Origin of the sequence: Isoptericola sp. NPDC019571 (assembly GCF_044389385.1) — a bacterium.
GTDB lineage: Bacteria > Actinomycetota > Actinomycetes > Actinomycetales > Cellulomonadaceae > Isoptericola > Isoptericola nanjingensis.
Map to the genome: position 1 here is coordinate 661,194 of NZ_JBIRXZ010000001.1, position 50,881 is coordinate 712,074.

Below are 50,881 nucleotides of genomic sequence, written 5' to 3' on the forward strand. Positions count from 1 at the left end.
CCGCGTCATCGTGCTCATGGTCCTCACCCCGCCGCCCGGCGGGGAGCAGGGCACGGCACCGGCGGGCGCGGCGTCGCCGGGGACGACGGCGAGCGACCAGCAGGGCGGCGGCACCGCCACCGTGACGGGCGCCGCGACCCGCACGCTCGTCTCGCGGACGGTCGTGACGGTGGTCGGCTCGCGCGGCCCCGCGGCGTTCGCGATCGCGGTGTGCGCGGTGGGCGTGCTGCTCCTCGGCATCCTCCCGGCGGGCGCGCTGGACCTGGTCGGCCAGGCGGCGCAGTTCCGTCCCTGACGGCTCCGGGTCGGCGTCCCGTCCCCGGGCCGGCGCGCCCGTGTGCCGACCCGGGGACGAGCCGCCGGCCCGACGCTCGTGCCGGGGTGTCCGACCTGACGCGGCCGAGCGCTGTCTCGGTGCGGTGTTCGGCGCCCCGGACGGATAGGTTCGGACAGTGACTCGCGCTCCTTCCGCCTCGGCCCCCCGGCCCGGGCCCACGCCGCCCCCGGCGCCGCCGGCGATCCCGCTGTCCGACCCGGCGCTCGCCGACCGGCTCGCCGAGCGCATGACGCGGGTGGACGCGGCGCTCGACGCCGCCGTGGCCTCGGCGGACGCCCTGGCCGACGACGCGTCGCGGCACCTCGTCGCTGCCGGAGGCAAGCGGTTCCGCCCGCTGCTCACGCTGCTCGCGGGCGAGCTGGGCGACGGGTCGCGCACGGAGCTGGTGGACGCGGCCGTCGTCGTGGAGCTCACGCAGGTCGCGTCGCTGTACCACGACGACGTCATGGACTCCGCGCCGCTGCGCCGAGGGGCGCCCGCGGCGCACACGGTGTGGGGCAACTCGGTCGCGATCCTGGTGGGCGACCTCCTCTTCGCCCGGGCGTCCGCGCTCGTCGCGGGCCTCGGCCCGGAGGCGGTGGTGCTGCAGTCGCGCACGTTCGAGCGCATGTGCCTCGGCCAGCTGCACGAGACGATGGGGCCGGGGGCCGACGACGACCCGGTGGAGCACTACCTGCAGGTGCTCAGCGACAAGACGGCGTCGCTGCTCGCGACGTCGGCACGCCTCGGCGCGATGTTCGGCGGCTGCGAGCCCGCCGTCGTCGAGGCCGTGGCGGCGTACGGCGAGAAGGTGGGCGTCGCGTTCCAGCTCGCCGACGACGTGCTCGACATCGCGTCGTCCGGCGACGAGTCCGGCAAGACGCCCGGCACCGACCTGCGCGAGCACGTGCCGACGATGCCGGTGCTGCTGCTGCGCCAGCGGGTCGCGCGGGGCGAGGGCTCCGCGGCGGACGCGGCGCTCGTCGCCCGGCTCGACGGCGACCTCGACGGCGACGACGCGCTCGCCGCCGTCGTCGCGGAGCTGCGGGCGCACGACGTGCTCGCCGAGACCCGCGCGCTCGCCGGCCGGTGGGCGCGCGAGGCCGCCGCGGAGCTGGCGCCGCTGCCCGACGGCCCGGTGAAGGAGGCGCTCGCCGACCTCGCCCAGGCGCTGGCCGACCGGACGGCGTGACCGGGCGGCGTGCCCCGGGTCAGTACGGCGAGGCGGCGGCCAGCCGCGCGAACGTCACCGCGAGCGCCGCGCCGGCGAGCAGGTACGGGCCGAAGGCCAGCGCCGTCCCGCGCGACGCCCGCCGGGTGACCATGAGGACGAGCGCCACGCACCCGCCGAGCAGGATCGGGAGCACCGTCGCGGCGACGAGCGCCGACCAGCCGAACCAGGCGGTGACGAGGCCGAGGAGCACGGCGAGCTTGGCGTCGCCGCGCCCCATCCCCGCGCGGTGGACGAGGTGCAGCAGGAGGTACGCTCCGCCGAGCAGGAGGCCGCCGAGGAGCGCCCGCAGCGCCGCGTCCCACGTCCCGCCGGCGAGCGCCGCGAGGGCGAGCAGAGCGGCGGCGACCGCCGTCGCCGGGTAGGTGAGCGCGTCCGGCAACCGGTGCGTGCGGGCGTCGACCACCCAGAGCGCGGCCCCCGCCACGGCGGCCACGACGAGCGCCGGCGTCGCCCAGCCGGGCCCGCTCGCCCACACCGCCCACGCCGCCCCGAGGGCGGCTCCCCCCGTCACCGCGCGGCGGTGGGGCGCGACCTCGGCACGGGCACGCTGGAGGATCGGGGGCACCTGCGGATGCTATGCGCCGGCGTCGGGGCGCAGGGGCGCCGTCCACAGCCCGTGGGGGCGGGTCAGCCCGGGAGCGCCACGGCGTCGGCCGCGAGGACGAGCTGCGCGACGCACACCACCGCCACGGCCAGGCTCAGCAGGAACGGTGCGCGGCTGTGCGGTCGCACGATCCCCACGGTCCCGGCGAGGGCGGCGAGCAGGACCGCGCCGCCGGCGAGCGTCACCGACGCCGCGGAGGGCGGGCCCGGCGGGCCGAGGAGGATCACCACGCTGCCCGCCGCGAGGACCACGGGCGCCAGCACGCTCGTGCCCCGCCGCCCCAGGCGGTGGGGCAGGCCCCGCACCCCGGTGGCGGCGTCGTCCTCGAGGTCCGGCAGCACGTTGGCGAGGTGGGCGCCGACGCCGAGCAGCGCGGCCGCGCCGACCGTCCAGCCGGCGACGACCCGGCCGTCGCCCGCGGCGGCCACGACGAACGCGGGCAGCAGGCCGAAGCTCACGGCGTAGGGCAGCCACGACAGGGGCGTCGACTTGAGCCGCGCGTTGTACGACCAGGCGCTGCCGACCGCGGCGACGTGCAGCAGCCCCGGCACGAGCCCCGTCGCGAAGGAGAGGACGACGCACCCGGCCAGGGCGGCGAACGCGGCCGTCCGGAGGTCGCGGGGCGCGACGGCGCCCGTCACGGTCGGCTTGTCCGCGCGCCCGACGCGACGGTCGCGCGCGGCGTCGAGCCAGTCGTTGCTCCACCCCACGGACAGCTGGCCGGCGGCCACGGCCGCCGTGACGAGCACGGCGCGGCCCGCGGGGAGGCCGACGCCGACGGCGAACACCAGCGCCAGCCCCGTGACCACCGCCGCGGGCGCCGGGTGCGTGGCGAGCAGGAGGCCGCGCGCCCGCGCCGCGGGCGTGACCCGCGCCGTCCCCGTCGTGTCGCCGCCCACGGGGGCAACCTACGCCGCCGGGCCCGCTCCCGCCGGGATCTTCGCAGGCCCCTTCGCCAGGCCTTCCCCCAGCCCCCTTCGCCGGGCCCCGGCGCGGCGGGAGCGACCGCCCCCGCGCGGGGGAACGGCTGCGGTGCCACGATGCGAAGCATGTCGCGCGTCCTCGCCGTCGCCCCCGTCCTGCCCGGTCCGGCGCACCCTCAGGAACGGATCGCCGAGATGGTCGCCCCGCTGCTGGCAGACGCAGGGCCGCGGCGCGAGCTGGCCCGCCGCCTGCACGCCGCCGCGGGAGTGCGCACCCGGCACCTCGCGCTCCCACTCGCCGACTACGAGCGGCCGTTCGGGTTCGCGGACGCCAACGCCGTGTTCGCCCGCGAGGGGTCGGCGCTGGCCGAGCGGGCGTGCCGGGAGGCGCTCGCGGCCGCGGGCGTCGACCCGGGCGACGTCGACCTGCTCTTCTTCACGTCGGTGACGGGCGTGGGGGCACCGTCGGCCGACGCCGGGCTGGTGGGCCGCCTGGGCCTGCGGGCCGACGTGCGCCGGGTGCCCTCGTTCGGGCTCGGGTGCGCGGGCGGCGCGGCCGGGCTGGCGCACCTGCACGAGTACCTCGCGGGCCACCCGGACCAGGTGGCCCTGCTGGTCTCCGTCGAGCTGTGCTCGCTCACGCTGCAGCGGGACGACGGCTCGACCGCGAACCTGCTCTCGTCCGGCCTCTTCGGGGACGGGGCGAGCGCCGTGGTCGTCGCGGGCGACGACGTCGCGCCGCGCGGCCCGCGCCCCGGGCCGCGGGTCGTGGACGCCCGAGGCCGGCTCTACCCCGGCACCGAGCGGCACCTGGGGTGGGAGGTCCGGGACACCGGGTTCGGCATCGTGCTGTCGGCCGAGCTCCCAGAGCTGCTGCGGGCGCACCTCGCGGGCGACGTCAAGGACCTGCTGGCCGCGCACGGCCTGGAACCGCGCGACGTCGGCACCTGGGTGGTGCACGCGGGCGGCCCGAAGATCGTCGACGCCGTGCGCGACGCCCTCGACCTGCCCGAGGAGGCGGTGGCCCGCACCCGCGCGACCCTGGCGGCCGAGGGCAACCTGTCGTCGTCGTCCGTGCTGCACGTGCTCGCGGCGACCCTCGACGACGGCGCACCGCCGCCGGGCGGGTGGGCGGTGCTCATGGCGTTCGGGCCCGGCGTCGCGGTCGAGCTGGTGCTGCTGCGGGCGCCCGCGGCGGGGACGGCATGAGCGCGGCGCTCTACGCCGCCCTCGTGCTCGCGACCGGCCTGGAGCGGCTGGCCGAGCTCGTGGTCTCGGCGCGCCACGCCCGCTGGTCGTTCGCGCGCGGGGGAGTCGAGTCCGGCCGCGGTCACTTCCCGGCGATGGTCGCGCTGCACACGGGCCTGCTCGTGGCGTGCGTCGTGGAGGTCCTCGTCGCCGACCGGCCCTTCCTGCCGTGGCTGGGGTGGCCCATGCTCGCGCTCGTCCTCGCGAGCCAGGGCCTGCGCTGGTGGTGCATCGCGACGCTGGGGGAGCGGTGGAACACCCGCGTGATCGTGGTGCCCGGGCTGCCGCTGGTGCGCCGCGGCCCCTACCGCTGGCTGGCGCACCCCAACTACGTGGCCGTGGTGGTCGAGGGCGTCGCGCTGCCGCTGGTGCACACGGCGTGGGTGACGGCCCTCGCGTTCACCGTCCTGAACGCCTGGTTGCTGCTCGGGTTCCGCATCCCCGCCGAGGAGCGCGCGCTGCGGGCTGCCGAGGTCGGCTGATGCCCGGCCGCCCGCCCGACCGGGGCGTCGACGTCGAGACGGACGTGCTCGTGGTCGGCGGCGGCCCCGTCGGCCTCGCCGCGGCGATCGAGGCGCGGCGGGCCGGGCTGGGCGTCGTCGTCCTCGAGCCGCGCCCCGCGCCGATCGACAAGGCGTGCGGGGAGGGGCTGATGCCGGGCGCGCTCGCGGCCGTGCGGCGGCTCGGGGTCGACCCGGCGGGGTGGCCCTTGCACGGCATCTCCTACCGGCAGAGCGAGGTGGTCGCCGACCACCGCTTCGCCGGCGGGCCCGGCCGAGGGGTGCGGCGCACGACGCTGCACGCGGGCCTGCACGACGCGGCACAGGAGGCGGGAGCGGTCGTGCTCGCGCGCCGCGTCACGACCGTCGAGCAGGCGCCGGACGGGGTCGTGGCGGGCGGGGTACGGGCACGGTGGCTCCTGGGGTGCGACGGGCTGCACTCGCGGGTGCGGAGGGCGGTGGGGCTCGAGGTGCCCGCCGGGCCCGGTGAGGGGTCTCGGGCACGCCGGCGCCGGTTCGGGCTGCGGCGGCACTACCGCACGGCCCCGTGGACCGACCTCGTCGAGGTCCACTGGGGGCCGCGGGCAGAGGCGTACGTGACGCCGGTCGCGGGCGATCTCGTCGGGGTCGCGCTGCTCGGCCCTCCGGGCGTCGGCGTCGAGGAGGGGCTCGCGTCGCTGCCCGAGCTCGCCGATCGGCTCGCGGGGGCGGCGGCGGACGGCCCGGTGCTCGGCGCCGGCCCGCTGCGGGTGCGTTCCGCCGCGCGGGCGGCCGGTCGCGTCCGGCTGGTCGGGGACGCGTCCGGGTACGTGGACGCCCTCACGGGCGAGGGGCTGCGGGTGGGGTTGGCGCAGGCGCGCGTCGTCGTCGAGCACCTGGAGGACGGCGCGGCCTACGAGCGCGCGTGGGCTCGCGTCACCCGCGACTACCGCGCCCTGACCACGGGCCTGGTGACGGCCGCGAGGTCGCCCCTGCGCCGTGGCGTGGTCCCCGCCGCGGCCCGCCTGCCGCGCCTGTACGGGCAGGTCGTGGAGCGGCTGGCCCGCTGACGCGCGGGCTGCGGGCGCCGCGCGCCTGAGTCCGCGCGCCCGAGCCCGCGCGTCCCGAGGCGTAGGACGCGTCGCCCGACCCTCCCCGGACTCATTGCCCGGGGCGGGTGAAGTCTGGCACTCTGTCGGGCATCCAGACCCCGCCGACCGGTTCCGGTCGTGTGCGCGTGCGCCGTGGGGTCGTCGTCGACCGACGCTCCGGGGGGAGCCGTGGGCGTGTTCGCCCGACTGCGCACCGACCGCCGCACGACCGTCTCCACGGCGGTCGTGCTCTCGCTGACCGCGGGCGTCGCCGTCGCGGCGGTGCTGTACGACGGCGAGGCGACGGCCGACGTGGACCTGGACGACTCGGGCGTGTGGGTGACGAACCAGGCCGCCGGGAAGGTCGGTCGGTTCAACACGGCGGCCCAGGCGCTGGACGGCGTCCTCCTCGCCGGCAGCTCGTCGTTCGACGTGGACCAGCAGGCGGGCCAGGTGCTCGTCGGGGACGACGGCAGCAGCGCGGCGAACGTCGTGGACGTCGCGCGCCTGAAGTTCGGGTCGACGACGCCGCTGCCGGCCGGGTCCGAGGTCTCGATGGGCGGCGGCCGGGTCGCGGTCGTCGACGACGAGTCGGGATCGCTGTGGGTCACGTCGTTGGCCGACCTGCCGTCCCTCGACCCGAAGACGACCGAGCCGACGGCGGAGCTGGACGGGGCCGCGCAGGTCGTGGTGTCGGAGTCGGGCACCGCCTACGCGGTGGTCCCGGGCCGGGACGTGCTGTGGACGGTTGCGCCGGGGGAGGACCCCACCTCGACCGAGCTGGGGATGCTCGAGGACGGCGACGACGTCGTCCTCACCGCGGTGGGCGACGACCCGGTGCTGCTGAACCGCAGCGCGGGCGAGCTGCGGCTGCCCGGCGGGGACGTCGTCGAGGTGCCGGACGCCCAGGAGGCGCGGCTCCAGCTGCCGGGTGCGGCGTCGTCGTCCGTCGCGTACGCGACGCCCTCGGCGCTGGCCCTGCAGCCGCTGGGCGGCGGGGCTCCGACGCAGCGCAAGGCGTCCGGCTCGCCGGCGGCGCCGGCGCAGGTCGGGGGTTGCCTGTACGGCGCCTGGTCGGGCTCGGGGCAGATCGTGCGCGACTGCGAGGGCACGGACCGGGACGTCGACGAGGTGCTCGAGGGCATCGACCGGTCCACGGAGCTGGAGTACCGGGTCAACCGCGGCAACGTCGTCCTCAACGACCTCACGGCCGGCACGCTGTGGATGGCGCTGGACGAGTACGAGAAGGTCGACGACTGGGACATCAAGCTCCCCGAGCAGGCCGAGGGGTCGGACGAGGACGCCGAGGACGCGAAGCCCGAGCTGGTCGACAACACGGTCGTGGACCGCGACAAGCAGGACCCGCCGGAGGCGAAGGACGACGAGTACGGGGCACGGCCCGGCCGTGCGACGGTGCTGGACGTGCTGTCCAACGACCTCGACCCGGACGGCGACGTGATGACCGCCGACCTCGTCGGCGACCAGCCGGACGGCGTGCGCGTCGAGCGGGTGCTGGGCGGCAAGGCGCTGCAGGCGGTGGTCCCCGACGACGCGTCCGGGACGGTGTCGTTCACGTACGAGGCGTCGGACGGGCGGGGCGGCACGGACCAGGCGAAGGTCGACCTGCGGCTGGCGCCCGAGACCGAGAACGTGGCTCCCGTGCAGTCGGGCGACCCGGTGCTGCGGGTCGAGCAGGGCCGGTCGGCGCGGATCAAGGTGCTGCCGTACTTCCGCGACCCGGACGGGGACGACGTGTACCTCGCGTCGGCGGACGTCACCGTCGAGGGCGACGAGGTGCGCGCGTACCCGGACGGCACGGTCGAGTTCCGCGACAACGGCTCGTCGACGGGCCGCAAGAAGGTCACGCTGGTCGTGGGGGACGGCCGCGGCGAGGTCGTCGAGGGCGAGCTGCGGGTGGACGTCCTCGGCGACGGCAACGAGCCGCCGGTCGCGGTCGGCGACCACGTGGTGGCCACGGCGGGGCAGCCGATCACGATCGAGCCCCTCACGAACGACACGGACCCGAACGGCGACGAGCTGCGCCTGTCGAAGGTGAACGACGCGTCGCCGGCGGAGATCACGCGCAACTACGACGCGGGGACGTTCACCTTCCTGGCGCAGGAGCCGAGGTCCTACGACGTGCTCTACCAGGTCAGCGACGGGCCCGGGTCCACCACGGGCGTGGTCCGCGTCGACGTGCAGGACCCGGACGAGGCGACGGGCCCGCCCGTCGTCGTGGCCGACACGGCGATGCTGCCGGCCGGCGGTTCCGCCCTGGTCGACGTGCTGGCCAACGACGCCGACCCGGCGGGCGGCGTCCTCGTGGTGCAGTCCGTGCAGGTGCCGGAGGACTCCGGCGTGAGCGTGGCCGTGCTGTCGCACCAGATGCTGCGGATCACCGAGACCCGCCGGGTGTCGGAGCCGGTGCTGCTGGAGTACACGGTGTCGAACGGCAACGACACCGCGACGGGACAGGTGCGGGTGCTGCCCGTGCCGCCGCCCGACCGGCTGCAGCCGCCCAACGCGGCGCCGGACGAGGTCACGGTGCGCGCCGGCGACTACGTGAACATCGACGTGCTGGACAACGACACCCACCCCGACGGGCTCGAGCTCTCCCTGGACGACGAGCTCGAGCAGGGCGTGGACCCCGAGCGCGGCGAGCTGTTCGTCTCGGAGGACCGGCTGCGCTTCCGCGCCGGCCCGGAGCCGGGCACCGCCTACGCCATCTACACCGTGACGGACCCGAACGGGCAGCAGGACTCCGCCCAGGTGACGATCCACGTCCGCGGCGGCGAGGAGAGCTCCGCCCCGGTGCCGCAGGACGTCGAGGCGCGCGCGCTCGCCGGCGGCACGGTGCGCATCCCGGTGCCGCTGGACGGCATCGACCCGGACGGCGACTCCGTGCAGCTCACCGGCCTGGCGTCCGGGCCCGCGCTCGGTCGCGCGGAGGTCGTCGACGGGTACGTCGACTACGCGGCGGGTGAGGACGCGAACGGCGTGGACTCGTTCCGCTACACGGTGCAGGACGCGCGCGGCGCGGTCGCCACCGGCGTCGTCCGCGTCGGCGTCGCGCAGCCGCCGGCCACCAACCAGCCGCCGGTGGCGGAGGACGACGAGATCACGGTGCGGCCCGACCGCCGCGTGGCGGTGCCGGCGCTGGAGAACGACTCGGACCCGGACGGGGACCAGATCGGCCTGGTCCCGGGGTCGCTCGAGGGCGGGGAGGAGCTGTCGCCGAAGGTCGAGAAGGACCGGCTCGTCGTGCGCACCCCGGGCGACGATGGCACGTCCACGTTCTTCTACGCCATCGAGGACACCTACGCGGCGCGCGGGTCCGCCTCGGTGAGCGTCACGGTGGCGAAGGACGCGCCGCTGCTCCCACCGGTGGCGCGCGACGACGCGGTGCCCGTGGCGGACCTGCTCGGCAAGACGTCGGTGACCGTGCCGGTGCTCGACAACGACGAGGACCGCGACGGGGCGGCCGACGACCTCACCGTCGAGGCCTCGTCCTCCACGGCGGAGGCCACGCCGGACGGCGAGCTCGACGTGACGCTCACCGAGCAGCGCCAGGTCATCACCTACACCGTCACGGACGTCGACGGGCAGAGCGCGAAGGCGTTCGTCGTCGTCCCCGGCCTGACGTCCGTGCAGCCGATCCTCACGCCGGGCCAGGCGCCGCTCGAGGTGATGTCGGGCGAGACGCTCGACGTCGACATCGCCGACCACGTGCTCGTGGTCGAGGGCCGCACCCCGCGCCTGACGACGGCCGACCAGGTCGAGGGCCTGGAGGGGAGCGCCGAGGTCACCGGTGCGACGACGATGACGTTCACGCCGCGCGAGGGGTTCACGGGCCCGGCCGGCGTGACCTTCGAGGTCACCGACGGCACGAGCCCCGACGACCCGGAGGGCCACACGGCCGTGCTGACCCTGCCCGTCACGGTGCTGCCGCCGGACAACCTGCCGCCCGAGCCGGGCTCGCCGTCGGGCGAGGTCGCCGCCGGCGAGGAGAGCGTCGTCGACCTGGGCCGGTTCGCGAAGGACCCGGACGACGACGACCTGCGGTTCGTGCTGGGCGCCCTGCCCGACGGGGTGAGGGCGACGACGTCCGGCTCCCGCGTCACGCTCGAGGCGTCCCCGGACGTGCCGAAGGGCACCGAGCTCACCGTGCCGTACACGGTCACCGACGACGAGCACCCGCCCGTCGACGGCGAGATGCTCGTGACCGTGGTCGCGTCGACGCGACCTCTCGCGCGAGCGGTCGACGACACCGTGGACGACGCCCACCAGGGCGAGGCGGTCTCGGTGCCCGTGCTGTCGAACGACTCGAACCCGTTCGAGGACCGCGGCCCGCTGGAGCTCGTGGGCGACGCCACCGTCGAGACCGGCGTCGCGGACGTGACGAAGGACGGCGACCAGGTGGTCGTCACGCCGGCGGACGACTACGTCGGCACCATGGTGGTGCGCTACACCGTGCAGGACGCCACGAAGGACCCCGACCGCCAGGTCGAGGGGCGCATCACGGTCAACGTGCTCGGCGCCCCCGAGGCGCCGTCGACGCCGCAGGTGGAGGAGGTGCGCTCCGAGACCGTCGTCCTGTCGTGGACGCCGCCGCAGAACAACGGCGCGGAGATCTCCGGGTACACGGTGACGTCGAACCGGGGCGACACGTTCGAGTGCGCGACGACGACGTGCACGCTCGACGAGCTGACGAACGACGTCACCTACACGTTCACGGTGGTGGCGAACAACGCGGTGGGCCCGTCGCAGAAGTCGCCCGCGTCGGCGGAGGCGAGGCCGGACGAGAAGCCGGACCCGCCCGCGGCGCCCCAGCTCGAGTTCGGCGACGGCTCCCTCGTCGTGACCTGGGACAACGCGTCGTACACCGACCGGTCGCAGATCAGCTCCGTCGACCTGGAGATCTCGCCCGCGCCGGCGTCGGGGGAGACCCAGAAGGTGGGCGTCACGGGCGAGAGGATCGTCTGGGAGGGACTGACCAACGGCACGGCGTACAAGGTGCGCGTGCGGGCCGTGAACTCCGCCCCCGACCCGTCGGACTGGGGCGCCTGGTCGACGACCATGGTGCCGGCGGGCCCGCCGGACGCGCCCGCGGCCCCGAGCGCCGCCCGGGTCGACACGCCCCTGGGCGGCCAGGTGCACGTCGCGTGGAAGGCGCCGGCCACCAACGGCGACGCCGTGAAGAAGTACTCCGTGGACGTCGTCGAGGACGGCACGAAGGTGGCCACCGAGACGACGACGGGGACCTCGATCGACCTGGAGGGCCTGGACACCAAGGCGACGTACACGTTCGCCGTGACCGCCGAGAACAAGGCCGGCAAGGGCGGCAAGAGCCCGCGGTCCAACGAGGTCACGCCGTTCGGCCAGCCGGGGAAGCCCGGGAACCCGACGGCGACGCTGGGGTCCGACACGAGCGGTCGCGCCGTCGTCTCGTGGGGCGCGGCCGACGCCAACGGCAACCCCGTCACCTACACGGTGGCGACCGACCAGGGCGGCAGCAAGACGACCACGGGCACCTCGTACACCTACTCCGGGCTGGCGAACGGCACGTCGTACCGGTTCCGCGTCAAGGCGTGCAACGCCGCGGGCTGCTCGGCGTGGACGAGCTACTCGGGCGCCGTGAAGCCGTACACCGTGCCCGGTGCGCCGGGCGTCGTCTGGTCACGGGTCTCCGCCGAGCAGGGCACGTTCAAGGTGACGGCGGGCTCCAACGGCGGCAACGCGATCTCGCGCATCGAGTACTCGTTCACCCAGGGCCAGAGCGGGAGCGGGAGCAGGACGAGCTTCCCGTTCACCGTGACCACGCAGAAGAAGACCGGCACGACCTTCGCCCTGCGGGCGAGGGCGTGCAACGAGGCCGGGTGCGGCTCGTGGGGCAGCGACTCGGGGACGACCCCGACCCCGACGGCGACCGTGAGCCGCGGCGGCTCGAGCGGCGTGCAGTCGGGCTGCCAGTCCGGGAACTGCAACTACTTCAAGGTCACCGTGAAGGACTTCCCCGGCGGCTCGCACCGCGTGGAGTGCTGGTCGGCCAACAACCCGGCCTCGACCGAGTACGGCTGGCACAACATCATCATGGAGGGCAGCAAGGTCTGGACGACGCCGGGCGGCCCGGGCTTCACCAAGAGCTTCTCCGGCAGCCAGTCGTTCGAGCTCGACTGCTACTACGGGTACCCCGGCACGAGCGTCGCCGTGGTGATCGACGGCAAGCGGTACGCCGCCTCCACCTGGTGACCCCTGGCCGCCCCGGACATCTCGGGCATGGGGACCTCTCCCCATGCCCGGAGAGTGGTCGCCCCTGTCGCGAGCGGGAGAAGCCTGGCTATCCTGTGCGGGCGCTGCGTGTGGCCGACGGGGGCCGAAGGCCGGCAGCGCCAACTCATCGGGGGACAACTTGAGCCTGCTCACGCGCCTGCGTGGAGACCGTCGTTCGGGCATCGCGACGACGGTCGTCCTCGCGCTGTCCGCGGGCGTCGTCACCGCGGCCGTCCTGTACGACGGCGAGGCCACGGCCGACGTGGACCTCAACGACTCCGGCGTCTGGGTCACCAACCAGGCGTCCGGTCTCGTGGGCCGCTTCAACACCGACGCCAAGGCGCTCGACGGCACGCTCCTGGCGGGCAGCTCGGCCTTCGACGTCGACCAGCAGGCGGGCGACGTGCTCGTCGCTGACGACGGGTCCTCGAGCGCCAACGTGGTGGATCCCGCGCGGCTCAAGTTCGCGTCCACGACGAAGCTCCCGGCCGGGGCCCGGGTCGCCATGGGCGGCGACCGCGTCGCCGTGGTGGACGACGAGGCGGACGCGCTGTGGGTCACCCGCCTCGACCGGTTCCCCGGGCTGGACACGGAGGAGGACGACCCGACGGCGGAGCTCGACGGCGACGCCGAGGTCGCCGTGTCCGAGTCGGGGACGGCCTTCGTCGTCGTGCCCGCCGAGGACGCCCTCTGGACGGTCGAGCCGGGCGAGGAGCCGCGGTCCGAGAAGCTGGACCTCCTGAGCAAGGACGACGACGTCGTGCTCACGACCGTCGGTGACGACGTCGTGGTGCTGGACCGCACGTCGGGCCGCCTGCGCCTGCCCGGCGGGGACGTCGTCGAGGTGGCCGACGCGCAGGGCGCGCGGCTGCAGCTGCCGGGGATGGGCTCGGAGTCGGTGGCGTACGCGACGTCCGGCGCGCTGGTGCTGCAGCCGCTGGACGGCGGGGCCGCGACGCAGCGCAAGGCGTCCGGCTCGCCCGCCGCCCCGGTGCAGCTGGGCGGCTGCCTGTACGGCGCCTGGTCGGGCACCGGGCAGATCGTGCGCGACTGCGAGGGCACGGACCGCGACGTCGCCGAGGTGCTCGAGGGCATCGACCAGTCCACGGAGCTGGAGTACCGGGTGAACCGGAACGCCGTGGTGCTCAACGACCTCACGGCCGGCACCCTGTGGATGGCGCTGGACGAGTACGAGAAGGTCGACGACTGGGACATCAAGCTGCCGGAGCGGGCCGAGGGCCAGGACGAGGACGCCGAGGACGCGAAGCCCGAGCTGGTCGACAACACGGTCGTGGACCGCGAGAAGCAGGACCCGCCGGAGGCGAACGACGACTCCTTCGGGGTCCGCCCCGGCCGCACCACGGTGCTGGACGTGCTGGCCAACGACCTCGACCCCGACGGCGACGTCATCACGGCGCGCCTCGTGGGCGACCAGCCCGACGGGCTCACCGTGCAGCGGGTGCTGGGCGGCAAGGCGCTGCAGGTCGTGGTGCCGGGCGACGGCTCCGGGTCGGCGTCGTTCACCTACGAGGTCTCCGACGGTCGCGGCGGCACGGACGAGGCGAAGGTCTCCCTGCGGGTGGTCCCGCTCTCCGAGAACGAGAAGCCCGAGCAGTCCGGGGAGCCGGTCCTGCGCGTGCAGCAGGGCGGGACGGCGCAGATCAAGGTGCTCCCGTACTTCCGCGACCCCGACGGGGACGACGTCTACCTGGCCACCGCCGCGCCCACCGTGCAGGGCGACGAGGTGCGCGCGTACCCGGACGGCACGGTCGAGTTCCGGGACGGCGGGTCGGGCACCGGCCGCAAGAAGGTCGCCCTGACCGTGGGTGACGGGCTGGGCGGCGTCGTCGAGGGCACGCTGTGGGTGGAGGTGCTCGCCAGCCAGGAACCCCCCGTCGCGGTCGGGGACCACGTGGTGGTCACGGCGGGTCAGCCCGTCACGATCGAGCCGCTGAGGAACGACTCCGACCCCAACGGCGACGACCTGCGTCTCACGAACGTCAGCGACGCTGCGCCGGCGGAGATCACGCGCAACTACGACGCGGGCACGTTCACGTTCCTCGCGCAGGAGCCGAAGTCCTACGACGTGCTGTACCAGGTGACCGACGGGCCGTCGTCCACCACCGGCGTGGTCCGGGTGGACGTCCAGGACCCGGACGCCGCGGTCGGCGCGCCCGTCGTCGTGGCGGACACCGCGCTGCTGCCCGCGGGCGGCTCGACGCTGGTGGACGTCCTGGCGAACGACACGGACCCCGCGGGCGGCGTGCTCGTGGTGCAGTCGGTGCGCGTGCCCGACGACTCGGGGCTGAGCGTGGCCGTGCTGTCGCACCAGATGCTCCGGATCACCGAGACGCGGCGCCTGGCCGAGGCGGTCGTGCTCGAGTACACGGTGTCGAACGGCACGGAGACGGCCACCGGCGAGGTGCGGGTGCTGCCCGTGCCGCCGCCGGACCGGCTGCAGCCGCCGAACGCCGCCGCCGACGAGGTCACGGTGCGCGTGGGCGACTACGTGAACATCGACGTGCTGGACAACGACACGCACCCCGACGGGCTCGAGCTCACGCTCGACGACGAGCTCGAGCAGACGGTGGACCCGGCGCAGGGCGAGCTGTTCGTCTCCGAGGGCCGCCTGCGGTTCCGCGCCGGGGCCGAGCAGGGCACCGCGTACGCGATCTACAAGGTGCGCGACCCGAACGGCCAGGAGGACTCCGCCCAGGTCACGATCCACATCCGCGGCGGCAAGGAGAACGCCGCCCCGGTGCCGCAGGACGTGGAGGCCCGCGTGCTGTCCGGCGGCACGACGCGGATCCCGGTGCCCCTGGACGGGATCGACCCGGACGGCGACTCCGTGCAGCTCACGGGTCTCGCCACCGGGCCCACGCAGGGCCGGGCCGAGGTGACCGACGGCTACGTCGACTACGAGGCCGGCAAGAACGCCAAGGGCAGCGACTCGTTCCGCTACACCGTCCAGGACGCGCGCGGCGAGGTCGCCACCGGCGTCATCCGCGTCGGCATCGCGCAGCCCCCGGAGACCAACCAGCCGCCGGTCGCCGCGGACGACGAGATCACGGTGCGCCCGGAGCGGCGCGTCGCGGTGCCGGCCCTGGCGAACGACGCGGACCCGGACGGCGACGTCATCGGCCTCGTGCCCGGCGCCGTCGAGGGCGGCGAGGACCTCGATGCCAAGGTGGCGGACGACCGCATCGTCGTGCGCACGCCGGCCGACGAGGGCACCTCGACCTTCTTCTACGCGATCGAGGACACGTACGCCGCGCGGGCCTCGGCGTCCGTGAGCGTCACCGTGGCGAACGACGCGCCGCTGCTGCGGCCGATCGCCCGCGACGACTCCGTGCCCGTGGCGAGCATCCTCGGCAGGTCGACCGTGACGGTGCCGGTGCTCGACAACGACGAGGACCCGGACGGCGCGGCGGACGACCTCGAGGTCGCCGTCGACGCCGACGTGGCGTCGGCCGGGGTGACCGTCACCGCCGACGGCGCGCTCGAGGTCCCGCTGACCCGCAGCCGTCAGGTCATCACCTACACGGTGACGGACGTGGACGGGCTCACCGCCAAGGCGTTCGTCGTCGTGCCGGGCATGGAGTCGACCAAGCCGATCCTCAAGCCGGGCCAGGCCCCGCTCGAGGTCGTCTCGGGCGAGACGCTCGACGTCGACATCGCCGACCACGTGCTCGTGGTCGAGGGCCGCACCCCGCGCCTGACCACGGAGGACCAGGTCACCGCGACGGAGGGCGCCGCCAAGGTGACCGGCGAGACCACCATGACCTTCACCCCGCGCGCGGAGTACGACGGCCCGGCCTCGGTGACGTTCGAGGTCACCGACGGCACGTCCGTCGACGACCCCGAGGGCGCCGTCGCGCTGCTCACGCTGCCGATCACCGTGCTGCCGCCGGAGAACCTGCCGCCGGAGCCGGGCAACCCGTCCGGCGAGGTCGCCGCCGGCGAGGAGAGCGTCGTCGACCTGGGCCGCTTCGCCAAGGACCCGGACGACGACGACCTGCGCTTCCAGCTCGGCGGGCTGCCGCAGGGGCTGAGCGCCACGATGACCGGCTCGCGGGTCACGCTCGAGGCGTCGCCCGAGGTGCCGAAGGGCAACCGGCTCACGGTGCCGTTCACGGTGACGGACGACGAGCACCCGCCGGTCGACGGCACGCTCACGGTCCAGGTGGTGGCGTCGACGCGTCCGCTCGCCCGCGCGATCGACGACGTCGTCGACGACGCGCACCAGGGCGAGGCGGTCTCCGTCCCGGTGCTCGCGAACGACAGCGACCCGTTCGCCCCCGAGGGGCTCGATCTGCTCGGGACGAGCATCGAGACAGGCTCCGGCGACACGGTCGTGGACGGCGACAAGGTCGTGGTGACGCCCTCCGCCGACTTCGTGGGCACGCTCGTGGCCGTCTACCGCGTGCAGGACGCGACGAAGGACCCGGACCGCCAGGTGGAGGGTCGGGTGCGGCTGAACGTGCTCGGCGTGCCCGAGGCGCCGTCGACGCCTCAGGTGGAGGAGGTGCGCTCCGAGACGGTCGTGCTGTCCTGGACGCCGCCGCAGAACAACGGCGCCGAGATCACCGGGTACACGGTGACCTCGAACCAGGGCGACACCTTCGAGTGCACCACGACCACCTGCACCCTCGACGGGCTGACCAACAACGTCACCTACACGTTCACGGTGCAGGCCACCAACGAGGTCGGCGACTCGAAGCCCTCGCCCGCGTCCGCGGAGGCCCGGCCCGACAACAAGCCGGAACCACCGACGGCACCGGTCCTCGAGTTCGGCGACGAGTCCCTCGTCGTCACGTGGGCCAACGCCTCGTACACCGACCGGTCGCCGATCACGTCGGTCAACCTGGAGATCTCGCCTGCGCCGGCGTCGGGCGCCAGCCAGAAGGTCGGCGTCACCGGCGAACGCATCGTCTGGGAGGGCCTGACCAACGGCATGGCGTACAAGGTGCGCGTGCAGGCCGTGAACTCCGCCCCCGACCCGTCGGACTGGGGCGCCTGGTCGACGACGATGATCCCCGCCGGGCCGCCGGACGCGCCGTCGGCGCCGTCCGCGTCGCGCGTCGACACCGCCCTGGGCGGCCAGATCGACGTCTCGTGGAACGCGCCGGCCGACAACGGCGACGCGGTCAAGACGTACTATCTCGACGTCTTCCAGGGCGGCTCCAAGGTGAAGACGGTGTCGGTGACAGGCACGTCCACGACGGTGGGCGAGCTGGACACCAAGTCGAGCTACACGTTCGCCGTGACCGCCGAGAACAAGGCGGGCAAGGGAGAGACCAGCGCGACGTCGAACGCGGTGACGCCGTTCGGCAAGCCTGGCGTGCCCACCGGGGTCAAGGCCGCCGACGACAAGGGCGTGCCCGTCGTCTCCTGGGGCGCCGCTGACCCGAACGGCTCGCCCGTGACCAGCTACACCGTGCGGGCGTCGAACGGCGCCACGGCGACGACCTCCGGCACGAGCTGGCGCTTCACGGGGCTCCCGTCCGGGAACTCGTACACCTTCACGGTGACGGCCCATAACGCCGCCGGGGCGGGCGACACCAGCGCCGCCTCGAACGGGGTCAAGGCCTACGGCGTGCCGTCCGCGCCCAGCGTGACGTGGACCAAGACCTCGGCCACGGACGGGTACTTCACCGTCAGCGGCCCGGGCAGCTGGAACGGCGACACCGGCACCGTCTCCTGGAGCCTGTCCGGCTCCCAGTCCGGGTCCGGCAACGGCACCGGGCGGATCGACGTGGACGGCGGGTACAGCAAGTCCTACTCCGCCTCCGCGAAGGCCTGCAACGCGGCCGGGTGCTCGGGCAACGCCTCCGACAGTGGCAGCACAGACGCGCCCCCTCAGCCGAAGGTCTGGGTGACGGACTCGGGGGTCGTCTACAAGGTCGACGGGTGCGACACCAACAACTGCACCAAGCTGCGGGTCAATGCCAACGCTGACTTCCCCACCGGCACCTACAGCTTCCACTGCTGGCACAACAACGGTGGTGCGCGGGAGTTCTCGACCCAGACCGCTTACCTCCGCGCGGGTGGGTACGCCGACCTGTACTGCGTGGCCGGCATTCTCCACGGAGCTGATGTCTGGGTGACCGTCGACGGCAAGGACTGGACCTTCGAGCGCCGGGCCTGGCCACGATGACCGCGAGGCAGACCACCGACCACCACGACCGACCGAGCACCACGATCTGGAGAACCCACCGATGAGCACCATGACCCCCGAGCAGGCGAGCTGGTTCGCCCAGACGTTCGACCGCATCGTCGGCAACGTGGCGCAGGCGGTGCTCGGCAAGGACGACCAGATCCGGCTGGCGCTGACGTGCATGCTCGCGGAGGGCCACCTGCTGCTGGAGGACGCCCCGGGCACGGGCAAGACGATGATGGCCCGGGCCATGGCGGCGAGCGTCCAGGGCACCAACCAGCGCATCCAGTTCACGCCCGACCTGCTGCCGTCGGACGTCACCGGCGTGACGATCTACGACCAGAAGTCGGGCACGTTCGAGTTCCACGAGGGGCCGATCTTCGCGAACATCGTGCTCGCGGACGAGATCAACCGTGCGTCGCCCAAGACGCAGTCCGCGCTCCTCGAGGTCATGGAGGAGGGCCGGGTCACCGTGGACGGCGTCTCCCACCGGGTGGGCATCCCGTTCATGGTCGTCGCGACGCAGAACCCGATCGAGCAGGCCGGCACCTACCGCCTCCCCGAGGCGCAGCTCGACCGCTTCCTCATGAAGACGTCGATCGGCTACCCCGACCTCGCGTCGACGGTGGAGATCCTCGCCGGGGCGGCGGTGCGCGACCGCAGCGCCGCGCTGCAGCCGGTCATCACCGGGCAGGCCGTCGTGGAGATGTCGTCCCTCGCGGCCGCCACGCACGTCGACCCGGCCGTCCTGGAGTACGTGTCGCGGCTGGCGGAGGAGTCCCGCGCGGCGGCCGACGTCCACGTCGGCGTCTCCGTGCGCGGCGCGCTCGCGCTGGTGCGCTGCATGAAGGTGTGGGCCGCGGCCCACGGTCGCAACTACGTGCTGCCGGACGACGTGAAGGACCTCGTCGTGCCGGTGTGGGCGCACCGCCTCGTCCTGGACGCGGAGGCCGAGTTCGGCGGCGCGACCGCCGAGGGCACGATCTCGCGGCTGCTGAGCGACGTCGCGGCCCCGCAGGAGCGCCGGACCGCCTGACCGCCGGACCGCCTGACCGGGGCCCCGACCACGCGAACCTCACCGGAGAGCTCATGACCACCACCACCGAGCGGGAGACCGAGGCCGCCGCAGCCGCGGACGCCGAGGCGCCTGCCGACCAGCCGACGCCCGCCCCCGCCGTCCGGCCGCACCGCCGTGCCGCGCGGGGCATCGCCGCCGGGGCTCGCGGCCTCGGGGGCGTGCTCGCCCGCTGGGGCGCGGCCGTCGCCGACGCCGGGCGGCGCGCCTGGGCGCGCGCCACGCCCGTGCTGGGCGTGGTGTCGCCCTTCGGGTGGACCGTCCTCGCGCTCACCGCCGCGGCGTGGTGGGCCGGCCTGGCCCTGAGCTGGGAGGAGTGGGCCGTCGTCGCGGTCACCGTCACCGTGGCGCTGCTGGGCGCGGTCGTGTTCGTCCTCGGCCGCCTGCGCTACGACGTGACGCTCGACGTCGCGTCGCGCCGCGTCGTCGTGGGCGACCGCGCCGTCGGCCGCCTGCTGGTGCGCAACGGCTCGTCCCGCTCGATGCTGCCGGCCGTCATGGAGCTCCAGGTCGGGAAGGGGATCGCGTCGTTCCCGGTGCCGCGCCTGCGCCCGGACGCCGAGCACGAGGAGATCTTCGCCGTCCCGACCCACCGGCGGGCGGTGATCCCGCTGGGCCCGGTGCGCTCCGTGCGCGCCGACCCGCTCGGGCTGCTGCGCCGCGAGCTCACGTGGACCGAGCCCGAGGAGCTGTTCGTGCACCCGCGCACGCTGCCACTCTCCGGCTCGTCCACGGGCCTGCTGCACGACCTGGAGGGCCGGGTCACCCCCGACATCTCCGACTCCGACGTGTCGTTCCACGCGCTGCGCGACTACGTGCCCGGCGACGACCGCCGGCACATCCACTGGAAGTCCACGGCCCGCACGGGCCAGCTCATGGTGCGGCAGTTCGAGGAGACCCGCCGGTCCCGCCTCGCGGTCATCCTCTCGACCCGCGAGGAGGACTACGCGGACCCGGAGGAGTTCGAGCTCGCCGTGTCCGTCTGCGGCTCCCTCGGCCTCCAGGCGATCCGGGAGGACGGCGGCCTCGCCGTCCTGGTGCAGCAGGGCCGCGTGCGCGGCGACCACCGCACCCGCCTGCTGGACGACCTGACCCGGCTGGAGCTCGCGCCGGCGCGGACCAGCCTCGCGGAGGTGGCGCGCGTCGCGTCGGCCACGGTCACGGACGCGTCGGTCGTGGCCGTCGTCGTGGGCAGCCGAGTCACGCCCAACGACCTGCGCGCCGCCGCCGTGCGCCTCCCCGTCGACGCACGCCTGGTCGCCATGCAGTGCGTGCCGGGGGCCTCGGTGAGCCGAGGCCGGGTGGCCGACATGCAGCTGCTCACGATCGGCGAGCTGGCGGACCTGCCGAACGCGCTGCGGAGGATGAATGACTGAGAGCAACGGCCCCGCGCCGGACGACCGCACGTCGCACGCCGAGGCGGGCCACACCGGCGGCACGGGGCACACCGGGAGCACCGGCCGCACCGGCGGGACGTCGCGCACCTCGGTGCGCGCCGGGACCACGCGCGCACGGGGTCGCGACGGCGACCGCCCGCGGGCGCTCACCGTCGCCGGCGCCGTCGACGGCGCCGTGCTGCTCGCCCTGCTGGGCGTCGTGGCCGTCGGCTTCGGCCCCGCCTGGGGCACGACCGGGTACCTCGTGCCCGCGCTGGGCGGCGCGGTCGTCGGCCTGCTGGTCGCGTGGCTGGGTGCCTGGCTGCGCTGGTCCGTGCTGCTGACCGCGGCGACCACCGTGCTGGCGTACTTCCTCCTCGGCGGCGCCCTCGCCCTGCCGGCGACGGCGATCGGCGGCGTCGTGCCTTCCCTGGCGACGCTGCAGGAGCTCGCGCTCGGCGCCGTGCACGGGTGGAAGGGCTTCGTCACCACCGTGCCGCCGCTCGCGTCGTTCCCGGAGCTGGCGGTGGTCCCGTACCTGCTGCTGCTCCTCACCGGGGTGCTGGCGGGCACCATCGCGTGGCGCGGACGCCTCGCGGCGTGGGCGCTGCTGCCGGTCGTGGTGGCCCTCGCGGGCGTCGCGCTGCTCGGCACCATCCTGCCCGCGTACCCGCTGGCGCAGGGTCTCGTGGTCGCGGTGGTCGGCCTGCTGTGGGGCTCGTGGCGCGCGGCGGAGAGCCGGATGGGCGCCAACCGCCTGCTGTCCGAGGCGAGCCGGTCCGCGACCCGGCGGCTCCGGGCGCAGCGCCTGCGCGGTGGCGCCGTGCTGCTCGCGATCGGCGGCCTCGCCGCGGTGGTGGCGGCACCGCCGATGGCGCACGGGGAGCGCCTCGCGCTGCGCGAGCTGATCACCCCGCCGCTCGACCTGCACCAGTACACCAGCCCGCTGGTCGGCTTCCGGCACTACACGAAGGACCTCAAGGACGCGGAGCTGTTCACCGTGACCGGCCTGCCGGAGGGCGGCCGCGTGCGCCTCGCGACGCTCGACACGTACGCCGGCACGGTGTACGACGCCTCCAGCGGGGGCGCCACGGGCGTCTTCAACCGCGCGGGCGAGGTCGTCGACACGGTCGCGGCCGGCACCCGGACGCCCGTGCAGGTGTCCGTCACGGGCTACTCCGGCGTGTGGCTGCCCGACGTGGGGGAGCTGGGCGGCATCACGTTCGGGGGGGAGCGCGCCGACGAGCTGGCGTCCACGACCTACTACAACTCGACGTCCGGCACGGCCCTGTCGACCAGCGGCCTGCGGCCCGGCGACTCCTACGAGATCGACGCGATCGTCTCGCCGACGCCCTCCGAGGACGACCTGGCCACCGTGCCGATCCAGGACGTGGACCTCCCGAGGCCGGAGGACGTGGCCGACGAGGTTCCGGGGAAGTCCGCGCAGTTCGCCGCCGACGCCACCGAGCCGTTCGAGAAGTTCGTCAACATCCGCGACACGCTCGTGGCGACCGGCGTCTACTCGAGCGGCCTCGAGAACCAGCCGCCGTCCCGCCCCGGCCACTCCGCGGCGCGCATCGACACGCTGCTGGCGCAGGACGAGATGGTGGGCGACGACGAGCAGTTCGCGGTCGCGCTCGCCCTCATGGCGCAGCAGGCCGGCGTCCCGGCGCGGGTCGTGATGGGCTTCTACCCCGAGAAGGACGCGGTGGAGGCCGGCGAGCCGTACACCGTGACGGGCGGCGACGTGCACGCCTGGGTCGAGGTCCCGTTCGAGGGCTACGGCTGGGTGCCGTTCGACGTCGTCCCCGACGAGGACAACAAGGTGGAGCCCCTGCCGCGCTCCAAGCAGGTGCCGAAGCCGCCGGTCCTCGAGACCCCGGAGTCCCCGGAGGAGCCGCCGCAGGCGGAGGCGGGCGACGTCGAGGAGGAGGACCAGGACGACGACCAGACGGCGATCGACTGGCGCCAGGTCGCGATGATCGCCGTCGCGGTGGCCGTGCCGCTCGCGATCCTGGCCCTGCCGCTGCTGCTGATCCTCGGGTTCAAGCGCCGTCGTCGCGGGAAGCGCCGGTCGGCACCGGTGCTCGCCGACCGGGTGAGCGGCGGCTGGCGCGAGGTCGTCGACGCCGCCACCGACCTCGGCGCGGGCGTGCCCCGTGCCGCGACGCGCCGCGAGGGCGCCCGGATCGTGGCCGACCAGGTCCCGTCGGCGGCGACGAGCACGGTGCAGCTCGCCCACCGGGCGGACGCGACCGTGTTCGGCGCGGGCGCGCCCACCGACGACGACGTGGCGCGGTTCTGGTCCGAGGTGGACGACGTCGTCGGCACGATGCGCGCCGGCCTGCCGTGGCGGCGCCGGCTGGCTGCGCGCCTGTCGTTGCGCTCGGTGCGCGGCGCGGACGCGCCGCCCGTGGGCGAGGTCGTGCGCCGGTGGTTCGCGGCGGTCCCCGCGGCGGCGGGTCGGCTCGGGCGGGCGGCCGTGCGCCCGCTGCATGACAGGATGGCGCGCGCCCGGCGCCGCAATGACGGCACCCGGCGCGGCCGGCGGCAGGAGGATCGATGACGACGACGTGCACCGCGTGCGGCGCGCCCGAGCAGCGCGGTGCGTTCTGCTCCGTGTGCGGCACGCCGACCGTGGCGACGGGCTACCGGACGCCCGGCCCGGCGACCGGCAGCCTGGAGGTGACCACGGAGCCGGAGCTGCGCGAGCGGACCCGTCGCGCCCCCGACGACGTGGCCCGCGCGGCCGCGGCACCGCCCCCCGTGGGCGAGCCGCCGCTGGCCGGCGTCGGCCGCCGGGCGGGTGCGTACGTCCTCGACCTCCTCGCCCTCTCCCTGCTCGTGGGTGCGGCCTCCACGGTCACCGCGCTCGCCGTGCGCCTGCCCGCGCGGGTCGCGGACGCCGTCGCGGCCACCACCCCGATGGGGTCGGAGGCCGCGGCGCGCGACGCCCTCGGCGCGTACGTCGCGGTCTCCCTCGTGGGCGGCGCGGTGAGCCTGCTCGGCTGGTTCGGCCTGGCCCTGTGGGAGGGGCGCACCGGCCGTACGGTCGGGAACTCCGCCCTCGGGATCCGCACGGTCGCGCTCGACGGCGGCGGTCCCGTCGGGGCCGGTCGCGGGGTGTTGCGGTGGCTCGTGCTCGCGGGGTGCGGCGTCCTGCCGCTGGTGGGCACGGTGCTGGTGCTCGTGTCGCCCACGTTCGACTCGTCCGGGCGCCGCCAGGGCTGGCAGGACAAGGCCGCCCGGAGCGTGGTGCGGGACGTGCGCGGTGTGTCGCCGCGCAGCTTCGCGCCTGCTTCGCCGTCGGCTCCCGGGGGCATCGCCCCGGGCACGGCGCAGGGCGCCGCGCAGGGCAGCCCGCCGACCGAGGACCCGTGGGCCTTCCCGGCCGCACAGCGCGCCGCGGGCGGCCTCATCACGGGAGTCCCGGGCACCGCGGCTCCCGCGGGGGAGCCAGAGGCTCCGCAGGCAGCCGGTGTCGACGCGCACACCGTGCACCGCGCCTCCGCGGCGGCACAGGCCGCGGCGCCCGAGCCGGCGCCGACGCAGCAGCAGCGCGCGGTGCCCGCGGCGACCCCCGAGGCCCCGGCCGCTCCGCCGGTCCCCGTCGTGGCGCCGGTACCCGCCCCGGCACCGGCGCCGCAGGACGACCTCGACGACCTCGAGGCCACCCGGTTCAGCGTGTCCTCGCGGCGCAGCGCGGGCGACGGGAGCATGCCGCCGCGGATCGTGGTCGAGGTCGACCCGGAGCGCCGGGTCCACGTCGCGGCGCGGACGCTCGTCGGTCGTCAGCCGCAGCAGGACGGCGGTGCGCCCGCCACCCTGCTGAGCGTCGAGGACCCGACGCGGTCCGTCTCGAAGACGCACCTCGAGCTCGTGCCCACCCAGGACGGCCTGCGGGTCACGGACCTCGGGAGCACCAACGGCAGCGCCGTCATCGCGCCGGGCGGCCAGGTGCAGGAGCTCGTCGCCGGGCGGCCGGTGACGGTCGTCGCCGGGTGGGTCGTGCAGGCCGGTGCGCGTCGCCTCACCGTCGTGGGGCAGGACGCCGGCGCATGACGACACCGGTCAGTCTCGGCCTGCTCTGGGGCGCCGCCACGCACCAGGGCGCGCGCCGCAGGCTCAACGAGGACTCCTTCCTCGCGCGCGGGTCCGTGTTCTTCGTCGCCGACGGGATGGGCGGGCACGAGGCCGGCGAGGTCGCCAGCGCGGCCGCGGTCGAGGCGCTGGCACCGCTCGGACGGTCGGACGTCGTCGGGGTCGACGAGGTCCGGTGCCGCGTGCGCGCCGCCCACGACGCCGTGCGGGCCATCGAGACGGCACCCGGCCGCGGCGCGGGCACGACGCTGTCCGGCGTGGCGCTCACCGACCAGGGCGGCGAGCCCTACTGGCTGGTGGTGAACGTGGGCGACTCCCGGACGTACCGGGTTGCGGACGGTGCGCTGGAGCAGGTGAGCGTGGACCACTCCGAGGTCCAGGAGCTCGTCGACGCCGGGCGGATCACCGCTGAGCAGGCGCTCACGCACCCGCGGCGGCACGTCGTGACGCGTGCGCTGGGGGCACCGGACGACCCGGAGCCCGACTTCTGGTTCCTCCCCGTCCACGCGGGCGACCGGATGCTGGTGTGCTCCGACGGCCTGACGGCCGAGCTGCCCGACCGGCGGGTGGCCGAGCTGCTGATGGTCGAGCCCGACCCGCAGACGGCCGCGGAGCGGCTGGTCGGCGAGGCCCTCGCCGCGGGGGGCCGGGATAACATCACCGTGATCGTGGTGGACGCGACGGGGCTGACGGACGCCCTGGAGCGCACGGCGCCCCGGGACGGGCGGCCCGACCACGACGACGACGAGGACACGGTGCCCCGGCGGTCGCCGTGGAAGGGGGCGCTGACGTGACCGTGCGCTACGTGATCGGTCCGGCCTATGCCGTGGTGCGCGGCGGTGCCGTCGTCGTGCTGCCGGAGAAGGTGACGCCGGAGCTCGTCGACGAGCTGTGGACGACGCTGGGCGAGCGCGCCGGCGTGGTGCCGGTGCTCGAGGTGCTCACCGGGTCCTTCGGGGCGAGCCTGGCCTCCTTGCCGCCGTTCGCGATCGCGGTGGCGGACGGCCGACGGGTGCAGGTCGCGAGCCGCGGTGCGACGTCGGTGACGGTGGCGCGGGTCGACGGTCGTGACCACGTGTCCGGCGAGGGGGTCACCACCTGGGCGGAGCGCACGTTCGACGACGTGGTGGACCTCTCCGTGCAGGTCGGCGTGACCGAGCCGGACGATCTCGTCGACGCGCGCGCCCTGCCGTTGGACGCGGGTGTGGTCCTCGTGCGGTCCGTGGGCCTGCGGCTCACCGAGGACGCGCTCGCGGCGGCTCCCGTCCGCCGCCAGGACCCGGTCCGCGAGCCGTGGGAGGACACGGGGCCGCCGGAGGTGGACGACGTGCCGGCGGCCGCCGCGCCGAGCGCGCCGGCGCCGGTCGTGCCCCGCGCCCCGGTGCCGTCCGTCGACACGGCGTTCGCCTCCGAGGCGACGATCGCCCCGGAGTCGACCGTCGCGCCGGGCCTCGCCGTCACCTCCGACGACGTGCCGCGACCCGTGGCCGACGGCGACCTGGACCAGGTCTCGGGCGCGGACGTGGCCGAGACCCCGGCCGGGCCGGGCGCGCCGGTCGAGGAGACGTCCGGCTACGACCACCTCTGGGGCTCGACGGTGCACCGCGCGGTCGAGGCCGCGGCCGTGCGGCCGCCGAGCGAGGAGGACGACGAGGAGGGGCCCGGGCAGGCGGGCGCCGACCCCGCCGAGCCCGCGCCGGGTACTTCGCACGACGCCGCGGCTGACGCCGCCGAGGGTGCGGACGACGGGCTTCCGGACGGCGCGACCGTGGCCCCGGAGGAGCACGACGACGCGAAGGGACCCGGCACCGCGGCGCCGCACCCGCCGGCCGACGCCGCGCCGCCGGCCCCCGCGCCGGTCGACCTGGTGCCCGCCGGCGCGCCCGTCCAGGACGTCGAGGAGATCGACGGGAGCACGGTGCTCTCGTCGGCCATCGCCGACCTCCGGGCCGCCGCGGGCACGCCGGCCGCCGCCCCGGCGCCGGACCCTGCGGCCGCGCCGCCCGGCCCCTCGTTCGCCCCCGGCCCGCAGCCCGGCCGGCCGATGATCCTGGCGCGCCTGTGCACGGCCGGGCACCCCAACCCGCCCCAGCGGGACGACTGCGCCACCTGCGGGCAGTCGCTCGTGGGGGACGCGCGGCAGGTGCCGCGCCCCGCTCTCGGCGTCATGGGCGTCTCCGGCGGGCCCCGCGTCACGCTGGACCGCCCCGTCGTCGTCGGCCGCCGCCCCCGGTCGCCGCGCGCCACGGGCGACGACCTGCCCCGGCTGGTGACCGTCCCGAGCCCGCAGCAGGACATCTCCCGCTCCCACGTGGAGGTGCGGCTGGAGGGCTGGCACGTGCTCGTCAGCGACATGAGCACGACCAACGGCACCACCCTCCTCCGGTCGGGGCAGCCGCCGCTGCGCCTGCACCCGGGCGAGCCCGTCCTGGTCGTCTCGCGCGACGTCGTCGACCTGGGTGACGGCGTGACGCTGACCTTCGAAGGGATCCTCTGAGTGAGCCGCAAGCGTCCGCCGTCACCGCCGCCGGAGATCGAGGGGTTCGAGTACGTCTCGATCATCGGCTCGGGCGGCTTCTCCGACGTCTTCCTCTACCAGCAGCGCCGGCCACGTCGCCGGGTGGCCGTGAAGGTCCTGCTGCACGAGTGGACGAACGAGGGCCAGCGCGAGGCGTTCGAGGCCGAGGCCGACCTCATGGCCACGCTGTCCACGCACCCGTCCATCGTGACGATGTACGAGGCCGACGTGGCCGCGGACGGGCGCCCGTACCTCGCGATGGAGTTCTGCTCGCGGCCCAACCTGGGTGCCCGGTACCGCAGCGAGCGGCTGAGCGTGCCGGACGTGCTGCGGATCGCCGTCCAGGTCGCGGGCGCGGTCGAGACGTCGCACCGCGCGGGCATCCTGCACCGTGACATCAAGCCCGCCAACATCCTCGTCACCGAGTACGGGCACCCGGCGCTGACGGACTTCGGCATCTCGTCCACGCTGGACGACGCCGGGCTCGCCGAGGGCATGTCGATCCCGTGGTCGCCCCCCGAGTCGTTCGCCGAGCCGCCGCGCACGTCCGTCGCGACCGACGTCTGGGGCCTCGCGGCCACGACGTACTCCCTCCTCGCGTCGCGCACGCCGTTCGAGGTGCCGGGCGGGCCGAACTCCAGCGCCGACCTGGTGGCGCGGATCGAGTCCGCGCCGCTGCAGCCCACGGGCCGCAACGACGTGCCGGCGGCGCTCGAGCGCGTGCTCGGCACGGCGATGGCGAAGAACCCGGAGGCGCGGTACCCGACGGCCCTGGCGTTCGCACGGGCGCTGCAGGCCGTGCAGACGGACCTGTCGTTCGCCGTCACGCCGATCGACCTCCTGGACGACCGCGGCCAGGTGCGCGACGACGACGGCGGCGCACCCGAGCCGGCCGACGAGGACGAGGTGGGCACCCGTCTGCGCGAGGTCGTCTCGGTGGACCCGCGCGGGCCGGCGCAGGCCGCCGGCGGGCTCGCGACGGCGGCCCCGGCCGCGGCCTCCCGCCCGTCGTGGGCCGCCTCGGTCCCGGCGCCGACGACGGGCACGGCGCAGGGCGTGCTGGCCGACGACCTCGGCGACACCGTGCACCGGTCGATGGCCCCTGCCGCGCCGGCGACGTCACCCGCCTCTCCGGTCGCGGCGCCCGCCCCCGGGGAGGCGCCCGAGGCCCCGCGTCGTGGACGGGCCACGACGGGCCTCGTCGTCGGGCTGGTGGCCGTGGTCGCCGCCCTCGTGGTCACGCTCGCCGTGGTGCTCTGGCCCGACGGGGCGCAGGACCCGGGCGACGACCCGACGGCCGTCGCGACGGGGGCGGGCGACGACCCCGCGCCTCCGGCGGACAACCTGGGCGGGCTCGTGCCCGCGGTGACCGAGCTGGAGGGCAAGGTCTCGGGAGGCAAGGTCGTCTTCACGTGGACCAACCCCGACCCGGTCGACGGGGACACGTACGGCTGGCGCGAGCCGAAGGCGCTGGAGGAGGCCCACTACCAGCAGGTGAGGGAGACCACCGTCACGGTCGACAAGGCGGACTCCGGGGAGACCTGCGTCGAGGTCGTCATCGTGCGCCAGGGGGCGTTCTCCATCGAGCCGCAGGGAGTGTGCGTGGGATGAGCGACCTGGCGGTGGAGTTCGCGGGGGAGTGGTTCCGACCCGACCCGGAGGGGGTCTTCGAGATCGGGCGGGAGGGCGACCTCGCCCTCGACGACAACCCTTACCTGCACCGGCGGTTCCTGCAGCTCACGCACGTCTCGGGGCTGTGGTGGCTGGTCAACGCCGGCGCGCGGCTGTCCGCGACCGTGTGCGACGCGGCCGGCGGCGTGCAGTCGTGGCTCTCGCCGGGCACGTCGCTGCCGATCGTCTTCCCGTCGACGTCGATCGTCTTCACCGCGGGCCCGACCACGTACGAGCTGCTCGCCCGCCTCAGCCCGTCGCCGTACGCGGAGATCCACTCCGAGGAGCCCGAGGGCGGGGCCACCACGATCGGGATGATCCCGTTCACGGTGAGCCAGCGACAGCTCGTGGTCGCCCTGTGCGAGCCGATGCTGCGCCGCGACGGCACGGGGCTGTCCGAGATCCCGTCGTCCGCGGAGGCGGCGGCGCGCCTCGGCTGGACGACGACGCGCTTCAACCGCAAGCTCGACAACGTGTGCGAGAAGCTCGACCGGGTGGGCGTGAAGGGGCTGCGCGGCGGCTCCGGCGGGCTCGCCACGAACCGGCGTGCGCGGCTGGTGGAGTACGCCGTCGCGTCGCGGCTCGTCACCGCCGACGACCTGCCGCTGCTCGACCTGACCGACGTCGACGGGAAGGACGGGGAATGAGCCGCCGCAACCGTCCGGAGCTCTGGCAGATGGTCGTCGTGGTCGCCGTCGCCGCCGCGGCGATCGCGTTCGTGATCCTCATGGCCGCCGGCGTGCTCCGTGACGGCGTCGGCACCGGCGACCCCCTCGACTACTGGCGGGCGATCGGCCGCGAGCTCACCGACGCCGCCAACTGGCGCATCATCGGTCTGAGCGCGCTGGCCGGAGCGGCCGTCACCGCCGTCGTGGGCGCGATCTCGCGCTGGCGCCGCCCGTAGCAGACCCCGTGGCGCGGCCCGGCCGGCCGCGCCCACCCGAGACACCGACGGAACGAACCGAGGAGAGCGATGCGCGTCAAGGTGACGCTCCGGCGCCCCGACACCACGCACGACGACGTCGTCATCACCGCGGACGCGGGGGCGACCATCGGCGAGGTGGCGTCCACCCTGGCCCGCGTGGACCCGCGCGGGACGGGCACGGTCGGCGCCGGCCGGCGGACGATCGAGGCCCGGCTGCCCGGCCAGGACAGGCCCACGCGGCTGCCGGCCGACGCCGCGCTCGGCGAGGCGTGGATCGGCTCGGGCGCGGACGTGGCCATCGTCGAGCTCGACCGCCCGGGCTTCGACTACCAGCCCTCCCGGGACGTGCGCGCCACCCTCCGGTTCGCGGACGGCAGCGTGATCGACCTGCCCGAGGGCAGCTGGACGCTCGGGCGTGCGCCGGGCTGCGACGTCGTGCTGAGCGACCCGCTCGTGTCGAAGCAGCACCTGCGCCTCGACGTCTCGGACGTCGTCGACGTCGTCGACCTGGGCTCGGCCAACGGCCTGCTCGTGGACGGCGACCACGTGCAGCGCCTGCGCGTCGAGGGCAGCCAGCGCGTCACCGTCGGCGACACCGTGATGACGATCGAGCGGCGCAAGCCGCAGACCCTGACGGGCGTGGCGCCCAAGGCGGGGCCCGTGCCGTTCACGCGCTCGCCGCGCGTCGAGGCGCGGTACAAGGGCGAGGAGTTCGACGCGCCCGAGGTGCCCGCCGAGACCGAGCCGCAGCCGTTCCCGCTGCTGGCGATGCTGGCCCCGGTGCTCATGGGCGGGTTCATGCTCGCGTTGGGCCGCGGCCTGATGTCGCTCGTGTTCATCGCGCTGTCGCCGATCATGCTGGCGGGCAACTACCTCACCCGGAACAAGCAGACGAAGAAGCGCAAGGAGCGCGACATCGCGCGCTTCGAGGAGCGCCTGGACGCGCTGCGCGACGCCCTCGGGGGCGAGGAGGAGACGGAGCGGTCCGTGCGGCTGCGCGAGGCGCCGGCGACCCCGCACGTCTTCGCGGAGGCGATGCGGCACGGGCCGATGCTCTGGACGCGCCGCCCCGAGCACTGGAGCTTCCTCAACGTCCGGTTCGGGATCGGCACGATGCCGTCGCGCAACACCGTGAAGGACACGGCCAAGGGCGCGATGATCAAGGAGTACCAGGAGCGCCTGGACGCCGTCGTCGACAAGTACTCGACCGTCTCGGGCGTCCCCGTGGTGGAGAACCTGTACGACGCGGGCGCCATCGGCTTCGCCGGGCCGCCCGCCAAGGTGGCGGGCAGCCTCAACGCCACGCTGCTGCAGCTCACCGGCCTGCACTCGCCGTCCGAGCTGGTCGTGACGGGCATGGTGAGCCCGGTGTGGACCAGGTCCCTGCAGTGGCTCACGTGGATCCCGCACACCTCGTCGCCCCAGAGCCCGATCGAGGGCCACCACCTGGCCGACTCGGCGAGCGGCGCCGCTCGGCTCGTGGCCGAGCTCGAGGAGCTCGTCACCACGCGTCTGCGGGCCGCGCGCGGCGGCGCCCAGCGGCGCGGCGCGATCGACGAGGACGACGCCGCCCTGGAGCGGGGCAGCGACGTCGGGGGCAAGAAGGCGGAGGCCGGCACGAAGTCCGCGGTGCCCGCGGTGGTGGTCGTCGTCTCGGACGACATCGACGTGGAGCGGGCCCGCCTGGTGCAGCTCGCCGAACAGGGTCCCGACGCGGGCGTGTACCTGCTGTGGATCTCCGCCGACACCGCGTACCTCCCGGCGGCGTGCCGCACCTTCGTGGACCTCGGCGAGCACGGGCCGCGCGTCGGCATGGTGCGGCTGGGGCGCTGGGTCGACGACGTCGAGCTCGAGGAGATCGACGCGACCGCGGCGCTCGACTACGGGCGGCGGCTCGCCCCCGTCTTCGACGCCGGCGCGATCGTCGCCGACTCGTCCGACCTGCCGCGCTCGGTGACGATGCCGGCGCTGCTCGGGCACGAGCTGTTCGAGGACCCGCGCGCCGTGCTGGAGCGCTGGCGCCAGAACCTGTCGGTCTACGACCGCACGCAGGCGGTGCCTCGCAAGCGCGCCGGGTCCCTGCGGGCCATCGTCGGCTCGGCCGGCCTCGACGCCCAGCACCTCGACCTGCGCAGCCAGGGCCCGCACGCCCTGGTGGGCGGCACCACGGGCGCCGGCAAGTCGGAGTTCCTGCAGGCGTGGGTGCTCGCGATGGCGGCCGAGTACAGCCCGGACCGCGTCACCTTCCTGTTCGTCGACTACAAGGGCGGCTCCGCGTTCGCGGACTGCGTGCAGCTGCCGCACTGCGTGGGCCTGGTCACGGACCTCTCGCAGCACCTGGTGCTGCGCGCGCTCACGTCGCTGCGTGCAGAGCTGCACCACCGTGAGCACCTGTTCAACCGCAAGAAGGCCAAGGACCTGCTGGAGCTGGAGAAGCGCGGGGACCCGGAGACGCCGCCGGCGCTCGTCATCGTCATCGACGAGTTCGCGGCGCTGGTGGGCGACGTGCCCGAGTTCGTCGACGGCGTCGTCGACGTCGCGCAGCGTGGCCGGTCGCTCGGCATCCACCTCATCCTGGCGACGCAGCGCCCGGCGGGCGTCATCAAGGACAACCTGCGCGCCAACACGAACCTGCGTGTCGCGCTGCGCATGGCGGACGAGTCGGACTCCAGCGACGTCGTCGACATCAAGGACGCCGCGCACATCGACCCCGCGATCCCCGGGCGCGGCGTGGTCAAGACGGGCCCGGGCCGGCTGCAGGCCTTCCAGTCCGGGTACGCGGGCGCCTGGAGCACCCGCGCCCCCGAGAACACGGCGATCGAGGTCGCCGGGCTGCACTTCGGCCGTGAGGAGAAGTGGGAGGAGCCGGTCGACCCGTCGGCCTCCGCCGACGAGGACGTGGACCTCGGGCCCAACGACCAGCAGCGGCTCGTGGCCCGGGTCACCGAGGCGTTCCAGGCGGGGCGCCTGCCCACGCCGCGCCGCCCGTGGCTCGACTCCATGGCCGACGCCTACGACCTCACGCGCCTGCACCAGCGCACGGACACCGAGCTCCTGCTCGGCGTCGCCGACATCCCCGAGCAGCAGGCGCAGCGCCCGCTGTACTTCAACCCCGACACCGACGGCCACCTGGGCGTGTACGGCACCGGCGGCGCCGGCAAGAGCACCGCGCTGCGCACGCTCGCCGCGGCCGCCGGCATCACGCCGCGCGGCGGCCCCGTGCACGTGTACGGCCTGGACTTCGCCGCCGGTGCGCTGCGGATGCTCTCGGCGCTGCCGCACGTGGGCACCATCGCGCGCGGAGACGACGTCGAGCGCGTCGTGGCGCTCATGCGGATGCTGCGCGACGAGCTGCTGCGCCGCGGGGAGGCGTTCGCCGCCGTCTCGGCGTCGAGCGTCACCGAGTACCGCCAGATCACCGGTCGCGCCGACGTGCCGCGCATCCTGCTGTTGGTGGACGGGTTCCCCGGCTTCCGCGACGACTTCGAGGTGGGCGCGGGCCGCGCCGAGTGGTTCGACGTCTTCCGCGACATCCTCAACGACGGCCGCGCGCTCGGCATGCACGTCGTCTTCACCGCCGACCGGTCGGGCGCCGTGCCGACGTACGTGCGCTCGATGGTGCAGCGCAACCTTCTGCTGCGGATGACCGACGACGGGTACCTGGCGTTCAACGCGCCCCGCGACATCATCACGGCGGACTCGCCGAACGGACGGGCCATCCTCGACGGCCTCGAGGTGCAGGTCGCCGTCATCGGCGGCACCACCTCCGTGTCGGCGCAGGCCGCCGCGACCGAGAAGCTCGGCCAGTCGATGGTGCAGGCCGGGGTACGCTCGGCGCCGGCGGTGCAGGTGCTGCCCACCGAGTACGGGGCCGGCGAGCTCCCGACGCACGTCGACGGACTGCCCGTGCTCGGCCTGGACGGCATCACCCTGGGCGCGGTGCCCTTCGACCCGACGGGCACGATGGTCGTGGCGGGCCCGCCCGGGTCGGGGCGCAGCAACGCGCTCGTCGCGATCGCCCGGGCGGTGCTGCGCGCCAACCCCGACGCGCGGATGTACCTGTTCGCGCAGGGGCGTTCCGCGATCGCCGACAAGCTGCCCTGGACCGAGGTGGCGACCGGGGTGGAGAAGGTCAAGGCGCTCGCGACGGACCTGCTCGCCGCCGTCCAGGACGAGGACGTGGACCCTGGCATCGTGGTCCTGGTCGAGGGCATCAACGAGTACCTGCAGTCGCCCGCGGACAAGCCGATCCAGGACCTCACGAAGGCGATCCGCAACAGCGACCACCTGCTCGTCGCGGAGGCCGAGACCGCGGGCTGGTCGGCGACCTGGCCGCTGCTCGGCGAGGTGAAGAACGGACGGCGGGGCCTCATCCTGCAGCCCGAGAACCTCGACGGCGACACCATCCTCAAGACGTCGCTGCCCCGCAGCGGCAAAGGGGAGTTCCCCGTCGGTCGCGGCGCATGGATCGCGCGGGGCAAGCAGACGCGGGTGCAGCTGCCGCTGGTGCTGGAGGACTGAGCCGGGCGGTCGGGGTGGACGCCGGTCGATGGGGAGGACTCCCCATCGACCGGCGCCGTCGCCCTCGGCTACGGTGCTGCCCGGCGGCGAGACGACGAGCTGCGTGACGACGAGGGGGAGCTGTGGCCGGGTACGACCTGTCCATCGACATGGAAGAGTTGCGCACTCTTGCCAAGGACCTGAAGACGATCAAGAACGAGTTCGAGGGCGCCGACGACCACGCGGAGGACGCCGCGGCCGCGACCGGCCACGACGACCTGGGCGGCAAGGTCAACGACTTCGCGGACAAGTGGCGCATCAAGCGCGAGGAGATGACCGAGAACGTGGTCAAGCTCCAGGGCATCGTCCAGCAGATCGCCGACACGTTCACCGAGATCGACACCGAGCTCGCCAAGGCGCTCGAAGACGCCGCCGAGAAGGCGAAGTAGGGGGAGACATCGTCATGGGTGACACGCAGTGGCAGAAGCTCGACGGGGACGCCGACCTCGTGCGCAGCAAGGGCAAGCGGTACCAGGACATCGCCGACGCGATCGGGCGCGCCACGGCGACTCTCGACGCCATCGTCGACGACGCGAGCACCACCGCGCAGTCGATGGACGAGACGAAGACCCTGGCGTCCGACGTCAAGGAGGACATCTCCAAGGCGACGGAGCGGTACCGGTTCACCGGGGACGCTCTCGTCGCGTACGCGTCGGCCCTGGACACGGCGATCTCCGAGTCGGAGACCGCGGCGGCCCAGATCGCGTCCCTCGAGGACGACCTCGCCGCCGCGCGCGCGACGGCGAACAACGCGCAGAACGACGTCGACGACCTGCCGAACGACGCGCCCCAGGGCGACGCCGACAGCGCCAACAGCGCCCTGTCGTCGGCCAACTCCCGCGTGACGACCCTCGAGTCGAGCCTGAGCTACTGGCAGGGCCGCTGGAACGACGCGAAGGGCGACAAGGACTCCGCCGCGACCACGGCGAAGAACAAGATCGACGAGGTCGTGACGGGCGACAAGGTCCACGGGCTCGAGGACGGCTTCTGGGACAAGGCCGGCGAGGTCTGGGACAGCATCTACAAGGTCGTCAAGGTCATCTGCGACATCGCGGGGATCCTGGCGATCTTCCTCTCCTGGGTGCCGATCCTGGGCCAGGTCCTCCTGGTGCTCGCGGCGGTCGGCGCGATCCTCGCCGTCGTGGACGCGGTGTTCAAGGCCGCCCGGGGCAAGGGCTCCTGGTGGGGCGTGCTCGGCGCGGCCGGCATGGCGGCGCTCACCCTCTTCGGCGGCAAGGCGATCAGCGTCGTCGCGAAGTACGCCAAGGCGCGCATGGTCGTCCAGACCGCGTCGCGCATGTCGCCGCAGAACGCGAAGAACGTCTTCGGCGCGGCCACCCTCAAGAGCACCCGCAAGATCTTCGCGCAGACCAACGGCCAGCGGGTCACGGAGGTCCTCAAGTCGCCGTTCATCCGGTCGGCGGGCGACAAGCAGATCGCCGGGCTGTTCCGCGGCGGGAACATCGGGACGGGGCTGAAGAAGATGTTCCCGAACCCGTTCACGGGCTCGGGGCTGCGTACGCTCTTCGGCAACGACGACGTGACCGACATGATGGGCGTCATGGGCAGGATCGACAGCCGGCTCCCCGGCAGCATCGGGACCATCCACTTCGACAACGTCAGCTCGGTGACCTCGTCGATCGCCACTATCGGCGGGTACAGCGTGACGGCCTTCAACGGGATCCGGAACGGCGTCGCGTTCGCGGGCGAGATGGGCGTCGGCGACTACGGCCAGGCGGCCTCCCCGGGAGTCAGCCTCGGCACGTCCGGCATGGGCGGCCCCTACGGCAACATCATCGGCGGCGGCCTGAGCCTGGCCGGAGGGTAATCGACGGGTGTGGCCGGCCTCGTGCCGGCCCGCGGGGGCCGCGCCTAGGATGGGCGCGGCCCGCAGCCTCAACCAAGGAGACCGACGACGTGACACGCAGGGTGGCCGGTTACGAGCTGAGCCTGGACGAGGGATGGGTGCTCGTGCCCGACGGGCTCGGCGACGTCGACGCCTGGGCCCGGGAGATCGCGGTCGGGCTCGTGCCGCCGGGCGCGGCGGAGGCCGAGGCCCGGGCCGACGATGCCGTGCCCCACCTCGACGGTGCGGAGACGCCCGTGGTCGATCCTGTCGAGTCCCTCGCGGACCGGATCGCCGACGTGGCACGGTCGGCGTCCGACAGCGGGATCGCGGCGCTCGCGGTGGCCTTCCTGGTCCGCCGGCCGGCGCTCGGCGACGTCGACGCGATGCTGACGGTGGTGGCGCAGGCAGGGCTCTCCGCCGACGCGTTCGCGGCGGACCTCGAACGTCTGGTCGCGGAGTCGGACGATCCGTCGTCCGTGTACGCCCAGGCGATCGACGGGACCGTCCCGGCGGGGGACGTGCGGGGAGTCCACCTCATGGTCGGCCACCTCGACCCCGACCTCGGCGACGGCGTCGCGCACCTGGAGGAGCGCGTCGCGCTGGGTGTGTTCCCGCCCGGCAGCCCGGACATGCTCGAGGTGACGGTGATCGCGAACGGGGTCTCGGTGTTCGACGACATGGCGCAGGAGGTCATCGACCTCCTCGCCGGCCTGACGGTGGAGCTGGAGGCGGCATGACCCGCAACGTGAGGTTCCGCGAGGGGCGGATGCGGATCGTGCTCCCGGGGACGTGGGCCAGCATCCCGCTGGAGGACGAGGAGACCGCCGTCGAGCACGTGCGGCGCCTCGTCCGGCGACAGGTCGGCAAGGCCGACCGGCTCGCACGGGCGCGCCGCGAGGCCACCCAGGAGGTCGTCGGGAACGTCCGCGCGGCGATGGCGGCGGGGGTGCACACGTACCTGATGTCCCTCGAGCTGTTGCCGCGGGTGCCGTTCCCCGCGGTGATCCTGGCCCTCGACGAGGAGTGGCCGGCGGCGTCGGCCGAGGCTCTGGCCGCGGGCGACGTGGCGCAGGCGCTGCGCGACGGGTACCCGACCGGCGAGGTGGAGCCGCAGCGCAACGGGCCGGTGGCCCGCGTGGTGGAGATGACCCAGGGGAAGACCGGCGAGGGCGACACCGTCCTGACGATGCGCCTCGAGTACCACATCCCGTATCCGGACGGTTCGAAGCTCCTGCTCGCGCGCGTCAACGTGCCGGGCATCCCGTCGGCGGAGCCGTTCGCGACGCTCTTCGACGAGATCCTCGACTCGGTGACCTTCATGGACTCGGACCACGACGGTCAGGAGGCGGGGCCGTCGGACGACGCGCGCGACGGCGCGGCCCGTCCCGGACCGTCGGAGCGGGCCGCGAGTTGACCTCCGCCCCCGACGAGGCCGCCACGGCCCCCCGCCCGCCGGGGACGGCGGCGCGCATGCTGCGTCCGCTCGGATATCTCCTCGTCGGCCTCGTGTGGACGGTGCTCGCCCTCGTGATCCTGGGGCTCGGCCCGGGCATCCTCGTCTACGTCGCCGTCGACGGGACGATGGAGGTGGGTGGCATCTGGGCCGGCCTCGTCGAGCAGCCGTCCGAGATGGTGGCCTTCTGCCTGGTCGTCCCGCTGCTGGTGGTGCTCTGGGGGCCGGGAGTGCTGTGGTACCTGCCGTCGGCGAGCTGGCCGCTGGCGGCGCTGTCCTTCGTCTACGTCGGCCGGTCCCTGATGCCGGGGTACGCCGACGAGCGGCTGTCCCGCACCACCCGCGTCGGGCGGGGCAGGACGATCGGGCTGCCGACCGTGGGCGGGGTCGCGCTGTCGCTCCAGCCGGTGCGCGAGACGGCGCTCACCCGTTTCCTCATGCGGTTCTACGTGTCGGGCTGGCTGCCCGACGGACGGATGTTCCTGGCGATGCTGCCGGCAGGAGCAGGCTGGTTGCTCGCGCTCGTGGGGTTGGCCCGGGACGTCCCGGCGCCGGCTCGGGCGGTCCTGCTCGTCGCGGCGGCGGCCCTCGTCCTGTGGAGCGTGGTGCTGGGGCGTCGTGCCTGGCGGCGCCGGTTCGACGGCACCGCGGCGCCGTCCACCACGAAGGGCTCGGTCGCCGAGCTGAGCGCCGGCGAGCGCAGGGCGCGGCTCGCCGAGCTGACCGCGCGCCGCGAGGCGCGGCAGCGCCGGTCGCCCGGGCGCTGACCGCGCGGTCTCAGTCCTTCGTGCCGCCGGTGGACGCCGCGCGGAGGGCGCCGGCCCGCCGCACCGTCAGGACGGCGCCGACCACGAAGACCACCACGATGAGCACGACGAGCACCGGGACGGCGCCCAGCTCGCCGAGAACCTCGAACCCGGCGAAGGCCCCCACCACCGCGAGGATCACGCAGACGAGCGTTGCGATGAGGACCGGGGTCTCGATCTTCTTCCTGCGCACCGGGTTCGACCCGTTCGGTGGCGTGGGCATGAGTGCTTCTCCTCGTGGCGCCGGCGGTGGTCGTCGTGGGCGACGACGACCGCACCCTACGCGGTTCGGCGTCGGAGCGCGCCGCCCGGCGCTCGTGCTCCGGCCGGTGGTGCCCCCGGTGCCGGCCTGGTGACGGTGGCGACCCGGTCGAGCACCGGGCGCCCGTCATGGGGAGGAGTCCCCATCGACGGGTGCTCGGAGCGCCCGCTAGGGTCGTCAGCGGACGACGGATCGGCCGCTAGGGGGCCGGCCGAACCACCGATGAGCTGAGGAGCTTTTCATGGCGAACATGAACGTCACCTACGACGAGCTGCGGTCGCAGGCGGGTCAGCTGCGCAACGGTCAGCAGCAGATGACCGACATCCTGCACAACCTGCAGACGCAGGTGAACAACCTGGTGTCGTCGGGCTTCGTGACCGACCAGGCCTCGGGCGCGTTCCAGACGTCGTACGAGGAGTTCACGACGGGCACCACGCAGGCCATCGAGGGCCTCGAGGGCATGGCGTCGTTCCTGGAGCAGGCGGCGCAGACGCTGTCCGACGCCGACTCGCAGCTGGCGCAGGGCATCCGCGGCTGATCTGCCGTTCGCGAGGGGCGGTCCGGTTCTCCGGACCGCCCCTCGCCGTCGGTCGGCCCGGGTGGACTCGGCCAGGTGGACTCGGCCGGATCGATGGGGAGGAGTCCCCATCGACGGGTGCTCGGAGCGCCCGCTAGGGTCGTCAGCGGACGACGGATCGGCCGCTAGGGGGCCGGCCGAACCACCGATGAGCTGAGGAGCTTTTCATGGCGAACATGAACGTCACCTACGACGAGCTGCGGTCGCAGGCGGGTCAGCTGCGCAACGGTCAGCAGCAGATGACCGACATCCTGCACAACCTGCAGACGCAGGTGAACAACCTGGTGTCGTCGGGCTTCGTGACCGACCAGGCCTCGGGCGCGTTCCAGACGTCGTACGAGGAGTTCACGACGGGCACCACGCAGGCCATCGAGGGCCTCGAGGGCATGGCGTCGTTCCTGGAGCAGGCGGCGCAGACGCTGTCCGACGCCGACTCGCAGCTGGCGCAGGGCATCCGCGGCTGACGACGGTCAGGCGTGCAGGCCCGGTCAGAGGCCGGTGCCCAGGGGCGGTCCGGTTCACCGGGCCGCCCCTGAGGCGTCTGCGGCACCGATCGCCCGGGTCGTGACGCTGCGCACCACCGTGGACGACGCGCAGCACCCGACGACGCCACGGGTACGCGCAGTCCGCCCGAGCTCCACCCGTCGTCCCTCCCGGAGGTTGCCATGGATGCCCGCTCACGCCGCTGGTGGTTCACCGCTGTGCTCGTGCTCTTCTTCGTGCTCTCGGCGGTGCGCCTCGCGCTCACGATCCGGCGCGACGGCGTCGAGGACGCCACGCTGTGGATCGCGTTGCTGGTGGTGGCGCTGATCGTCGTCGTCACGCTCGCGGTGGTCGTGCGCCGCGCGGGGGCCGTCGCCGACCACGTCGCGCGCCGGCGGCCGGGCGCCGTCGTCGTCCCGGCGTTCACCACCTCGGAGACGCTGGACGAGGCCCGGACGGCCGGCGCGCCGACGCGGGGGATCGCCCCGGTGGGAGGCAGCCCCGCGGCACTCGCTGTCGTCGGCGACAGGGTCGAGGTGTGGGTGCGCCGTGAGGCGGGCCCGCGCTGGGCGGTGCGGCGGGTGCCGGGCGGGACGACGCAGGTCGAGGCCGCCTACGGCACCCGCGAGACGCCGGCCCTGCGGGTGGCCGACGACGGCGCGACGGTGACCGTGGTGCCGGCGTACCACCCGCTGCGGGCGACGGGCGGCCTGGCCGGCGGCGACGTGGCGCGCGCGGTGCATGAGGTGTCGACCGCGTCATGACGGACGACCGTCGCCGGGCATACCGATGCCCGCGGCAGTCATGACCGACCGGCGAGACAATGCGTTCGCGAGGTGAGACAGATATGGCATCCTGGGTAAGGCTGGACCCCGACAGGTGAGGTAAGCCTCACCCGATTGCAGGAGAATCCTCCTAGAATCGAACGCCACGCATACCCGATCCGGAAGGCGTATCCCGCAGTGAGCAGCATCCGACCTCTGCGCGTCGCGATCGTCGGCGCAGGCCCCGCCGGCATCTACGCCGCGGACATCCTGTCGAAGACCGACCTCGACGTGAGCATCGACCTCTTCGAACGCCTGCCCGCCCCGTTCGGCCTCGTGCGCTACGGCGTCGCCCCGGACCACCCGCGCATCAAGCAGATCATCACCGCCCTGCACCGTGTGCTGAGCCGCGGCGACGTCCGCCTGCTCGGCAACGTGGACTACGGCGTCGACCTCAAGCTGGACGACCTGCGCCAGTTCTACGACGCCGTGATCTTCTCCACGGGCGCGATCAAGGACCACGAGCTGCCGGTGCCGGGAATCGACCTCGACGGCTCGTACGGCGCCGCGGACTTCGTGTCCTGGTACGACGGCCACCCCGACGTGCCGCGCACCTGGCCGCTCGAGGCCAAGGAGGTCGCCGTGCTCGGCGCCGGCAACGTCGCCCTCGACGTCGCGCGCATCCTCGCCAAGCACGCGGACGACCTGCTGCCCACCGAGATCCCGGCCAACGTCTACGACATCCTCAAGTCGTCACCGGTGACGGACGTGCACGTCTTCGCCCGCCGCGGCCCGGCGCAGGTGAAGTTCTCGCCGCTGGAGCTGCGCGAGCTCGGCCACGTGCCGGACGTCGACATCGTCGTCTACCCCGAGGACTACGACTTCGACGAGGGCTCCATGGCCGCCGTCGAGTCGTCCAACCAGACCAAGCAGGTCGTCAAGACGCTCACGGACTGGACCCTCGTCGACCCGTCGACGCAGACGGCCTCCCGCCGCCTGCACCTGCACTTCCTGCACGCCCCCGCCGAGATCCTCGGCGAGGACGGCAAGGTCGTGGGGCTGCGCACCGAGCGCACCGCGCTGCAGGGCGACGGCACGGTCAAGGGCACGGGCGAGCACCACGACTGGCCGGTCCAGGCCGTCTACCGCGCGGTCGGCTACTTCGGCTCGCCGCTGCCGGAGGTCCCCTTCGACGAGCTCAAGGGCGTCATCTCCAACCGCGAGGGCCGCGTCGTCGACCTCGACGGCGACCACCTGCCCGGCGTGTACGCCACCGGCTGGATCAAGCGCGGGCCGGTCGGCCTCATCGGCCACACCAAGTCCGACGCGTCCGAGACGATCCGCCACCTCGTGGAGGACGTCACGGGCGTGGGCGACGGCGGCGACGTCGCGACGGGGGACCTCACGGCCGGCCGCACCGCGACGCAGGCTGACCCGCAGGCCGTGCTGGACTTCCTCGCCGACCGCGGCGTCGACGTCGTCGAGTGGGACGACTTCGTGCTGCTCGACGAGCACGAGAAGTCGCTGGGCGAGCCGCACGGCCGCGAGCGCATCAAGGTCGTGCCGCGCGACGAGATGCTCGACATCGCGAAGCGCCGTCGCGCCTGACGGATCGACCGAGGGCCCGGGCGGGAACCGCCCGGGCCCTCGGCGCGTTCACCCCGTGGGATCCTGCCGGCGCGCCGGCGCGGGCAGGGCGCACGGAAGGAGACGGCAGGACACATGGGCCACCAGCACTTCAACGGTCTCAAGACGGCGGCGCTCTTCGGCGTCATGTGGGCCGTGGTCCTCGGCCTGTGGGCACTGTTCTTCCGGGGCAGCGCGGGCATGCTCGTCGTCTTCGTGGGGATCGGCCTCGTCACGACGTTCGTCGGCTACTGGAACTCCGACAAGATCGCGATCCGGGCGATGCACGCGTACCCGGTGACGGAGCTCGAGGCGCCGGAGATGTACCGCATCGTGCGGGAGCTCTCCACGGAGGCCCGCCAGCCCATGCCGCGCCTGTTCATCTCGCCCACGCAGGCGCCGAACGCGTTCGCGACGGGGCGCAACCCCAAGAACGCGGCGGTGTGCTGCACCGAGGGCATCCTGCGGCTGCTCGACGAGCGGGAGCTGCGCGGCGTGCTCGGGCACGAGCTGATGCACGTGTACAACCGCGACATCCTCACGTCGTCGGTCGCGTCCGCGATGGCGGGCGTCATCACCTCGCTGGCGCAGTTCCTGCTGATCTTCGGCGGCGGCGACCGGCGCGAGGGCGGCAACCCGCTCGCGGCCCTGGCGATGGCGATCCTCGCGCCGTTCGCGGCGATGATGATCCAGATGGCGATCTCCCGGACGCGCGAGTACGACGCGGACGAGGACGGCGCCAAGCTCACGGGCGACCCGATGGCCCTCGCGTCGGCGCTGCGCAAGCTGGAGTCCGGCACGGCGAAGGCGCCGCTGCCGCAGACCCGCGAGCTGCAGAACGTCTCCCACCTCATGCTGGCCAACCCGTTCCGCGGCGCCGGCATGGCGAAGATGTTCTCCACGCACCCGCCGATGGCGGACCGCATCGCCCGCCTGGAGAAGATGGCTGGCGGCACGGGCTTCGGCCCGGGGGGAATCACCCGATACTGACGGCCCGTGCGACGCGCTCGGGGAGCGTGGCCGACGTCGGTCTGCCAGGCTGACCTGCGATGACCTCAGCCCCGCCGGGCGGCCGGGACGACGCGGCCGAGCCCGGGCAGCGCGAGCGCCCGCCGTCGCACCCGGACGCCGGCCACGCGCGCCTGCGTCGCTGGCAGGCGGCGACCGAGTGGCCGCTGACCGCGATCTCCCTGCTGTTCCTGGTCGCGTACGCCATCCCGATCGCGCGCCCGGAGGTCCCGCCGGAGGTACGAGCCGCCTGCTCCGTCGTGCTCGCGGTGACGTGGGCGCTCTTCGTCGTGGACTACGTCGTACGCGCCCGGCTCGCTCCCCGCCCGTGGCGCTACGTCCGCCGGCACCCGCTCGAGCTCGCCGTGGTCGTGCTGCCCGTGCTGCGCCCGCTGCTGCTGGTGTCCGTGGTGGTGCGCCTCAACCGGGTCAACGCCGTGCGGCTGCGCGGCCGGGTGGTGCGGTTCGCGGCCGCGGGCACGGCGCTCCTGGTGATCGTGGGCGCGCTGACGGTGACGCAGGCCGAGCGGGGCGCGCCGGGCGCCACCATCGTGAACCTCGGCGACGGGTTCTGGTGGGCGATGGTGACCATCACGACCGTCGGCTACGGCGACTTCACGCCCGTGACCCCGTTGGGCCGCGTCATCGCGGTCTGCCTGATGCTCGGCGGCATCGCGCTGCTGGGGGTCGTGACGGCGACGCTCTCGTCGTGGCTCGTGGAGCGGGTCACCGACACGTCGTCGCCGGACGACCGCCTGGGCGCGGTGCGCGGCCCGGCGGGGGAGGCGCCCGTCGGCCTGGTCAGCCAGGCGCAGGTGGCCCTGCTCGTCGCGGAGGTGCAGGAGCTGCGCGCCCAGCTCGTCGCCGACCGGGAGCGCGCGCAGGCTCAGGGGGAGAGCTCCGCGGAGTAGCCGTCCACGGGCGGGGACACGTCGAGCGCGGCCTCCAGCGCGGCGGCGACGCCGTCGTCGTCGTTGCCCGGCACGACGGCGTCCGCGCAGGCGAGCACCTCCGGGTGCGCGTTGGCGACGGCGTGCCCGCGGCCGGCCCAGCGCAGCATCGGCAGGTCGTTGGGCATGTCGCCGAAGGCCCACACGTCGCGGGCGTCGACGCCGAGCCGGCGGCACCAGCGGGCGAGCGCGACGTCCTTCGTCACACCGGGCGGCAGCAGCTCGGCCAGCCCGGCGGCGCCGGAGTAGTGCAGCTCGGCGCGACCGTCCACGACGCCGCGCACGCGGTCGAAGAAGGCCTCCTGGGCGTCGTCGCGGACGTCGCCGCGCTGCACGACGCCGAAGCCCTGCGTCGGCGTGCCCGGCCGGACGGCGAGGAGCTTGGCGACGGCGTCGTCCCCGCCGCGCAGCGCGTCCTCGACGGGCACGGCCCGCAGGCCGCGGTCGAGCCCGGGCTCGCCGTCGGGGAACCAGGGGTCGAAGGCCGGGCCGCGGACGGTCTCGACGGCGAGGCCCACCCCGGGCACGGCCTCCCGCAGCCCGGCGACGAGCTCCTGCACGACGCCGTCGCCGAAGCCGCAGGCGTCCAGCGCCCGGCCGGACCCCAGGTCCCAGACCGCGGCGCCGCCCAGGGCGATGACCCGGCCGTGGCCGCCGACCAGGTCGGCCAGGTCGGCCAACCAGCGCGGCGGGCGGGCGGTGACGAAGACGACCTCGGCGCCCGCGTCCTCCACGGCCCGCAGCGCGGCGCGCGTGCGGGCGGAGACGGTGCCGTCCGAGCGCAGCAGCGTGCCGTCGAGGTCCGTCGCGACGACGCGCGGCAGCCCGCGGCGTGCGCCGCCCGCCCGTGCCGTCACCGGTAGTTGACGAACTGGACCGCGAAGTCCAGGTCCGCGCCCTTGAGGAGCGCGATCACGGCCTGCAGGTCGTCGCGGGACTTGCTCGTCGCGCGCACCTCGTCGCCCGTGATCTGCGTCTTGACGCCCTTGGGGCCCTCCTCGCGGATGAGCTTGGTGACCTTCTTGGCGTTCTCGCCCGCGAGGCCCTCCTTGAGGGAGCCGGCGAGCCGGTAGACCTTGCCGGACGACTGGGGCTCGTTCTCGCCCGTGTCGAGGGCCTTGAGCGAGACCCCGCGCTTGACGAGCTTGGTCTGGAACACGTCGAGGGCGGCGAGCACGCGCTCCGCGGAGTTCGCCTCGAAGACGATGGTGTCCTGACCGCTCCACGCGATGGACGCGCCCACCCCCTTGAAGTCGTACCGCTGGGCGATCTCCTTGGCGGCCTGGTTGAGGGCGTTGTCCACCTCCTGGCGGTCCACCTTGCTGACGATGTCGAACGACGAGTCGGCCATGACGGGCTCCTTCGGGTCGGGGGTCAGGGTTCGGTGACCACCGTAGTGCGTGCGCGCGCGGCCAGACGGGCGCTGCGCGCCTGGCGCGTGCCGTCGACGCTGAGGAGCACGAGCGCCACCCAGACGAGCACGAACCCGGCCCAGCGGGTGGGCGGCATGTGCTCGCCGAACACCAGCAGGCCCAGCAGGAACTGCAGCACCGGGGTCAGGTACTGCAGCATCCCGACCACGGACAGCGGGAGCCGGCGCGCGGCGGCCGAGAAGAGCAGCAGGGGCAGCCCCGTGATGACGCCGCACGCGGCGAGCAGGAGCGCGTGCCCCACGCCCTCCGTCGCGAACGTGCCGACGCCGGTGGCGCCGAGCACCACGAGGTACACCAGGGCGAACGGGGTCGCCACGGCCGTCTCCGCGGCCAGCCCGGGCAGCGCGCCGACGTCGCGCCCCACCCGGTTCTTCACCAGGGAGTAGAGCCCGAAGGCGCCCGCGAGGACGAGCGCGATCCACGGCAGGCCGCCGACCCCGGTGGAGATCACCACGACGGCCGCGGCGCCGAACCCGAGCGCCACCCACTGGGCCACCCTGAGGCGCTCGCGCAGCACGAGGACGCCGAGGAGCACGGTCAGCAGCGGGTTGATGAAGTACCCGAGGGCGGCGTCCAGCACGTGGCCGGAGAGCACGGCGTACACGTACGTGGTCCAGTTCGCGATGATCAGCACGGACGCGACGGCGAGCGCGCCCATGACGCGCCCGTTGCGCAGGACGGCGACGAACGACCCGAACGTGCGCGTGACGAGCAGGAGCACCACGCAGAACACGAGGCTCCACACGACGCGGTGGGCGATGATCTCGACGGGGCCGGCGGGCTCGAGCAGCGGGAAGAACAGGGGCATCGCGCCCCAGAGGACGAACGCCGAGAGGCCGAGCGGCAGCCCCCAGCGGTCGGGGGAGGAGGGGGACGTCACCGCCTCAATGTAGGACCCGGGGGACGGTGCGGGCGGTCGTGACGCGGGCCACGGCGAGACGATTTCCGCCGGGACCCTCCGGGGCGTTATGGTTCTACCCGCGAGCTCGTCCGCGAGCCCGCACGGCAGGTTGCCCGAGCGGCCAAAGGGATCTGACTGTAAATCAGACGGCTCAGCCTTCGGGGGTTCGAATCCCTCACCTGCCACCGCGACGGACGGGGCGCCCCCCTCGGGAGGCGCCTCGTCCGACGTCTGGAGGGGCCCGCACGGGCCCGGCGCACGATGTGATCGAGCGGGCATCCCGCGGATTTCATCAGGTGCCGAGAGCCGTGTAGAGTCTTCTCCGCTGCCCCGATAGCTCAGTCGGCAGAGCGTCTCCATGGTAAGGAGAAGGTCAAGGGTTCGATTCCCTTTCGGGGCTCTGTGATGTGACGCGGGACCGTCGTCCTCATCTGAGGACGCATGGTCCTGCGTTCCGTCACGCGCGGCGGGGTAGCTCAGCTGGTCAGAGCGCACGACTCATAATCGTGAGGTCGCGGGTTCGAGCCCCGCCCTCGCTACCGACATCATCACGGTTCGACGGCCGGCGTCGGACCGGCCTGTTCCTTGATTCACGTGGCGCCTTCCGGGGGCGCGAGAGGTGACACACCATGGCTGCCAAGAGCGCGGACGTCCGCCCGAAGATCACGCTCGCCTGCGTGGACTGCAAGGAGCGGAACTACATCACGAAGAAGAACCGCCGCAACGACCCCGACCGTCTCGAGCTGGCGAAGTTCTGCCCGCGCTGCGGCAAGCACACGTCGCACCGCGAGACCCGCTGACCCAGCCCTCGACGGATCACCGCACCGACGTGGCGAACCCCGACTTCGCTGGCCGCGAGTACCCGGCCACCGCCCCCTACTCCGTGGGGCGCGAGAAGCTCCGTGAGTTCGCCTCCGCCGTCGGTGCCGCCCACCCCGCGCACCACGACCTCGTGGCGGCGCGGGGTCTCGGCTATCCGGACCTCGTCGCGCCCCCCACGTTCGCCGTCGTCGTCGCACAGCGGGCCGAGGCGCAGTACGTCCAGGACCCGGACGCCGGGATCGACTTCTCGCGCGTCGTCCACGCGGACGAGAAGTTCACGCACCACCGGCCGATCGTCGCGGGCGACGAGCTGGTCACGGTGCTCCACGTGGACTCCGTGACCGAGCGGGCCGGCATCGCGATGGTGACGACACGCTGCGAGATCCTCGCGGCCGCGGACGGCGCGGCCGGCGACGGCGCCCGCGAGCCTGTCGCGACCGTCTCCTCGAGCCTCGTGATCCGCGGGGAGGACTCCTGATGACCCGCCCCGCCCTCGCGGACCTCACCGTCGGAGACGTCGTCGCCACCGGGACGGTCGAGCTCGACCGAGCCCGCCTCGTGCGCTACGCCGGGGCCAGCGGCGACTTCAACCGGATCCACTGGGACGAGCCCTTCGCCACCGGCGTCGGGCTGCCGGACGTCATCGCCCACGGGATGCTGACGATGGGCTCCGTCGTCGGCGTCGTCGCCGACTGGGCGGGAGACCCGGGCGCCGTCGTCGCCTACCAGACGCGCTTCACGAAGCCGGTCCCGGTCCCGCACGACGGCGCCGCCGTCGTCGAGGTCTCCGCCGCCGTGGGCGCGATCGACGCGGACGCCGGAACGGTGCGCGTGGACCTCACGGTGACGCACGAGGGCGCCAAGGTGCTGGGTCGCTCGCAGGCGACCGTCCGCCTCTCCTGACCTTCCCTCCCGCGCGCGAGCGCGGCCGCTGATCTCGTCGTGCCGGGGCGCGACGAGATTTTTTACGTCTATCACTTCCCATGAAATGGGATTTCACGGTTCGATGACGAGGTGCGCCCGTGAGCGCACTTCGTCCTCGAGAGGAGCACTCCCCGTGAGATCCGTACGACGACGCACCACCGGGCTGGCAGCCGCCGGCCTTCTCCTTCCCCTGGCCACGATCCCCGCGGTCGCCGCGGGGGCCGGACCGTCCACCGCCCCCACGTCCGACGTGACCTGCGACGCCGTCGTCGCCGCGCCGGACCGGGAGTCCGCGTTCGCCGCCGCGAGCGACGCCACCGGCGTCCCCGCCGACCTGCTCAAGGCCGTCTCCTACATGGAGTCCCGCTGGGACCAGCACGCCGGCACCGCCAGCGCCGACGGGGGCTACGGCCTGTTCAACCTGCTCGACCACGCGCCCGAGGCGCCCGACGGGGCCGGCAAGGACGCCACGCCCCGCGCCGCCGTGAGCGAGCTCGACCGCGCCGCCGCCCTCACCGGGCTGTCCGCGGCCGAGCTCCGGTCCGACGCCGCCGCGAACACCTGCGGCGCCGCCGCGCTGCTGGCCTCCTACCAGGGGGATGCGGGGCAGGGGGCGGGCGACGGTCTCGCGTCCTGGGGCACGGCCGTCGCGCGGCTGGGCGGCTCGCCGTCGTTCGCCGACCGGGTGTACTCGACCCTGCGCCAGGGCGAGAGCCGCACGACCGACGACGGCGGACGCGTGACCCTCGCCGCCCGGCCCGACGCCGTCCTGCCCGAGGCGTCCACGGCCGCGGCGAGCGACCCGGCCGCCGACTGCCCGCCCGACCTGGGCTGCGAGTGGCTGCCCGCGCCGTACGCGAAGGGCAGCGCCGACCTGCCCGACGACACCGGGAACTACGGCAACCACGACCAGGCCGACCGCACGGGCGAGGGCGGTCCGTCGATCGACTACATCGTCATCCATGACACGGAGACGGCGTACGAGCCGAGCGTGCGGCTGGTCACCGACCCCACCTACCTGGCGTGGAACTACACGCTGCGGTCGTCGGACGGGCACGTGGCGAACCACCTCGAGCCCTCCGACGTCGGCTGGCATGCGGGCAACTGGTACATGAACATGCACTCGATCGGCCTGGAGCACGAGGGCTGGGCCGGCACGTCGGGCTGGTTCACCGAGGCGATGTACCAGTCGTCGGCCGAACTGGTGCGCTACCTGGGCGAGAAGTACGACGTCCCGCTCGACCGCGCCCACGTCATCGGGCACGACCAGATCCCCGGCATCCTGCCCGGGTCCACCAAGAGCGTGCACTGGGACCCGGGGCCGTACTGGGACTGGGAGCACTACTTCGACCTGCTCGGCGCGCCGATCGGCGGCGGCCTGGACCCGACGGCGGACGTCGCGCCGGGCGACGTCGTCGAGGTGGTCGCCGGCTACGACGACAACGCGAACCCGGTCACGGGGTGCGCGCAGGCGTCGCCGGGTTCCGGGGACTGCGTCGCGGGCGCGGGCACGAACTTCGCCCTCGCCTACCAGGAGCCGTCGCTCGACGCGCCCTACGCCCGTGACCCCGGCTGGAAGCCGGGCGGCGCGGACGGCACGACCTACGCCAGCGACATCAGCGCGCGTGTGAACTCGGGCCACAAGCTCGTCGTCGCGCAGGTGCGGGGCGAGTGGCTGGGCGTGTGGTGGGCCGGGTCGCTGGCCTGGATCCACAACCCGGCGGACCGCCCCGTGGTCGTGCCGAGCACCGGGCAGACGGTGACCGTGGGCGGCGACGCGGCGGCCGCGATCTACGGCCGCGCGTACCCGGAGGGCGCGGCCTACGCGCCCTACCCGGGCATCACGCCGCAGGCGGTCACGCCCATCGAGTACACGATCGGCGCCGACCAGAGCTACGTGGTCTCGGACGACACGGTCACGACCGACTACTACAACGCCAAGTCGTTCGACGGCTCGATCCCCGACGACCGGACGGACGTGCGCGGCGAGGACGCCTACTACCAGCTCTGGTACGCGCACCGGCAGGTGTTCACCCGCGCCGCGGACGTGACGCTGCACGACCCTGTGGTCACCGACGTCGAGGGGCCGAGCATCGAGGGCAGGGCGAAGATCGGCAAGGTGCTCACCGTGGACCCGGGGGAGTACCTGCCCGGGGACGGTACCGACGTCGACGTGCAGTGGCTGCGCGACGGCGAGCCCGTGCGCGGAGCGGACGGGACGCGGTACCACCTCACGGGCCGGGACCGCGGCGCGGACATCGCGGTCGAGGTGACCGTGTCCGCGCCCGGCTACACGTCCGCGACGTTCACCTCGGACGCCGTCGGCCCGGTGCGCCCGCACTGAGCCCCGCGAGATAGAGAAGGGATCCCGCCGAGATAGAGAGGGGGGGGGCCCGGGTGGGGTGGGGCCCGCGGCGCTTGGGGGGGGCTGAAACGGGGGGGGGGGGGGTTCGGTAGGGCGGGGGGGGGGGGGGC

At 74.3% G+C, this 50,881-nt stretch carries 38 protein-coding genes and 3 tRNA genes (1 of these 41 running past the window's edge); 35 read left to right on the plus strand and 6 right to left on the minus strand.

The window, feature by feature from the left end:
• Both nuoN and ACH443_RS03010 read left to right on the plus strand, forming a co-directional pair.
• Positions 1–295, plus strand: the 3' portion of a protein-coding gene (gene nuoN, locus ACH443_RS03005; RefSeq protein WP_430589430.1) for an NADH-quinone oxidoreductase subunit NuoN. Its footprint begins 1,457 nt before the window's first position; 295 of the gene's 1,752 nt are visible here — the last part of the coding sequence; the start codon falls outside the window, past its left edge; its stop codon occupies positions 293–295.
• A gap of 157 nt (positions 296–452) precedes the next feature.
• Positions 453–1,508 (plus strand): polyprenyl synthetase family protein, encoded by a 1,056-nt coding sequence (locus tag ACH443_RS03010; protein ID WP_429764899.1) that lies wholly within the window; start codon positions 453–455, stop codon positions 1,506–1,508.
• 19 nt (positions 1,509–1,527) lie between these two features.
• Here ACH443_RS03010 and ACH443_RS03015 read toward each other — a convergent pair whose 3' ends face one another.
• Together ACH443_RS03015 and ACH443_RS03020 are read right to left on the minus strand one after the other, a co-directional pair.
• Complete coding sequence (locus tag ACH443_RS03015) at positions 1,528–2,115, minus strand: prepilin peptidase (RefSeq protein WP_430589431.1); 588 nt, start codon at positions 2,113–2,115, stop codon at positions 1,528–1,530.
• Positions 2,116–2,177: 62 nt separating this feature from the next.
• A complete protein-coding gene (locus ACH443_RS03020; protein ID WP_430557616.1) occupies positions 2,178–3,053 on the minus strand; it encodes a UbiA family prenyltransferase in 876 nt (291 codons plus the stop codon).
• Between the two features lie 150 nt (positions 3,054–3,203).
• Between ACH443_RS03020 and ACH443_RS03025 the strand changes: the two genes are divergently transcribed.
• The 20 genes from ACH443_RS03025 (at position 3,204) to ACH443_RS03120 (ending at position 38,617) form a co-directional block, all read left to right on the plus strand.
• Positions 3,204–4,286, plus strand: a complete 1,083-nt coding sequence (locus ACH443_RS03025; protein ID WP_430589432.1) for a type III polyketide synthase — start codon at positions 3,204–3,206, stop codon at positions 4,284–4,286.
• Entirely contained in the window at positions 4,283–4,807 is a 525-nt protein-coding gene (locus ACH443_RS03030) for an isoprenylcysteine carboxyl methyltransferase family protein (protein WP_429764893.1), read from the plus strand. The genes ACH443_RS03025 and ACH443_RS03030 overlap by 4 nt, the downstream gene beginning before the upstream one ends.
• Positions 4,807–5,874, plus strand: a complete 1,068-nt coding sequence (locus tag ACH443_RS03035; protein WP_430589433.1) for an NAD(P)/FAD-dependent oxidoreductase — start codon at positions 4,807–4,809, stop codon at positions 5,872–5,874. Before ACH443_RS03030 ends, ACH443_RS03035 begins: the two co-directional genes overlap by 1 nt.
• A gap of 216 nt (positions 5,875–6,090) precedes the next feature.
• A complete protein-coding gene (locus ACH443_RS03040) occupies positions 6,091–12,144 on the plus strand; it encodes an Ig-like domain-containing protein (RefSeq protein WP_430589434.1) in 6,054 nt (2,017 codons plus the stop codon).
• Between the two features lie 160 nt (positions 12,145–12,304).
• On the plus strand, positions 12,305–18,322 hold the full coding sequence (locus ACH443_RS03045) for an Ig-like domain-containing protein (protein WP_430589435.1): 6,018 nt from the start codon (positions 12,305–12,307) through the stop codon (positions 18,320–18,322).
• 61 nt (positions 18,323–18,383) lie between these two features.
• Positions 18,384–19,358 carry an AAA family ATPase gene (locus tag ACH443_RS03050; protein ID WP_430589436.1) on the plus strand — a complete coding sequence of 325 codons (975 nt, stop codon included), beginning with the start codon at positions 18,384–18,386 and terminating at the stop codon, positions 19,356–19,358.
• A gap of 53 nt (positions 19,359–19,411) precedes the next feature.
• Complete coding sequence (locus ACH443_RS03055) at positions 19,412–20,773, plus strand: DUF58 domain-containing protein (protein WP_429764885.1); 1,362 nt, start codon at positions 19,412–19,414, stop codon at positions 20,771–20,773.
• Positions 20,766–23,339 (plus strand): transglutaminase domain-containing protein, encoded by a 2,574-nt coding sequence (locus tag ACH443_RS03060; protein WP_430589437.1) that lies wholly within the window; start codon positions 20,766–20,768, stop codon positions 23,337–23,339. Before ACH443_RS03055 ends, ACH443_RS03060 begins: the two co-directional genes overlap by 8 nt.
• Positions 23,336–24,835: an RDD family protein gene (locus tag ACH443_RS03065; RefSeq protein ID WP_430589438.1), complete on the plus strand. Its 1,500-nt coding sequence runs from the start codon at positions 23,336–23,338 to the stop codon at positions 24,833–24,835. The genes ACH443_RS03060 and ACH443_RS03065 overlap by 4 nt, the downstream gene beginning before the upstream one ends.
• Positions 24,832–25,668, plus strand: coding sequence for a PP2C family protein-serine/threonine phosphatase (locus ACH443_RS03070; RefSeq protein WP_429764879.1), 837 nt, complete (start codon positions 24,832–24,834; stop codon positions 25,666–25,668). The genes ACH443_RS03065 and ACH443_RS03070 overlap by 4 nt, the downstream gene beginning before the upstream one ends.
• Positions 25,665–27,371: a hypothetical protein gene (locus ACH443_RS03075; protein ID WP_430589439.1), complete on the plus strand. Its 1,707-nt coding sequence runs from the start codon at positions 25,665–25,667 to the stop codon at positions 27,369–27,371. The genes ACH443_RS03070 and ACH443_RS03075 overlap by 4 nt, the downstream gene beginning before the upstream one ends.
• Positions 27,372–29,003, plus strand: coding sequence for a serine/threonine-protein kinase (locus ACH443_RS03080; RefSeq protein WP_430589440.1), 1,632 nt, complete (start codon positions 27,372–27,374; stop codon positions 29,001–29,003).
• A complete protein-coding gene (locus tag ACH443_RS03085; protein WP_429764873.1) occupies positions 29,000–29,710 on the plus strand; it encodes a hypothetical protein in 711 nt (236 codons plus the stop codon). Before ACH443_RS03080 ends, ACH443_RS03085 begins: the two co-directional genes overlap by 4 nt.
• Complete coding sequence (locus ACH443_RS03090) at positions 29,707–29,967, plus strand: hypothetical protein (protein ID WP_430557629.1); 261 nt, start codon at positions 29,707–29,709, stop codon at positions 29,965–29,967. Before ACH443_RS03085 ends, ACH443_RS03090 begins: the two co-directional genes overlap by 4 nt.
• 69 nt (positions 29,968–30,036) lie before the next feature.
• A complete protein-coding gene (locus tag ACH443_RS03095; protein ID WP_430589441.1) occupies positions 30,037–34,509 on the plus strand; it encodes an FtsK/SpoIIIE domain-containing protein in 4,473 nt (1,490 codons plus the stop codon).
• Between the two features lie 122 nt (positions 34,510–34,631).
• Entirely contained in the window at positions 34,632–34,937 is a 306-nt protein-coding gene (locus tag ACH443_RS03100; RefSeq protein WP_429764867.1) for a hypothetical protein, read from the plus strand.
• A gap of 14 nt (positions 34,938–34,951) precedes the next feature.
• A complete protein-coding gene (locus ACH443_RS03105) occupies positions 34,952–36,376 on the plus strand; it encodes a hypothetical protein (protein WP_430557630.1) in 1,425 nt (474 codons plus the stop codon).
• Positions 36,377–36,465: 89 nt separating this feature from the next.
• A complete protein-coding gene (locus ACH443_RS03110) occupies positions 36,466–37,134 on the plus strand; it encodes a hypothetical protein (protein ID WP_429764863.1) in 669 nt (222 codons plus the stop codon).
• Positions 37,131–37,811: a hypothetical protein gene (locus ACH443_RS03115; protein ID WP_430589442.1), complete on the plus strand. Its 681-nt coding sequence runs from the start codon at positions 37,131–37,133 to the stop codon at positions 37,809–37,811. Before ACH443_RS03110 ends, ACH443_RS03115 begins: the two co-directional genes overlap by 4 nt.
• A gap of 56 nt (positions 37,812–37,867) precedes the next feature.
• Positions 37,868–38,617 carry a hypothetical protein gene (locus ACH443_RS03120; protein WP_430589443.1) on the plus strand — a complete coding sequence of 250 codons (750 nt, stop codon included), beginning with the start codon at positions 37,868–37,870 and terminating at the stop codon, positions 38,615–38,617.
• 10 nt (positions 38,618–38,627) lie between these two features.
• Here the strand turns inward: ACH443_RS03120 and ACH443_RS03125 are convergent, their stop codons facing one another.
• Positions 38,628–38,879 carry a hypothetical protein gene (locus ACH443_RS03125; protein WP_429764858.1) on the minus strand — a complete coding sequence of 84 codons (252 nt, stop codon included), beginning with the start codon at positions 38,877–38,879 and terminating at the stop codon, positions 38,628–38,630.
• Between the two features lie 280 nt (positions 38,880–39,159).
• Between ACH443_RS03125 and ACH443_RS03130 the strand changes: the two genes are divergently transcribed.
• The 6 genes from ACH443_RS03130 to ACH443_RS03155 all read left to right on the plus strand — a co-directional run bounded on the left by ACH443_RS03130 (position 39,160) and on the right by ACH443_RS03155 (position 44,287).
• A complete protein-coding gene (locus ACH443_RS03130; RefSeq protein ID WP_344246257.1) occupies positions 39,160–39,456 on the plus strand; it encodes a WXG100 family type VII secretion target in 297 nt (98 codons plus the stop codon).
• 206 nt (positions 39,457–39,662) lie between these two features.
• Positions 39,663–39,959: a WXG100 family type VII secretion target gene (locus ACH443_RS03135; RefSeq protein ID WP_344246257.1), complete on the plus strand. Its 297-nt coding sequence runs from the start codon at positions 39,663–39,665 to the stop codon at positions 39,957–39,959.
• 201 nt (positions 39,960–40,160) lie between these two features.
• On the plus strand, positions 40,161–40,742 hold the full coding sequence (locus tag ACH443_RS03140; protein ID WP_429764857.1) for a hypothetical protein: 582 nt from the start codon (positions 40,161–40,163) through the stop codon (positions 40,740–40,742).
• Positions 40,743–40,940: 198 nt separating this feature from the next.
• Positions 40,941–42,350, plus strand: coding sequence for an FAD-dependent oxidoreductase (locus ACH443_RS03145; protein ID WP_430558010.1), 1,410 nt, complete (start codon positions 40,941–40,943; stop codon positions 42,348–42,350).
• 114 nt (positions 42,351–42,464) lie between these two features.
• On the plus strand, positions 42,465–43,358 hold the full coding sequence (gene htpX, locus ACH443_RS03150) for a zinc metalloprotease HtpX (protein WP_429764854.1): 894 nt from the start codon (positions 42,465–42,467) through the stop codon (positions 43,356–43,358).
• Between the two features lie 59 nt (positions 43,359–43,417).
• Entirely contained in the window at positions 43,418–44,287 is an 870-nt protein-coding gene (locus ACH443_RS03155) for a potassium channel family protein (protein ID WP_429764852.1), read from the plus strand.
• On the opposite strand, the gene ACH443_RS03160 is transcribed toward ACH443_RS03155, so the two are convergent.
• From ACH443_RS03160 to rarD, 3 genes are read right to left on the minus strand one after another with little or no spacing between them, the layout of a single operon-like run.
• Positions 44,263–45,183, minus strand: coding sequence for an HAD family hydrolase (locus ACH443_RS03160; protein WP_429764850.1), 921 nt, complete (start codon positions 45,181–45,183; stop codon positions 44,263–44,265). The two genes, ACH443_RS03155 and ACH443_RS03160, sit on opposite strands and share 25 nt — an antisense overlap.
• Entirely contained in the window at positions 45,180–45,677 is a 498-nt protein-coding gene (locus tag ACH443_RS03165) for a YajQ family cyclic di-GMP-binding protein (RefSeq protein ID WP_429764848.1), read from the minus strand. Before ACH443_RS03165 ends, ACH443_RS03160 begins: the two co-directional genes overlap by 4 nt.
• A gap of 23 nt (positions 45,678–45,700) precedes the next feature.
• Positions 45,701–46,639: an EamA family transporter RarD gene (rarD, locus tag ACH443_RS03170; protein WP_430558012.1), complete on the minus strand. Its 939-nt coding sequence runs from the start codon at positions 46,637–46,639 to the stop codon at positions 45,701–45,703.
• A gap of 124 nt (positions 46,640–46,763) precedes the next feature.
• Here rarD and ACH443_RS03175 point away from each other — a divergent pair.
• The 7 genes from ACH443_RS03175 to ACH443_RS03205 all read left to right on the plus strand — a co-directional run bounded on the left by ACH443_RS03175 (position 46,764) and on the right by ACH443_RS03205 (position 50,750).
• Positions 46,764–46,845: transfer RNA gene (locus ACH443_RS03175), tRNA-Tyr, on the plus strand.
• A 142-nt stretch (positions 46,846–46,987) separates the two neighbouring features.
• A tRNA-Thr gene (locus tag ACH443_RS03180) sits at positions 46,988–47,060 on the plus strand.
• A gap of 65 nt (positions 47,061–47,125) precedes the next feature.
• Positions 47,126–47,199: transfer RNA gene (locus ACH443_RS03185), tRNA-Met, on the plus strand.
• A 90-nt stretch (positions 47,200–47,289) separates the two neighbouring features.
• A complete protein-coding gene (gene rpmG / locus ACH443_RS03190; RefSeq protein WP_079572326.1) occupies positions 47,290–47,460 on the plus strand; it encodes a 50S ribosomal protein L33 in 171 nt (56 codons plus the stop codon).
• Between the two features lie 29 nt (positions 47,461–47,489).
• Positions 47,490–47,960: a MaoC family dehydratase N-terminal domain-containing protein gene (locus ACH443_RS03195; protein WP_430589444.1), complete on the plus strand. Its 471-nt coding sequence runs from the start codon at positions 47,490–47,492 to the stop codon at positions 47,958–47,960.
• On the plus strand, positions 47,960–48,385 hold the full coding sequence (locus ACH443_RS03200; protein WP_430558014.1) for a MaoC/PaaZ C-terminal domain-containing protein: 426 nt from the start codon (positions 47,960–47,962) through the stop codon (positions 48,383–48,385). The genes ACH443_RS03195 and ACH443_RS03200 overlap by 1 nt, the downstream gene beginning before the upstream one ends.
• Before the next feature lie 154 nt (positions 48,386–48,539).
• Complete coding sequence (locus ACH443_RS03205; RefSeq protein WP_430589445.1) at positions 48,540–50,750, plus strand: N-acetylmuramoyl-L-alanine amidase; 2,211 nt, start codon at positions 48,540–48,542, stop codon at positions 50,748–50,750.
• Positions 50,751–50,881: the final 131 nt, after the last annotated feature.

Excerpts from the sequence above, each read along its gene's own strand:
- rpmG (WP_079572326.1), top strand. The coding sequence starts at position 47,290 with ATGGCTGCCAAGAGCGCGGACGTCCGCCCGAAGATCACGCTCGCCTGC.
- ACH443_RS03030 (WP_429764893.1), top strand. The coding sequence starts at position 4,283 with ATGAGCGCGGCGCTCTACGCCGCCCTCGTGCTCGCGACCGGCCTGGAG.
- ACH443_RS03200 (WP_430558014.1), top strand. The coding sequence starts at position 47,960 with ATGACCCGCCCCGCCCTCGCGGACCTCACCGTCGGAGACGTCGTCGCC.
- ACH443_RS03165 (WP_429764848.1), bottom strand. The coding sequence starts at position 45,677 with ATGGCCGACTCGTCGTTCGACATCGTCAGCAAGGTGGACCGCCAGGAG.
- ACH443_RS03085 (WP_429764873.1), top strand. The coding sequence starts at position 29,000 with ATGAGCGACCTGGCGGTGGAGTTCGCGGGGGAGTGGTTCCGACCCGAC.
- ACH443_RS03120 (WP_430589443.1), top strand. The coding sequence starts at position 37,868 with ATGCTGCGTCCGCTCGGATATCTCCTCGTCGGCCTCGTGTGGACGGTG.
- ACH443_RS03090 (WP_430557629.1), top strand. The coding sequence starts at position 29,707 with ATGAGCCGCCGCAACCGTCCGGAGCTCTGGCAGATGGTCGTCGTGGTC.
- ACH443_RS03050 (WP_430589436.1), top strand. The coding sequence starts at position 18,384 with ATGAGCACCATGACCCCCGAGCAGGCGAGCTGGTTCGCCCAGACGTTC.
- ACH443_RS03125 (WP_429764858.1), bottom strand. The coding sequence starts at position 38,879 with ATGCCCACGCCACCGAACGGGTCGAACCCGGTGCGCAGGAAGAAGATC.
- ACH443_RS03060 (WP_430589437.1), top strand. The coding sequence starts at position 20,766 with ATGACTGAGAGCAACGGCCCCGCGCCGGACGACCGCACGTCGCACGCC.
- ACH443_RS03140 (WP_429764857.1), top strand. The coding sequence starts at position 40,161 with ATGGATGCCCGCTCACGCCGCTGGTGGTTCACCGCTGTGCTCGTGCTC.
- ACH443_RS03105 (WP_430557630.1), top strand. The coding sequence starts at position 34,952 with ATGGGTGACACGCAGTGGCAGAAGCTCGACGGGGACGCCGACCTCGTG.
- htpX (WP_429764854.1), top strand. The coding sequence starts at position 42,465 with ATGGGCCACCAGCACTTCAACGGTCTCAAGACGGCGGCGCTCTTCGGC.
- ACH443_RS03035 (WP_430589433.1), top strand. The coding sequence starts at position 4,807 with ATGCCCGGCCGCCCGCCCGACCGGGGCGTCGACGTCGAGACGGACGTG.
- ACH443_RS03115 (WP_430589442.1), top strand. The coding sequence starts at position 37,131 with ATGACCCGCAACGTGAGGTTCCGCGAGGGGCGGATGCGGATCGTGCTC.
- ACH443_RS03155 (WP_429764852.1), top strand. The coding sequence starts at position 43,418 with ATGACCTCAGCCCCGCCGGGCGGCCGGGACGACGCGGCCGAGCCCGGG.
- ACH443_RS03065 (WP_430589438.1), top strand. The coding sequence starts at position 23,336 with ATGACGACGACGTGCACCGCGTGCGGCGCGCCCGAGCAGCGCGGTGCG.
- ACH443_RS03135 (WP_344246257.1), top strand. The coding sequence starts at position 39,663 with ATGGCGAACATGAACGTCACCTACGACGAGCTGCGGTCGCAGGCGGGT.
- ACH443_RS03130 (WP_344246257.1), top strand. The coding sequence starts at position 39,160 with ATGGCGAACATGAACGTCACCTACGACGAGCTGCGGTCGCAGGCGGGT.
- ACH443_RS03095 (WP_430589441.1), top strand. The coding sequence starts at position 30,037 with ATGCGCGTCAAGGTGACGCTCCGGCGCCCCGACACCACGCACGACGAC.
- ACH443_RS03070 (WP_429764879.1), top strand. The coding sequence starts at position 24,832 with ATGACGACACCGGTCAGTCTCGGCCTGCTCTGGGGCGCCGCCACGCAC.
- ACH443_RS03055 (WP_429764885.1), top strand. The coding sequence starts at position 19,412 with ATGACCACCACCACCGAGCGGGAGACCGAGGCCGCCGCAGCCGCGGAC.
- ACH443_RS03025 (WP_430589432.1), top strand. The coding sequence starts at position 3,204 with ATGTCGCGCGTCCTCGCCGTCGCCCCCGTCCTGCCCGGTCCGGCGCAC.